The sequence below is a fragment of the Actinokineospora sp. NPDC051303 genome (genome assembly GCF_055586285.1).
The window spans coordinates 1-52,704 of sequence record NZ_JBVJIN010000042.1; the positions used below are offsets into that span (position 1 = coordinate 1).

At 70.6% G+C, this 52,704-nt stretch carries 60 protein-coding genes, 1 tRNA gene and 1 CRISPR repeat array; of the genes, 30 read left to right on the forward strand and 31 right to left on the reverse strand.

Features of this window, described 5'->3' with window-relative positions; genetic code table 11:
* Positions 1-108: 108 nt before the first annotated feature.
* From ACZ6SD_RS25520 to ACZ6SD_RS25530, 3 genes are read right to left on the reverse strand one after another with little or no spacing between them, the layout of a single operon-like run.
* The gene (locus ACZ6SD_RS25520) at positions 109-1,056 is read right to left on the reverse strand and encodes a co-chaperone YbbN (RefSeq protein ID WP_465319516.1); all 948 of its coding nucleotides are present in this window, start codon (positions 1,054-1,056) and stop codon (positions 109-111) included.
* Positions 1,057-1,101: 45 nt separating this feature from the next.
* Positions 1,102-1,989: an SCO6745 family protein gene (locus tag ACZ6SD_RS25525; protein ID WP_465319517.1), complete on the reverse strand. Its 888-nt coding sequence runs from the start codon at positions 1,987-1,989 to the stop codon at positions 1,102-1,104.
* A 33-nt stretch (positions 1,990-2,022) separates the two neighbouring features.
* Positions 2,023-2,319: an MTH1187 family thiamine-binding protein gene (locus tag ACZ6SD_RS25530; protein WP_465319518.1), complete on the reverse strand. Its 297-nt coding sequence runs from the start codon at positions 2,317-2,319 to the stop codon at positions 2,023-2,025.
* A gap of 43 nt (positions 2,320-2,362) precedes the next feature.
* Between ACZ6SD_RS25530 and ACZ6SD_RS25535 the strand changes: the two genes are divergently transcribed.
* Both ACZ6SD_RS25535 and ACZ6SD_RS25540 read left to right on the forward strand, forming a co-directional pair.
* Positions 2,363-3,406, forward strand: coding sequence for a DNA polymerase IV (locus ACZ6SD_RS25535; RefSeq protein ID WP_465319519.1), 1,044 nt, complete (start codon positions 2,363-2,365; stop codon positions 3,404-3,406).
* 38 nt (positions 3,407-3,444) lie between these two features.
* Positions 3,445-3,948: a MarR family winged helix-turn-helix transcriptional regulator gene (locus ACZ6SD_RS25540; RefSeq protein ID WP_465319520.1), complete on the forward strand. Its 504-nt coding sequence runs from the start codon at positions 3,445-3,447 to the stop codon at positions 3,946-3,948.
* Positions 3,949-3,953: 5 nt separating this feature from the next.
* Here ACZ6SD_RS25540 and ACZ6SD_RS25545 read toward each other — a convergent pair whose 3' ends face one another.
* The gene (locus tag ACZ6SD_RS25545) at positions 3,954-4,103 is read right to left on the reverse strand and encodes a hypothetical protein (protein ID WP_465319521.1); all 150 of its coding nucleotides are present in this window, start codon (positions 4,101-4,103) and stop codon (positions 3,954-3,956) included.
* Between the two features lie 173 nt (positions 4,104-4,276).
* Between ACZ6SD_RS25545 and ACZ6SD_RS25550 the strand changes: the two genes are divergently transcribed.
* Both ACZ6SD_RS25550 and ACZ6SD_RS25555 read left to right on the forward strand, forming a co-directional pair.
* Positions 4,277-5,134 (forward strand): helix-turn-helix domain-containing protein, encoded by an 858-nt coding sequence (locus ACZ6SD_RS25550; RefSeq protein ID WP_465319522.1) that lies wholly within the window; start codon positions 4,277-4,279, stop codon positions 5,132-5,134.
* Positions 5,131-5,325, forward strand: coding sequence for a DUF397 domain-containing protein (locus ACZ6SD_RS25555; RefSeq protein ID WP_465319523.1), 195 nt, complete (start codon positions 5,131-5,133; stop codon positions 5,323-5,325). The genes ACZ6SD_RS25550 and ACZ6SD_RS25555 overlap by 4 nt, the downstream gene beginning before the upstream one ends.
* Positions 5,326-5,342: 17 nt before the next feature.
* Here the strand turns inward: ACZ6SD_RS25555 and ACZ6SD_RS25560 are convergent, their stop codons facing one another.
* Genes ACZ6SD_RS25560 through ACZ6SD_RS25570 form a run of 3 tightly spaced genes read right to left on the reverse strand, consistent with a single transcriptional unit; the run spans position 5,343 to position 7,889 of the window.
* Positions 5,343-5,681, reverse strand: a complete 339-nt coding sequence (locus tag ACZ6SD_RS25560) for a DUF3817 domain-containing protein (protein ID WP_465319524.1) — start codon at positions 5,679-5,681, stop codon at positions 5,343-5,345.
* Positions 5,682-5,730: 49 nt separating this feature from the next.
* Positions 5,731-6,699, reverse strand: a complete 969-nt coding sequence (gene meaB, locus ACZ6SD_RS25565) for a methylmalonyl Co-A mutase-associated GTPase MeaB (protein WP_465319525.1) — start codon at positions 6,697-6,699, stop codon at positions 5,731-5,733.
* A gap of 2 nt (positions 6,700-6,701) precedes the next feature.
* Positions 6,702-7,889, reverse strand: a complete 1,188-nt coding sequence (locus ACZ6SD_RS25570) for an acetyl-CoA C-acetyltransferase (RefSeq protein ID WP_465319526.1) — start codon at positions 7,887-7,889, stop codon at positions 6,702-6,704.
* A 135-nt stretch (positions 7,890-8,024) separates the two neighbouring features.
* Here ACZ6SD_RS25570 and mce point away from each other — a divergent pair, with 135 nt between their 5' ends.
* A complete protein-coding gene (gene mce / locus ACZ6SD_RS25575) occupies positions 8,025-8,477 on the forward strand; it encodes a methylmalonyl-CoA epimerase (RefSeq protein WP_465319527.1) in 453 nt (150 codons plus the stop codon).
* A 330-nt stretch (positions 8,478-8,807) separates the two neighbouring features.
* Positions 8,808-9,079: direct repeats of the CRISPR family, unit length 28 nt; unit sequence GTCGTCCCCGCGCACGCGGGGCTGTTCC.
* Positions 9,080-9,168: 89 nt separating this feature from the next.
* Here the strand turns inward: mce and ACZ6SD_RS25580 are convergent.
* From ACZ6SD_RS25580 to ACZ6SD_RS25590, 3 genes are all read right to left on the reverse strand, one after another.
* Positions 9,169-10,284, reverse strand: coding sequence for a glycosyltransferase family 2 protein (locus tag ACZ6SD_RS25580; protein ID WP_465319528.1), 1,116 nt, complete (start codon positions 10,282-10,284; stop codon positions 9,169-9,171).
* A gap of 31 nt (positions 10,285-10,315) precedes the next feature.
* Entirely contained in the window at positions 10,316-11,776 is a 1,461-nt protein-coding gene (locus ACZ6SD_RS25585; protein ID WP_465319529.1) for a peptide MFS transporter, read from the reverse strand.
* Positions 11,777-11,892: 116 nt separating this feature from the next.
* Positions 11,893-12,303 carry a VOC family protein gene (locus tag ACZ6SD_RS25590; RefSeq protein WP_465319530.1) on the reverse strand — a complete coding sequence of 137 codons (411 nt, stop codon included), beginning with the start codon at positions 12,301-12,303 and terminating at the stop codon, positions 11,893-11,895.
* A gap of 66 nt (positions 12,304-12,369) precedes the next feature.
* Between ACZ6SD_RS25590 and ACZ6SD_RS25595 the strand changes: the two genes are divergently transcribed.
* A complete protein-coding gene (locus ACZ6SD_RS25595; RefSeq protein ID WP_465319531.1) occupies positions 12,370-12,969 on the forward strand; it encodes a TetR/AcrR family transcriptional regulator in 600 nt (199 codons plus the stop codon).
* A gap of 13 nt (positions 12,970-12,982) precedes the next feature.
* Here the strand turns inward: ACZ6SD_RS25595 and ACZ6SD_RS25600 are convergent, their stop codons facing one another.
* Positions 12,983-13,354 (reverse strand): SPW repeat domain-containing protein, encoded by a 372-nt coding sequence (locus ACZ6SD_RS25600; protein ID WP_465319532.1) that lies wholly within the window; start codon positions 13,352-13,354, stop codon positions 12,983-12,985.
* A 221-nt stretch (positions 13,355-13,575) separates the two neighbouring features.
* Between ACZ6SD_RS25600 and ccrA the strand changes: the two genes are divergently transcribed.
* Positions 13,576-14,907, forward strand: a complete 1,332-nt coding sequence (gene ccrA, locus ACZ6SD_RS25605; RefSeq protein ID WP_465319533.1) for a crotonyl-CoA carboxylase/reductase — start codon at positions 13,576-13,578, stop codon at positions 14,905-14,907.
* 107 nt (positions 14,908-15,014) lie between these two features.
* Positions 15,015-16,124 (forward strand): chromosome segregation protein, encoded by a 1,110-nt coding sequence (locus ACZ6SD_RS25610; RefSeq protein WP_465319534.1) that lies wholly within the window; start codon positions 15,015-15,017, stop codon positions 16,122-16,124.
* A 191-nt stretch (positions 16,125-16,315) separates the two neighbouring features.
* Here the strand turns inward: ACZ6SD_RS25610 and ACZ6SD_RS25615 are convergent, their stop codons facing one another.
* The gene (locus tag ACZ6SD_RS25615; protein WP_465319535.1) at positions 16,316-16,465 is read right to left on the reverse strand and encodes a hypothetical protein; all 150 of its coding nucleotides are present in this window, start codon (positions 16,463-16,465) and stop codon (positions 16,316-16,318) included.
* Positions 16,466-16,517: 52 nt separating this feature from the next.
* Complete coding sequence (locus ACZ6SD_RS25620; protein WP_465319536.1) at positions 16,518-17,255, reverse strand: SDR family oxidoreductase; 738 nt, start codon at positions 17,253-17,255, stop codon at positions 16,518-16,520.
* Between the two features lie 94 nt (positions 17,256-17,349).
* On the opposite strand from ACZ6SD_RS25620, the gene ACZ6SD_RS25625 reads away from it, so the two are divergent.
* Positions 17,350-18,213 carry a LysR family transcriptional regulator gene (locus ACZ6SD_RS25625; RefSeq protein ID WP_465319537.1) on the forward strand — a complete coding sequence of 288 codons (864 nt, stop codon included), beginning with the start codon at positions 17,350-17,352 and terminating at the stop codon, positions 18,211-18,213.
* A 91-nt stretch (positions 18,214-18,304) separates the two neighbouring features.
* Here the strand turns inward: ACZ6SD_RS25625 and ACZ6SD_RS25630 are convergent, their stop codons facing one another.
* Complete coding sequence (locus ACZ6SD_RS25630) at positions 18,305-18,754, reverse strand: nucleoside deaminase (protein WP_465319538.1); 450 nt, start codon at positions 18,752-18,754, stop codon at positions 18,305-18,307.
* Positions 18,751-19,098 (reverse strand): winged helix-turn-helix transcriptional regulator, encoded by a 348-nt coding sequence (locus tag ACZ6SD_RS25635; protein WP_465319575.1) that lies wholly within the window; start codon positions 19,096-19,098, stop codon positions 18,751-18,753. Before ACZ6SD_RS25635 ends, ACZ6SD_RS25630 begins: the two co-directional genes overlap by 4 nt.
* 78 nt (positions 19,099-19,176) lie before the next feature.
* Between ACZ6SD_RS25635 and ACZ6SD_RS25640 the strand changes: the two genes are divergently transcribed.
* The 3 genes from ACZ6SD_RS25640 to ACZ6SD_RS25650 all read left to right on the forward strand — a co-directional run bounded on the left by ACZ6SD_RS25640 (position 19,177) and on the right by ACZ6SD_RS25650 (position 21,462).
* Entirely contained in the window at positions 19,177-19,773 is a 597-nt protein-coding gene (locus tag ACZ6SD_RS25640; protein ID WP_465319539.1) for an NAD(P)-dependent oxidoreductase, read from the forward strand.
* A gap of 94 nt (positions 19,774-19,867) precedes the next feature.
* Positions 19,868-20,320: a universal stress protein gene (locus ACZ6SD_RS25645; protein WP_465319540.1), complete on the forward strand. Its 453-nt coding sequence runs from the start codon at positions 19,868-19,870 to the stop codon at positions 20,318-20,320.
* A 5-nt stretch (positions 20,321-20,325) separates the two neighbouring features.
* Entirely contained in the window at positions 20,326-21,462 is a 1,137-nt protein-coding gene (locus ACZ6SD_RS25650) for an adenylate/guanylate cyclase domain-containing protein (RefSeq protein ID WP_465319541.1), read from the forward strand.
* A 74-nt stretch (positions 21,463-21,536) separates the two neighbouring features.
* Here ACZ6SD_RS25650 and ACZ6SD_RS25655 read toward each other — a convergent pair whose 3' ends face one another.
* Together ACZ6SD_RS25655 and ACZ6SD_RS25660 are read right to left on the reverse strand one after the other, a co-directional pair.
* Positions 21,537-22,289, reverse strand: coding sequence for an alpha/beta fold hydrolase (locus ACZ6SD_RS25655; protein WP_465319542.1), 753 nt, complete (start codon positions 22,287-22,289; stop codon positions 21,537-21,539).
* Positions 22,286-22,981, reverse strand: a complete 696-nt coding sequence (locus ACZ6SD_RS25660) for a hypothetical protein (protein WP_465319543.1) — start codon at positions 22,979-22,981, stop codon at positions 22,286-22,288. Before ACZ6SD_RS25660 ends, ACZ6SD_RS25655 begins: the two co-directional genes overlap by 4 nt.
* 94 nt (positions 22,982-23,075) lie before the next feature.
* Between ACZ6SD_RS25660 and ACZ6SD_RS25665 the strand changes: the two genes are divergently transcribed.
* The gene (locus tag ACZ6SD_RS25665) at positions 23,076-23,627 is read left to right on the forward strand and encodes a GNAT family N-acetyltransferase (protein WP_465319544.1); all 552 of its coding nucleotides are present in this window, start codon (positions 23,076-23,078) and stop codon (positions 23,625-23,627) included.
* Here the strand turns inward: ACZ6SD_RS25665 and ACZ6SD_RS25670 are convergent.
* Genes ACZ6SD_RS25670 through ACZ6SD_RS25680 form a run of 3 tightly spaced genes read right to left on the reverse strand, consistent with a single transcriptional unit; the run spans position 23,549 to position 24,829 of the window.
* Entirely contained in the window at positions 23,549-24,247 is a 699-nt protein-coding gene (locus ACZ6SD_RS25670; protein WP_465319545.1) for an alpha/beta hydrolase, read from the reverse strand. The two genes, ACZ6SD_RS25665 and ACZ6SD_RS25670, sit on opposite strands and share 79 nt — an antisense overlap.
* A gap of 43 nt (positions 24,248-24,290) precedes the next feature.
* On the reverse strand, positions 24,291-24,581 hold the full coding sequence (locus ACZ6SD_RS25675; RefSeq protein WP_465319546.1) for a hypothetical protein: 291 nt from the start codon (positions 24,579-24,581) through the stop codon (positions 24,291-24,293).
* Positions 24,582-24,625: 44 nt separating this feature from the next.
* Positions 24,626-24,829 carry a hypothetical protein gene (locus ACZ6SD_RS25680; RefSeq protein ID WP_465319547.1) on the reverse strand — a complete coding sequence of 68 codons (204 nt, stop codon included), beginning with the start codon at positions 24,827-24,829 and terminating at the stop codon, positions 24,626-24,628.
* A 24-nt stretch (positions 24,830-24,853) separates the two neighbouring features.
* Between ACZ6SD_RS25680 and ACZ6SD_RS25685 the strand changes: the two genes are divergently transcribed.
* The 3 genes from ACZ6SD_RS25685 to cobS are packed head-to-tail and all read left to right on the forward strand — an operon-like array spanning position 24,854 to position 27,241.
* The gene (locus tag ACZ6SD_RS25685) at positions 24,854-25,390 is read left to right on the forward strand and encodes a bifunctional adenosylcobinamide kinase/adenosylcobinamide-phosphate guanylyltransferase (RefSeq protein WP_465319548.1); all 537 of its coding nucleotides are present in this window, start codon (positions 24,854-24,856) and stop codon (positions 25,388-25,390) included.
* Between the two features lie 28 nt (positions 25,391-25,418).
* Positions 25,419-26,498, forward strand: coding sequence for a nicotinate-nucleotide--dimethylbenzimidazole phosphoribosyltransferase (gene cobT, locus ACZ6SD_RS25690; RefSeq protein WP_465319549.1), 1,080 nt, complete (start codon positions 25,419-25,421; stop codon positions 26,496-26,498).
* A complete protein-coding gene (gene cobS, locus ACZ6SD_RS25695; RefSeq protein WP_465319550.1) occupies positions 26,498-27,241 on the forward strand; it encodes an adenosylcobinamide-GDP ribazoletransferase in 744 nt (247 codons plus the stop codon). The genes cobT and cobS overlap by 1 nt, the downstream gene beginning before the upstream one ends.
* Positions 27,242-27,244: 3 nt before the next feature.
* On the opposite strand, the gene ACZ6SD_RS25700 is transcribed toward cobS, so the two are convergent.
* Complete coding sequence (locus ACZ6SD_RS25700) at positions 27,245-27,793, reverse strand: hypothetical protein (protein ID WP_465319551.1); 549 nt, start codon at positions 27,791-27,793, stop codon at positions 27,245-27,247.
* A 569-nt stretch (positions 27,794-28,362) separates the two neighbouring features.
* Here ACZ6SD_RS25700 and ACZ6SD_RS25705 point away from each other — a divergent pair.
* A complete protein-coding gene (locus ACZ6SD_RS25705) occupies positions 28,363-29,064 on the forward strand; it encodes a creatininase family protein (protein WP_465319552.1) in 702 nt (233 codons plus the stop codon).
* A 55-nt stretch (positions 29,065-29,119) separates the two neighbouring features.
* Here ACZ6SD_RS25705 and ACZ6SD_RS25710 read toward each other — a convergent pair whose 3' ends face one another.
* The gene (locus ACZ6SD_RS25710) at positions 29,120-30,220 is read right to left on the reverse strand and encodes a branched-chain amino acid aminotransferase (RefSeq protein WP_465319553.1); all 1,101 of its coding nucleotides are present in this window, start codon (positions 30,218-30,220) and stop codon (positions 29,120-29,122) included.
* A 72-nt stretch (positions 30,221-30,292) separates the two neighbouring features.
* The gene (locus tag ACZ6SD_RS25715) at positions 30,293-31,495 is read right to left on the reverse strand and encodes a hypothetical protein (RefSeq protein ID WP_465319554.1); all 1,203 of its coding nucleotides are present in this window, start codon (positions 31,493-31,495) and stop codon (positions 30,293-30,295) included.
* A 176-nt stretch (positions 31,496-31,671) separates the two neighbouring features.
* Between ACZ6SD_RS25715 and ACZ6SD_RS25720 the strand changes: the two genes are divergently transcribed.
* Positions 31,672-33,162, forward strand: a complete 1,491-nt coding sequence (locus ACZ6SD_RS25720; RefSeq protein ID WP_465319555.1) for a leucyl aminopeptidase — start codon at positions 31,672-31,674, stop codon at positions 33,160-33,162.
* 46 nt (positions 33,163-33,208) lie between these two features.
* Here ACZ6SD_RS25720 and ACZ6SD_RS25725 read toward each other — a convergent pair whose 3' ends face one another.
* Complete coding sequence (locus ACZ6SD_RS25725; protein WP_465319556.1) at positions 33,209-33,538, reverse strand: oxidoreductase; 330 nt, start codon at positions 33,536-33,538, stop codon at positions 33,209-33,211.
* Positions 33,539-33,785: 247 nt separating this feature from the next.
* Between ACZ6SD_RS25725 and lpdA the strand changes: the two genes are divergently transcribed.
* The 5 genes from lpdA (at position 33,786) to lipB (ending at position 39,380) form a co-directional block, all read left to right on the forward strand.
* A complete protein-coding gene (gene lpdA / locus ACZ6SD_RS25730; protein WP_465319557.1) occupies positions 33,786-35,156 on the forward strand; it encodes a dihydrolipoyl dehydrogenase in 1,371 nt (456 codons plus the stop codon).
* Positions 35,157-35,222: 66 nt separating this feature from the next.
* Positions 35,223-36,959: a 2-oxoglutarate dehydrogenase, E2 component, dihydrolipoamide succinyltransferase gene (gene sucB, locus ACZ6SD_RS25735; protein ID WP_465319558.1), complete on the forward strand. Its 1,737-nt coding sequence runs from the start codon at positions 35,223-35,225 to the stop codon at positions 36,957-36,959.
* Between the two features lie 114 nt (positions 36,960-37,073).
* The gene (locus ACZ6SD_RS25740) at positions 37,074-37,958 is read left to right on the forward strand and encodes a TIGR01777 family oxidoreductase (RefSeq protein ID WP_465319559.1); all 885 of its coding nucleotides are present in this window, start codon (positions 37,074-37,076) and stop codon (positions 37,956-37,958) included.
* Between the two features lie 70 nt (positions 37,959-38,028).
* On the forward strand, positions 38,029-38,649 hold the full coding sequence (locus tag ACZ6SD_RS25745; protein WP_465319560.1) for a phosphatase PAP2 family protein: 621 nt from the start codon (positions 38,029-38,031) through the stop codon (positions 38,647-38,649).
* Complete coding sequence (gene lipB, locus ACZ6SD_RS25750; RefSeq protein ID WP_465319561.1) at positions 38,646-39,380, forward strand: lipoyl(octanoyl) transferase LipB; 735 nt, start codon at positions 38,646-38,648, stop codon at positions 39,378-39,380. The genes ACZ6SD_RS25745 and lipB overlap by 4 nt, the downstream gene beginning before the upstream one ends.
* Here the strand turns inward: lipB and ACZ6SD_RS25755 are convergent.
* The 4 genes from ACZ6SD_RS25755 to ACZ6SD_RS25770 form a co-directional block, all read right to left on the reverse strand.
* Entirely contained in the window at positions 39,373-40,332 is a 960-nt protein-coding gene (locus ACZ6SD_RS25755; protein WP_465319562.1) for a hypothetical protein, read from the reverse strand. The two genes, lipB and ACZ6SD_RS25755, sit on opposite strands and share 8 nt — an antisense overlap.
* Before the next feature lie 10 nt (positions 40,333-40,342).
* On the reverse strand, positions 40,343-41,278 hold the full coding sequence (locus ACZ6SD_RS25760; protein ID WP_465319563.1) for a hypothetical protein: 936 nt from the start codon (positions 41,276-41,278) through the stop codon (positions 40,343-40,345).
* A 10-nt stretch (positions 41,279-41,288) separates the two neighbouring features.
* Complete coding sequence (locus ACZ6SD_RS25765) at positions 41,289-42,347, reverse strand: hypothetical protein (protein ID WP_465319564.1); 1,059 nt, start codon at positions 42,345-42,347, stop codon at positions 41,289-41,291.
* 75 nt (positions 42,348-42,422) lie between these two features.
* Entirely contained in the window at positions 42,423-43,088 is a 666-nt protein-coding gene (locus ACZ6SD_RS25770) for a TetR/AcrR family transcriptional regulator (RefSeq protein WP_465319565.1), read from the reverse strand.
* 99 nt (positions 43,089-43,187) lie between these two features.
* Between ACZ6SD_RS25770 and ACZ6SD_RS25775 the strand changes: the two genes are divergently transcribed.
* The 6 genes from ACZ6SD_RS25775 (at position 43,188) to ACZ6SD_RS25800 (ending at position 48,061) form a co-directional block, all read left to right on the forward strand.
* Positions 43,188-43,709 carry a hypothetical protein gene (locus tag ACZ6SD_RS25775; protein ID WP_465319566.1) on the forward strand — a complete coding sequence of 174 codons (522 nt, stop codon included), beginning with the start codon at positions 43,188-43,190 and terminating at the stop codon, positions 43,707-43,709.
* A 162-nt stretch (positions 43,710-43,871) separates the two neighbouring features.
* Positions 43,872-44,801: an oxidoreductase gene (locus ACZ6SD_RS25780; RefSeq protein ID WP_465319567.1), complete on the forward strand. Its 930-nt coding sequence runs from the start codon at positions 43,872-43,874 to the stop codon at positions 44,799-44,801.
* A 16-nt stretch (positions 44,802-44,817) separates the two neighbouring features.
* Positions 44,818-45,819, forward strand: a complete 1,002-nt coding sequence (lipA, locus tag ACZ6SD_RS25785) for a lipoyl synthase (RefSeq protein WP_465319568.1) — start codon at positions 44,818-44,820, stop codon at positions 45,817-45,819.
* 156 nt (positions 45,820-45,975) lie between these two features.
* Positions 45,976-46,677 (forward strand): DedA family protein, encoded by a 702-nt coding sequence (locus tag ACZ6SD_RS25790; RefSeq protein ID WP_465319569.1) that lies wholly within the window; start codon positions 45,976-45,978, stop codon positions 46,675-46,677.
* A 55-nt stretch (positions 46,678-46,732) separates the two neighbouring features.
* Positions 46,733-47,296, forward strand: coding sequence for a hypothetical protein (locus ACZ6SD_RS25795; RefSeq protein WP_465319570.1), 564 nt, complete (start codon positions 46,733-46,735; stop codon positions 47,294-47,296).
* A 459-nt stretch (positions 47,297-47,755) separates the two neighbouring features.
* Complete coding sequence (locus ACZ6SD_RS25800) at positions 47,756-48,061, forward strand: hypothetical protein (RefSeq protein ID WP_465319571.1); 306 nt, start codon at positions 47,756-47,758, stop codon at positions 48,059-48,061.
* A 274-nt stretch (positions 48,062-48,335) separates the two neighbouring features.
* Here ACZ6SD_RS25800 and ACZ6SD_RS25805 read toward each other — a convergent pair.
* From ACZ6SD_RS25805 to ACZ6SD_RS25815, 3 genes are all read right to left on the reverse strand, one after another.
* A tRNA-Val gene (locus tag ACZ6SD_RS25805) sits at positions 48,336-48,407 on the reverse strand.
* Between the two features lie 40 nt (positions 48,408-48,447).
* On the reverse strand, positions 48,448-48,906 hold the full coding sequence (locus ACZ6SD_RS25810) for a peroxiredoxin (protein WP_465319572.1): 459 nt from the start codon (positions 48,904-48,906) through the stop codon (positions 48,448-48,450).
* 138 nt (positions 48,907-49,044) lie between these two features.
* Entirely contained in the window at positions 49,045-49,476 is a 432-nt protein-coding gene (locus ACZ6SD_RS25815; RefSeq protein ID WP_465319573.1) for a DUF3052 domain-containing protein, read from the reverse strand.
* A gap of 300 nt (positions 49,477-49,776) precedes the next feature.
* On the opposite strand from ACZ6SD_RS25815, the gene aceE reads away from it, so the two are divergent.
* Positions 49,777-52,542, forward strand: a complete 2,766-nt coding sequence (gene aceE / locus ACZ6SD_RS25820) for a pyruvate dehydrogenase (acetyl-transferring), homodimeric type (RefSeq protein ID WP_465319574.1) — start codon at positions 49,777-49,779, stop codon at positions 52,540-52,542.
* Positions 52,543-52,704 lie beyond the last annotated feature (162 nt).

Sequence of the window (52,704 nt, forward strand, 5' to 3'; positions counted from 1 at the left end):
GCGTGTGAGGCCGTAGGCTTCCCACCCGTCTTTCACACGGCGATCTTCCTTCGTAGGGGCCCCGAAGAAACCACTCCACCCCATCGAGCAACCCCCAAGCCCCAACCCTCAGAACAACGCGCTGGCAAGCTCCCGCCGAGCCTTCGCCACCCGAGGATCGTCAGGCGCGAACAGCTCAAACAGCGACACCAGATGCGTCCGAGCCTTATCCCGATCCGCCCCACTGCTCCGCCGCACCGCGGCGATCAACCGCGCGAACGCCTGCTCAGCCTGCTGCCCAGCCAACTCCAAATCAGCGGCAGCGAGCTGCGCGTCCACATCATCCGGCGAGATGTCCGCCCGAACGATCACCGAAGGATCAGTCCCTTCGGCCCGAGCCAGGAACCGAACCTGGGCAAGCGCGGCTTTAGCCTCAGCGTTACCCGGCTCGCCAGCCAGGATGCTCTCATAAGCAGCCTCAGCGGCAACGTAATCACCACGCTCGAACGCGGCCTCAGCCGCCACAAACCGCTCATCTTCCGGCTCAGGAGCGGCATCAGCGGGCGCGGCGTTCTCCGCGGCGCGGATGCCCGGCAGCCGGTCGCGCAGCGCGTCGAGCAGGCCGCTGATCCACTGGCGGACCTGCGGCTCCGGTGGCACGTCGCCGAAGGCCTCGACCGGTTGGCCGCCCGCGACCGCGATGACCATCGGCACGGCTTGCGCGCCGAAAAGCTGGGCGATGCGGGGGCTGGTCTCGATGTCGACCTTCGCCAGCAGCCAGGCGCCGCGGCTTTCGGCGACGAGGCGTTCCAGCATGGCGACAAGCTGCTGCGACTGAGCGGACCAGCTCGCGGTCAGCGCGACGACGACGGGGACTTGCAGGGAGCGTTCGACGACCTCCGGTTGGAAGGTCGCCTCGGTGACGTCGACGGCGAACGCGGCGGCGTTGGCGTTGGGTCCGGCGGCGGGGGGCGCCTTCTTCGTGGCGTCCGCCCGCGCCTTGAGCGCGGAGAGGTCTACGGCCCGGGACAGGGCGGCCGACAGTGCGGCGGTCTGGCGTGGATCTGGCCTGGTCACCTTCTCATCCTGGCATGAGTGCTTGTGCGCCGTCCGGCCTACCGGTCAGCCGACGGTTTCGCCCGCCAGCCGCGCCAGGTGCTCCTGGGGGCGCAGGGCCATCGGGTTGACGCGCATCCGGTCGTTCTCCCTGGTGATCCGCAGCGACAGCGGCGCCATCAGCTCCACGAACCGGGCGGTGCCCTGGTCGCCGAGTTCCAGCCAGGGCGCGGCGGCGGCTTCGTCGGTGAGCGCTTCGACGGACTCGCGCAGCTCACGGCCCTCACCGGTGAGCACGCCGGGCTCATCGAGGATGCCGCGCTCGGCGAGGCGGCGCTCGGCGGCGGCCCACTCGTCCTCGGGGACCGCGCGGGCGGTGCGCAGGTAGTCGGGGGCGAGGCCGTTGTCCGCGCCGAAGGCGACCAGGGTTTCCACCGGGTCGAGCCCGGCGGTGACCAGCGCGGCGACGTGCCCGTCGCCGCGGGACTCGCGCAGGGTGGTGACCGCCTGCCACAGCGCGAGGTGCGGCTCGTCGGGCAGGTCCAGCGCGGCGTTGGCCGCGCCGAGCGGGCGGCCCGCGGTGGGTGCCCAGCCCGCGGCGACGCGGGCGAGTTCGGCGGCTTCGGCGATCTCGGGGCCGGTGACGGTCTCGTCGCCGAGCAGCCTGCGCAGCGCGCCGTCGACCCCGCGCAGCCGGGCGGCCAGGAACTCCTCGGGCGGCGCGATCGTCCACGCTTCGGGCAGCGCGCGCTCAACGCGGGAGGGGTGGAAGTTGTAGAACACGCTGGTCACCAGCCAGGCGGGCGCGGCGCCGAGCGGGGCGGCGCGCATCCCGAAGTACCCCATCCAGCGGCCCTGGCAGCCCAGCGCGTCGGTCTCGGCGACGGACTCCGGGGTGAAGTAGGTGACGGCGTGGTAGGGCTCGTAGCACTGCCACAGCGAACGGGGGTCCACGGTCGGCGCTCCTGGTGAGAGGGGATGGGAAGACTAGTCGGCCAGGTAGCGCTCGACCCGGTCCACCTTGGCGGTGAGCTGACCGGTGTGTCCGGGGCGGATGTCGGCCTTGAGCACGAGACTGACCCTCGGGTACTTGGCGAGCAAGACCTCGGTGGCGCGTTTCACCACGGCCATCACCTCGTCCCACTCGCCTTCGATGGTGGTGAACATGGCCGTGGTCTCGTTGGGCAGGCCGGATTCGCGCACCACGCGGACGGCCTCGGCGACGGCGGCGCCGACGTTCTCCGACTCCCCGCCGAGCGGGCTGACACTGAACGCGACGAGCATGGTCACTCCTGTCCGATCGGGTCGGTGCGCGCACACTATCGAGATGGCTGGCACGGCCTGGGTCCTGCACGTGGATCTCGACCAGTTCATCGCCGCGGTCGAGGTGCTGCGGCGGCCGGACCTGCGCGGGCTGCCGGTGGTCGTGGGCGGCACCGGCGACCCGACCCGGCGCGAGGTCGTCGCCACCGCGTCCTACGAGGCGCGCGAGTTCGGTGTGCGGTCGGGCATCCCGCTGCGCTTGGCGCTCAAGCGTTGCCCTGACGCGGTGTTCCTGCCCAGCGACCCGGACGCCTACAACGCCGCGTCCGCCGAGGTGATGGCGGTGCTGCGCGAGTTCGACGCGGTGGTGGAGGTCCTGGGCTGGGACGAGGCGTTCCTGGGGGTGCGGACCGACGAGCCGGAGGCGCTGGCCGCCGAGATCCAGGCAGCGGTGACCGAGCGGACGCGGTTAACCGCGTCGGTAGGGATAGGAGACAACAAGTTGCGCGCCAAGCTCGCCACCGGGTTCGCGAAACCGGCGGGCGTGTTCCGGCTCACCAAGGACAATTGGGTGGCGGTGATGGCCGACCGGCCCACCGACGCTCTCTGGGGCATCGGGACCAAGACCGCCCGCAAGCTGTCCGAACTCGGCTTCGCCACGGTCGGCGAACTGGCCCGCGCGGACCCGGACGCGCTGGCCGCGCGGCTGGGCCCCACGATGGGCCCCTGGTACCGCACGCTCGCTCTCGGCGCGGGCTCGACCGAGGTGATCGGCACCCCGTATATCCCGCGCTCGCATAGCCGAGAGACCACGTTCCAGGAAAACATCACCGACTTGGCCGATCTTCGCGCCGCAGTGTCGTGTCTAGCGCGGCAGGTAGCGGAAGACATCGCCGCTGACGGCAGGCCGATAGTCCGAGTCGGTGTGAAGGCCCGGTTCGCGCCGTTTCTGACTCGCAGCCGCAGCCTCACCCTGGCCGAGCCGACCCGCTCGGCCGACGAGATCGAGACGGCGGCGCTGACCGCGCTGGACCGCTTCGAGCTGGGCAGGCCCGTGCGGCTGCTGGGCGTGCGGGCGGAGTTCGAGCAGCCCGAGCCAGCAAGGTGAGGGGTTAGCGCACAGAACTCACTGGTAGCTTCCAAGTCATGAGGCCGCGCTCGTTGCCGTTCGATCCGATCGCCAAGGCGGCGGAACTGTGGCAGGAGCGCATCGGCGACTCCTCGACCATGGCCGCCGTCACCAGTGTCATGCGCGTGCAGCAGATCCTTCAGTCCGCTGTGGACGCCGCGCTCAAGCCGCACGGGCTGACCTTCGCCCGGTATGAGGCGTTGGTGCTGCTGACTTTCTCCAAGCGGGGAAGCCTGCCCATGCGCGTGATGGGCGAGCGCTTACAGCTTCATCCGACGAGCGTCACCAACATCGTCGACCGGCTGGAGGCGGACGGCCTGGTCAAACGCACCCCGCACCCGACCGACCGCCGCACCACGCTGGCCGAGATCACCGAAGCGGGCCGTGAGCGCCGCGAACGCGCGACGGAAGCCGTGACGGCTGTCGACTTCGGACTGAGCGGCCTGACCAAGCGCCAGACCGCGCAGCTCACCGAGTTGCTGGCCAAGGTCCGCAAGTCGGCTGGCGACTTCCAGGACTGAGGGGCCTAGTCCGTCACCCCGTCGGCCAGTCCGGCGCGCGCGGCGGCGATCAGGTCGGCGAGCATCGCCAGCCCCTCTTCGTCGGCGGCCACGGTCACGTTCATCGCGCTGTCCACGAGGGTCAGGTGCGCGACGCCCGGACGGGCGATTCCCACTCGTGACCGCAGTCGGTGTCCACTTCCAGCCACAGGTCGGCACTTGTCGCCATGATCCGCCCTTCCCAGTCCTCGAATCCTGACGGCAGACTATCGGGTGCACTTGCATTCCGGAACAACCCGATCGAGTGGAAGAGGTGCACGTGCATGGCGATGCTGAATAGGATCGGGGCATGACCGCCAACCAGACCCGGGCCAAGAAGCGGCTCGGCGCGTTCCTGCACGAGACCCGCGAGCGCTCCGGGCGCACGGTGGCCGAGGTCGCCGAACTCCTGCGGGTCAGCGAGTCCACGATCAGCCGGTACGAGAGCGGGCACGTCCGGCCCGCCTGGCAATCCTTGCAGGCCCTCTTGCCGTTCTACGAGGCGACCGACTTGCGGGCCGACGCGGCCGTCCTCTGGGAGGACGCGGGCGAGCGCGCGGCCCGAGTCGACCTGCCGCCAGGAACGCCGAAGCCTTACCGCTCGTTCGTGAGGACCGAGGGTGACGCCACCACCGAGCGCACACTGCAACCCATCACGGTCCCTGGCCTCCTGCAAACAACCAACTATGCGCGCACCATTAACGAAACGGGCCACTACTTCAGCGACCCGGCAGTTCCGATCGAGCAGTTCATCACCGCCCGGGTGAACAGGAAAAAGCGCCTTCAAGGCCCGAACCCGCTGCGTCTGCACGCCGTCGTGGACGAGTCGGTCATCCTCCGCGTGGTCGGTGGGACCGAAATCATGCGCGAGCAGCTTGAGCACCTGCTCGCCATGGGCAAGTTGGACCACGTGACGATCCAGGTCATGCCGTTCGGGATGGGCAGCTACGGCACGATGTCAGGCGGCTGCACGATCCTCGGTTTTGATGATCCCGACGATGCGCCGTTGGTGTACATGGAGCACATCGCGGGTGGGGTCACCGTGGAAAACGCGTACGATGTGCGACGGTTCGAGACCATGTTCGCCGATATCGCGGCGGCAGCGGCATCGCCGGAAGAGTCGCGGAAGCTGATCGAAAAACGACTTGAGGAACTAGGAGAAGCGTGAGCACCGACAGCAGGTGGCGCAAGAGCCGGTTCAGCGGTGCGGGCAGCAACGAGTGCGTGGAGCTGGACCGGCGCGTCGACCGCTCGCTCATCCGGGACAGCAAAGCGCCCACGGCGGGAACGCTGCACGTGGGCGATCACGCGTTCCGGGGGCTGCTCCACGCTGTCTCGGCTGAGCGGCTGGGCCGCTAGCCGAGACAGCGCGTCGCTCAGGAGAGGGTGACCAGGGAGCGGCGGCGCACGGCCACCGGGTCCAGCTTGCCGGTGCGCAGCGCCCAGCGCTCGAAGACCAGCGTGGCCAGCGGCGGCACGCTGCACACGAACGCCCACACCACCGCCCGCCGGTTCCAGCCGAGCTGGCGGGCGGAGAACGCGGTGACGATCACGTAGGCGACGAACATGGCGCCGTGGATGGGGCCGAAGATCTTGACCCCGAGTTCCCCGGTCTCGGTCACGTACTTGAAGAACATTCCGACGAGCAAGCCGAGCCAGGAAGCGGCCTCGGCGATGGCGACGGCGCGAAAGCGGCCCGCAGGCGAGTCGAACATGGCTCCAGTGTGGAGCGTGAGCGGGCTCACCTGGGGGCCGGGGGCCTGCTCAGTCCCGCTGGACGCCCTCGATCAGGCTGTCCGCCGCCGCGTAGGGGTCCAGATCGCCCGCCATGACCCGCTTCGCGAGCCGGTCGAGCGCGTCGCCGCCGTGCAGGTCACCCAGCCGGGAACGCAGCGTCTCCACCGCGATGGCCTCGATCTCGGTGCGGGCCCGCAGCGCGCGCCGGTGCTCGAACTCGCCGTGGTCGGCGGTCCACGCCCGGTGCGCGTCAATGGCCTCGACCACCTCGCCGACGCCCTCGCCGCGCGCGGCGACCGTCTTGACGATCGGCTGCCGCCAGCTCGCGCCCCGGATCTCCCGGCGGCCCAACGAGATCATGTACTTGAGTTCGCGGACCGTGGTGTCCGCGCCGTCGCGGTCGGCCTTGTTGACCACGAACACGTCCGCGATCTCCAGGATGCCCGCCTTGGCGGCCTGAATGCCGTCGCCCATGCCCGGGGCGAGCAGCACCAGCGTGCAGTCGGCCAGCGCCACCACGTCCACTTCGGACTGCCCGACACCCACGGTCTCGATCAGGACCACGTCGAACCCGGCCGCGTCGAGCACGCGCAGCGCCTGCGGGGTCGCCCAGGCCATGCCACCGAGGTGACCCCGGGTCGCCATGGACCGGATGAACACGTCCGGGTCCGTGGCGTGGACCTGCATCCGCACCCGGTCGCCCAGCAACGCGCCGCCGGAAAACGGCGACGACGGGTCTACGGCGAGCACACCAACCCGCTTACCTTGCGCGCGGTAAGCAGCGACCAACGCCGAAGTGGTAGTCGACTTACCGACCCCAGGAGAGCCGGTAAGACCCACGACCTGCGCGCGCCCGGTGAACGGCGCCAGCGCCGCCGCCACCTCACGCAACTGCGGGCTGGCGTCCTCCACCAGGGAGATGAGCCTGGCGACCGCGCGCGGCTGACGCTCCCGCGCGCGGTCGACCAGGTCAGCTACCTCAACCTTGCGGGCCAAGCTCAGGCCTTGGGCACGCTGATGATCAGGGCGTCGCCCTGGCCGCCGCCGCCGCACAGGGCAGCCGCGCCGACGCCGCCGCCACGCCGCTTGAGCTCGTAGGCCAGGTGCACGACCAGCCGGGCGCCGGACGCGCCGATCGGGTGGCCCAGCGCGATCGCGCCGCCGTTGACGTTCACGATGTCCTCGCTGACGCCAAGCTGCTTGGTGGACACCACGCCGACCGCGGCGAACGCCTCGTTGATCTCGATCAGGTCGAGGTCGGACGCGTCCAGCTTCTGCTTCGCGAGGGCGGCCTTGATCGCGTTGGACGGCTGCTCGTGCAGGCTCGCGTCCGGGCCCGCGACGACGCCGTGCGCGCCGATCTCGGCGATCCAGGACAGGCCCAGCTCCTCGGCCTTGGCCTTGCTCATCACGACCACCGCGGCGGCGCCGTCGGAGATCTGCGAGGCCGAGCCCGCGGTGATGGTGCCGTCGCTGGCGAACGCCGGACGCAGCTTGCCCAGGCTCTCCGCGGTGGTCTCGCCGCGCACGCCCTCGTCGGTGTCGAACACCACCGGGTCGCCCTTGCGCTGCGGGATGCTCACCGGCGCGATCTCGTCGGCGAAGCGGCCCTCGGCGATGGCCTTGGCGGCCTTCTGGTGCGAGGCGGCGGAGAAGGCGTCCTGCTCCTCGCGGGTCAGGCCGTAGCGGGTGTTGTACTTCTCGGTGGACGAGCCCATGGCGACCTGGTCGAAGGCGCAGAACAGGCCGTCGTAGGCCATGTGGTCCTGCAGAGTCACGTCGCCGTACTTGAAGCCGGAGCGGGACTTCGGCAGCAGGTGCGGGGCCTGGGTCATCGACTCCTGGCCACCGGCGACCACGATGTCGAACTCGCCCGCGCGGATGAGCTGGTCGGCCAGCGCGATCGCGTCGAGACCGGACAGGCAGACCTTGTTGATGGTCAGCGCCGGAACGTCCATCGGGATGCCCGCGGCGACCGCCGCCTGCCGGGCCGGGATCTGCCCCGCGCCCGCGGTGAGCACCTGACCCATGATCGTGTACTGGACCTGCTCGGGCGCCACGCCCGCGCGCTCCAGCGCCGCCTTGATGGCGACTCCACCCAGCTGCGCGCCGGTGAAGTCCTTGAGCGAACCGAGAAGACGACCGATGGGGGTGCGGGCCCCCGCGACGATGACGGAACCGGACACGACGGTCTCCAATGGGGTGCGAACGTGCGTTGGCTTCGGACCATACCCGCGATTAAGGGCTGCGAAAGGTCGCTGTGTGAGTAGCCGCACAGCAATTAGTTACCGCCGGGTAAGTTCGGCGTATCGTCTCCGCGTATGAACGATGTCCTCAAGACCCACGTCGTCGCGATCGATCATGTCGGCATCGCCGTGCCAGACCTCGACCAGGCCATCGCCTTCTACCGCGACAACTTCGGCTTGGAGTCGGTGCACGAGGAGACCAACGAGGAACAGGGCGTCCGCGAAGCCATGCTCCGCGCCCCCGGCGACACCGGCTCAGGGACGGCGGTGCAACTGCTGGCGCCGCTGAACGAGCAGTCCACCATCGCCAAGTTCATCGGCCGCAACGGCCCCGGCCTCCAGCAACTGGCCTACCGAGTAGCCGACATCGAGGCAACCGCCGCCGCCCTCCGCGCCAACGGCCTACGCCTCCTCTACGACACCCCCAAACACGGCACAGCCAACAGCCGCGTCAACTTCGTCCACCCCAAGGACGCAGGCGGCGTCCTCGTGGAACTAGTCGAACCCGCCGCCGACCCCGCCCACTAACCCCCACTGCCGCCCTTCGCCGCCGCTCCGCCCCCCACAAAAAAAGCCCCACCCACCCTGGGGGGCCGAGCCCTGTTCCATTCTATCGGCGCAGGTCAGCGCGGCCAAGGGCGGCGGGCGGGGCTGTGGATAACTCGGGGCGCTGACGTCGTGCCTGCGGGCGAACCCGGGCAAAATCACCCGGATGAGCAAGCTCGACGCCACGGCGAAGGGCGTGCGGGCACCCGTTGACCTGAGCACCGACCGGTCGGGCGACAAGCTCGGAGGCTTGCGGAGTAGAAAGTGAGTTCACAACACCGTTCCGGTTCGTGAACCCGCAGGTCAGCAAGTGTCGTCCCCGCGCACGCGGGGCTGTTCCCGGCTCGACCAGCCAGGCGAACACCCACCGCGCGTCGTCCCCGCGCACGCGGGGCTGTTCCGTAGGTGTTCGGCTGGGTCGCCTGGCAGCCGTAGTCGTCCCCGCGCACGCGGGGCTGTTCCGTCGGTCAGGATGGCCTGCACTTGGGCGCGCGGGTCGTCCCCGCGCACGCGGGGCTGTTCCGGTCGCCGTCGCCCACAACGGAGCGGTCCGGCCGTCCTCCCCGCGCGCGCGGGGCTGTTCCCGAGTTCACCTGTCTCGGCTACACGAAGCTCAAGTCTTCCCCGGGGCTGGCTGTTCCCTTGGAAAGGCGAGCGCGACCTGCCCCGGGGCTTAGGGCGCAGGGGCGTGTTTGGCGCGGATGGCCGCTGAGTCGACCTGGTAGTGCGGGCCCTGGGACAGCCGGTCGGACGCGCCAGTCGAGTAGTAGCAGGCGACTGCCGGGATCACCAGGGGGGCGCGGTCGGCGGTGAGGGACAGCAGCAAATCCCAGTCCCCCATCTGGCGCAGGGACTCATCGAAGTGGGCGGCTGGGTGATCCGCCCGGTGGGCCAGTGCGCCCATGTCGGCCAAGTTCTCTTCCAGCAGGCGTTCGCGGCTGTAAGGGGTGAGCACCAGCAAGGGCAGGCCCACCCGGTCAGTGCGATCTGTGGCGTCGATGACGAAACCGCCGTAGACCGTGTTCACATCGGGGTTCTTCGCGAAGGCCCAGGCGAGGGCCTTGAGCCACAGGGGATGCATGGTGTTGTCGTCATCGAGGTAAGCGATGATCTCACCGGTCGCCTCGGCCAAACCGGCGTTGCGGGCGGCGCAGGCGCGGCCGTGTTCGGTGCGCACGGATCGGATGCGCGGTTCGGTCAGACCAGCGATGGCTTCGGGGGTGTCGTCGGTGCTGGCATCGTCCACGATGACCAGTTCCCAGTTCGGGTAACGCTGGGCGCGCACCGACTCAACCGCTTTGGGGAGCAGGGCGGCGCGGTTGTGGGTCGGCAGCACTACCGAGATCCGGGGAGCGGCGGTCAACTCGGCCTGGTCCAGCCACTCGGTGAAGACGCGAACGGACTCGGCGCGTTCCAGTTCGTCGGTGCGCACGTGCAGGCCGTCCAGCGCTACCGAGTGGCCGGTAAGCCAGTCTTCCGCGTGTTCGGCAGCGGTGCGCACAGCCGCCAGGCCCTCTTCCAAACCATGCTGAGCCGACACCAGGTCGCTCAGGCCACGGTTGTGGTCTTCCAGCCAGCGGGTCATGTGCTCGCGGGCGGGCTCCAGCGCGTCCACCCGCGCGGTGAGAGCGTCGATCAAGCGGCGCTGGGCGTCGCGTTCTTCCTCGACCTCGGTGAGCCTGGCGCGCAGCCGGTCCAGCTCGGCGGACTGGGACTGGACCACGGCCGCCAGGTGATCGGCGTCCGGAGCACCGCCCAAGGCGGCTGTGATCTGTCTGATACGGCCCACGGGCGCACGATAGCGAGCGCGCCCGGTGCGGTCAGCGGACGCCACCCATCAGGTTCCGCACCTTCGGCGCCAGCGCCGCCATGGCCGCGCCCAAACCGATCGCCACGGCTCCCAGGGTTCCGAAGTAGGCGGGCTCGGTGTCGGCGGAGTAGTACTCGGCGAGCGTGCCCGCGACCGACGAGCCCAGGGCGACCGACAGGTAGAACAGGGCGACCATCTGCGCCCCATACGCCCTCGGGGCCAGCTTGGTCGACAGCGACAACCCCACCGGCGACAGGCACATCTCGCCCAGCACGAAGATCACCAGGACCAGCACGAGCAGCAGCGGGGCGACCACGTGCTCGCCTCGGGTGAAGCCGAGCAGGGCCATCACCAGGAACGCCACGCCCATCCCGGCGACCCCCAGCGCGAACTTGACCGGTGTCGACGGCTGGCGCGCGCCGAGGCGCACCCACAGCGCGGCGAACACGGGCGCGAGCAGCACCACGAACAGCGGCTCCACCGAGTTGAACCACGACGGCGGGATGGCGAAGCCGAACAGGTCGAGGTCGATCCGCTGCTCGGCGTAGATGGCCAGCACGGTGAACTGCTGCTGGAACAGCGCCCAGAACCCGAAGCTGACCAGGAACATCGGGATGAACGCGACCACCCGCCGCCGCTCCACCCCGTCGACCTGGCGGCTGCCGAGCAGGACCGCGAACAGCCCGACCACGGCGACCGCGATCACCCACAGCACGACCGTGGCGAGGTTGTCCGCGCCGATCACGCCGGTCAGGACCAGGGCCAGCACCACCGCCAGCCCCGCCGAGCCCGCGACCGCCGCCCGCGCCCTGCCCCGTGAGTCGAGCGGGTTGGGCGCGCCCCGGCCGGACTCGGGCAGGTTGCGCCTGCCGAGGACGTACTGGGCGATGCCGATCGCCATGCCGACGGCCGCGACGCCGAAGCCCCAGTGGAAGCCGACCCGGGTTTGCAGCAGGCCGGTCAGCAGCGGGCCGACAAGAGCGCCCAGGTTGACGCCCATGTAGAAGAGGGAGAACCCGGCGTCGCGGCGCTCGTCGTCGCGGTCGTAGAGCGCGCCGACTAGGGCGGTTGCCGTCGCCTTGAGGCCGCCGGAGCCCAACGCCACGCAGATCAGTCCTACCGCGACACCGGTAGACCCGGGAAGCACTGCGAGCGCGAGGTGTCCTAAGAGGATCAGGACACCGCTATAGAGGAGAGTGCGTTCTGGCCCGAAGAGGCGGTCGGAAACCCAAGAGCCCGCGATCGTCGCCAGATAGACCGAGCCGCCGTAAGCGCCCACGATGCCCGCGGCGGTGGCCTGGTCTATGCCAAGACCGCCCTCTTCGACGGTGAAGTACAGGTAGTAGAGCAGGATCGCCTGCATCCCGTAGAAGGAGAAGCGCTCCCACATCTCGACGCCGAACAGGTTCGCCAGCCCTCGGGGGTGCCCGAAGAACCCGGTGGTCCGCTCGGCCTCGGCCGCGGTACTCACGGTCGGTCGTGTCCTTCACAGCCGGGTGCGGCGCGCCGCACGACAGGTTGGTGGGGTTCCACCGAACCGACCGTACGACATGTGCGATGTTCACCCGACAGTGGCCAGCGGGTGGCTCACAACCCGTGCGCGGCCATCCACTCCGGATCGGGCTCGATCATCTCGATGAACTCCACGACCGGTCCGGGCGTGGCCACGAAGCAGTGCCGCTGGCCCCACGGCTCGTCGCGGCAGCCCGCCACGAACTCCACCCCCGCCGCGCGCAACCGGTCCTCGACGGCCTGGGCGTCGTCCACGATGAACGCCAGGACGGTCCCGGTCACCCCGTCCTCCCGCACCCCCACGGGCATCGACTCGTGGCCGCGCTGGACGAAGTCGACCATGAACGACGGGTCGGAGTCGTGGGCCAGGTCGACATACCAGCCCAGGTCGACGGTGACCTTGCACCCGAGGTGCGTCACGAAGAAGTCCCGGCAGGCCGCGGTGTCCTCGACCATGAACGCGGTGGCGAACTTGCCGAATCGCATACACCCTCCAAACAACTACGGTTGTAGTACTCTAAGCGTAGTGGTCAGGGAGGTGTCAACCGAGAAATGCGACGGAACGACGAGCGGCGCACGGCGCTGGTGGACGCGGCCATCGATGTGCTGGCCGCGCAAGGAGCGCGGGGACTGACTTTCCGGGCGGTCGACGCGCGCGCCGGAGTGCCCGTGGGCACCGCATCCAACTACTTCGCCACCCGCGACGCGCTGCTGGCGGCGGCGGGCACGCGCGTGTTCACCCGGCTCGCGCCCGATCCGGACGCGGTCGAGCGCGCCCTAGCCGCGCCCCGCGACCAAGCGCTGGTGGCGCGGTTCCTGCGCGAGATCGTGGACCGGGCCACCGCGGACCGCGCCGCGCACCTTGCCCTGCTGGAACTGCGGCTGGAATCGACCCGCAAACCGGAACTGGGAGCGAGCTTCACCGCGACGATGAGCGCGGCCCTGCGCGAGAACATCGCCTTCCACCTCGACGCGGGCCTGCCCGGCGACCGCGCCGCGGTCGAACTCCTCTTCGCCGCCATGACCGGCCTGATCGTCGAGCACCTCACGCTGCCGGAGTTCTTCCCGCGCGAGACGGTCGACCGGCTCATCGACCTGCTGGTGGACCGGGTCGCCCGCGTCCCCGGGCGGGGGCGCGGGCAATCCGGCTGATGCCTGCCCGAACTCAGTGCGAGCCCGCCATCCGGTGCGCGGCCTGCGCCACGGGCAGCGCCGCCGCGCCCGCGATGACCGTGAGGGCGCCGATGATCCACGACATCCAGCTGATCGCGGACAGCTCGGTGTAGCCCATGACCCACGGTGCCAGGAACATCAGGCCGCCGAGAACGATCTGCACGGCCTCGCCCGCCACCATGTCGGGCCGGGCAAGGGAGAACAGGCCGTCGAGCGCGATGAGCGCGCCGAGGACGATCATCGTCCACATCGCGGCGTTGTTCGTGTCGGTCCACAGCGGCGAAGCCAGCGCCACCACGCCGAGGACGACCTCAGCCCAGTCGTGCGGACGCGTCCAGGGGCGGACCGAATCGATTTCACGCAAAGAGACCACCTCCACATGACGAGAGATCCCAGACCGATGGTCCGCCGTCCGTTGCCGCTGGTCAACACCCAGGAGAGCATCCTTGGCTCACCCGATCGGGACCCGGGTTACAGGTGCCATCTGTCACATCGCTGGTGCCGGATAGCTACCCGAAAGTAACCTCGCTCCACCTGGGCATTGTTGCCCGGGCGACGAACCGAATTTTTCCCAGGAGGTCCGCCGTGCAGAAGATCCTCGACGCCATCCAGGCTGACGAGCTGGATGCGATCGGCTCGCTGCCGGTCCCCGATCACTACCGCGGGATGACCGTGCACGCCGACGAGGTCGACATGTTCGAGGGACTCGCCTCGCGCGACAAGGATCCACGCAAGTCGCTGCACCTGGACGAGGTCGCCACCCCCGAGCTGGGCCCCGGTGAGGCCCTGGTCGCGGTGATGGCCAGCGCCATCAACTACAACACGGTGTGGACCTCGATCTTCGAGCCGGTCTCGACGTTCAAGTTCCTGGAGCGCTACGGGCGCATGTCGCCGCTGTCCAAGCGCCACGACCTGCCCTACCACGTGGTCGGCTCCGACCTGGCGGGCGTCGTGCTGCGCACCGGCCCCGGCGTGCACAACTGGAAGCCCGGCGACGAGGTGGTCGCGCACTGCCTCAACGTCGAGCTGGAAGGTCCCGACGGCCACAACGACACGATGCTCGACACCGAGCAGCGCATCTGGGGCTTCGAGACCAACTTCGGCGGCCTGGCCGAGATCGCGCTGGTCAAGTCCAACCAGCTCATGCCCAAGCCCGCCCACCTGACCTGGGAGGAAGCCGCCTCCCCCGGCCTGGTCAACTCCACCGCCTACCGCCAGCTCGTCTCGCAGAACGGCGCGGGCATGAAGCAGGGCGACGTCGTGCTGATCTGGGGCGCCTCCGGCGGCCTCGGCTCCTACGCCACCCAGTTCGCCCTCAACGGCGGCGCGATCCCGGTGTGCATCGTCTCCAACCAGGAGAAGGCCGAGATCTGCCGCAAGATGGGCGCGGAGCTGATCATCGACCGCAGCGCCGAGGGCTACAAGTTCTGGAAAGACGAGAACACCCAGGACCCGCGCGAGTGGCAGCGCTTCGGCAAGAAGATCCGCGAGCTGACCGGCGGCGAGGACCCGGACATCGTGTTCGAACACCCGGGCCGGGAGACCTTCGGCGCGTCGGTCTACGTCACCCGCAAGGGTGGCACCATCGTGACCTGCGCGTCCACCTCGGGCTACATGCACCAGTACGACAACCGCTACCTGTGGATGAACCTCAAGCGGATCGTCGGCTCGCACTTCGCGAACTACCGCGAGTCGTGGGAGGCCAACCGGCTCATCGCCAAGGGCCTCATCCACCCGACCCTGTCGAAGACCTACGCGCTGGAGGACACCGGCCAGGCCGCGCTGGACGTCCACCGCAACGCCCACCAGGGCAAGGTCGGCGTGCTGTGCCTCGCGCCCGAGGAAGGGCTCGGCGTCCGCGACCACGAGCTGCGCGCGAAGCACATCGACGCGATCAACCGCTTCCGCGGCGTGTGAGCCCCTCCCCGGTGGCGGGGCCGTCGCGGTACCGCCACCGGGGAGTTTCACCAGCAAGAATCCGCTCTAGTCCTGAGCGGATAGACCCGTACAGGTAGCGTGAGCGCATGGGCTTGGGCGAACAGCGCGATCTCGTGCCGTTGGGTGCCGGTTTCGACATCACCAAGCGCGGCTACGACCGCGCTCAGGTGGAAGAGCACCTCGAACGGCTCGACGCCGAACTGCAACTGCTGCACGCCGACCGCAACGCGGCGGTGACACAGGCGGCGGACCTCGCCAAGCAGCTGGAGAAGAGCCGCGGCGAGATCACCGACCTGCGCGGGCAGATCGACCGGCTATCGCTGCCGCCGACCACGCTGGAGGGCCTCAGCGAGCGCCTCCAGCGGATGCTGCGCCTGGCCACCGACGAGGCCAACGAGACCAAGGCGCGCGCCGAGGCCGAAGCCGGTCACATCCGCGCCAAAGCCGAAGCCGACGCCGCCGCCCTGCAGAAACGCTACGACCGCCTCGTCGCCGACCTCGACGCCCGCCGCGCGGCCATGGAAGCCGAACACCGAGGCGTCATCGAAAACGCCCGCGCCGACGCCGAGCGCACGGTGGCCACCGCCAAGGCCGAAGCGGCGCGGCTGTCCGCCGAAGCCGAGCGCCGCAGGACCACGGTCGAAGAGGACTTCGAGATCGCCATGGCCTCCCGGCGCACCGAGTCGATGCGCGCGCTGGCCGAGCAGGAAGCCACCAGCAAGGCCGAAGCCGAACGGCGGGTTCGGGAGGCGACCGAGGAAGCCAACCGCAGGCGGCACGAGGCGATCACGGAGTCGACCGCTCGGTTGCAGGAGGCCACTACCGAGGCACACCGGCGGGTGCGGGAAGCGACTGAGGAAGCGAACCGGCGGATCACGCACGCGGCGCAGCGGGTCGCGGCGCTGCGGCAGCTTCGGGCGCGGGTGGCGGACCAGTTGCACGCGGCGCGGGATCTGATCGCGGACGCGCATGTGCAGCTTGCGGACGCCGCGCCGGTTCTGGAGCCGCTGCCGGAGGAGCGGACGGTGAAAACGATCGACGGGGCGGTGGCTGATGAGTCGCCTACCAGGACGATCACTCCGGTGTCGGGGCCGCCTCGGGAGCACTGGGAGCCTGCGGAGATCGAGCCGGAGCGGGCACCCGGAGCGCCGCGGCTGGCGAATCCTGGTGGAGCGCCTGCCAACTCCCGGCCGTGACGGCTTCGGCAGAACGCCGGGCAGAGCGGGCCTCAGCTCGACCGAGGTGAATGCGAAACACTGTTTCAGTTCAGAAACCCACAGGTCAAGAAGTGTCGTCCCCGCGCACGCGGGGCTGTTCCTCCGGCTCCCAGTGGCCGCTGCCCGGACATGCCGTCGTCCCCGCGCACGCGGGGGTGTTCCCTGCCGAACTACCACGGCGAGCTTTTCGCGCTGTCGTCCGGGGTGTTCCCATCGCCGTGCACGCCGCGCAGGCTGGGTTTGAGTTGTCCCCGCGCACGCGGGGGTGTTCCCTCGGCCGTGTTGCGCGCGGCGATGCTCTTGCCGTCGTCCCCGCGCATGCGGGGCTGTTCGGATCGGCCAGCTCCGGGACGCGTTTGCCGTCGGGCGGGGTCACCAGGGGATGGCGCCGTCGTCGTTGAAGAAGGAGCCGGTTGGGCCGTCGTCGGGAAGGGTGGCTAGGCGGATCGCGATGGCTGCGCCCTGGTCGGGGGTGCGGGGTCCGTGGAAGCCGGTGAAGTCGGTGGCGACCAGGCCCGGGCAGGCGGCGTTGATCAGGATGTTCGTACCGGCGAACTGCCGGGCGTACTGCACGGTGATGGCGTTGAGGAACGACTTCGACGGCGCGTAGGCCGCCATGATGGGGCCGATCTCGATGTCCGGCTCCGCCTGCAGGGTCAGGGAGCCGACGCTGCTGGAGACGTTGACGATGCGCGGCGACGGGGAGCGCCGCAGTAGCGGCAGCATCGCGTTGGTCACGCGGATGACGCCGAGGACGTTGGTCTCCACGACCGTGCGGACCACGTCGAGGTCGAGCGTGGTCGGGTCCTGAGCCCACCCGGGGCCGGACTCTCCCGAGATCCCGGCGTTGTTGACCAGGACGTCCAGGTGCCCGGCCTGCCGTTCGATCAGTTCCGCGGCATCGGTGACACTGTCGTCGCTAGTCACCTCCAGCGGCACGCCGAACGCGTCCAGCCCGGCGGCGCGCAGCTTCTCCACGGCGGTCTCGCGCCGGGCCTCGTCCCGGGCTCCGACGCCCACGCGGTATCCGAGGACGCCCAGGCCGGTCGCGATCTCGTAGCCGATTCCCTTGTTCGCGCCGGTCACCAGTGCGATCTTCGTTTCGCTCACGGAATCGATGCTCACTCATCGACGGGCGATGTGACCAACACCGATGAAGCGTCCAGTGATACTCCTGGGGTATCACCGGGGATACGCTCCGGGCATGGACACCCTGGAGACCCGCGAGCTGAGGTACTTCGTGGCCGTCGCTGAGGAACTGCACTTCGGCCGCGCGGCGAAGCGGCTCGGCATCTCCCAGCCACCGCTGTCCCGGGCGATTCAGCAGCTCGAACGGCGCCTCGGCGTCTCGCTGCTTGACCGCGACCGTCGCGGCGTCTCGCTGACCCGCGCCGGGGAGGTCCTGCTGCACGAGGGCCGCGCCGCCCTGCACGCGACCACAGCCGCCGCACGCCGCACCCGTCGCGCCGGTGGCGCCGACCGTCCGGGTGGCGCCCGCGATCGCCTGGTGCTGGCGGTCAAGGCCGCCGCGTCTCAGGAGCTGCTGCGGAAGCTTCTCGACGCCTACGCGGCCCAGCCCGACGCCGCCGAGATCGACTTGCTGCAATGCGGTATCGGCGAACAGGAAACACTGCTGCGCGACGGCCGCGCCGACGTGGCACTCATGCAGACACCGTTCGATTCCCTCGCCGGGTTCGACAGCCAGGAACTGCTGACCGAGGGGCGGATCGTCGTCCTGCCCGCCGGGCACCCTCTCGCCACGAGCAAGACCCTGTCCCTGGCCGACGTCACCGACGTCCCTGGTCTTCCGCTCGCCCGCTGGCCCCGCAACGGCGCCTACGCTCCCGGCCCCGGCCCCGAGATCCGCGACCAGACCCAACTGGCCCAGCTGATCGCCCTCGGACGCACCGCGGCCATCTGCCCCGACTCTTCCCGCGCCTGGCTATGGGCGGAACACACCGCCGTTCCCCTCACCGACGCACCCCCCGTCGTCACCCACATAGCGTGGCCCCCACACAGCCGCTCCCGCACCCTCGCCCAGCTGATCCGCACGGCCACCCAGCTATAGGCCCCGGAAACAGAGCGCTCTGCCTTGCCCCGCGCGGGTCGCACCGCAAAGCCCACCAAAGAGGGGCCAGCGGGGCTGTGGGAAACGGCGGTCAGGGACTGTCGTCGCCGATGTCTTCGTGCCAGAGGGTGGGGTTGGTGGTGATGAAGTCGGTCATCATGCGGACGCACTCGTCGTTGTCGGCGATGGTGATCCTCACCCCGTGTTCGGCTAGCCAGGGGTGGCCGCCGGTGAAGGTTTGGGATTCGCCGATCAGGACGGACGAGATGCCGAACTGGCGGATCAGGCCGCTGCAATACCAGCATGGTGACAGGGTCGTCACCATTGTCGTTCCCCGGTAAGACCGTCTGCGACCTGCTGCTTTGAACGCCGCTGTCTCCCCGTGGACCGTGGGGTCGTCGTCTTGGACGCGGCGGTTGTGGCCGCTGCCCCATAGCTCGCCGTCTGGGCCGAACAGGGCCGCGCCGATGGGGATTCCGCCTTCGGCCAGGCCGATTCGGGCTTCGCCGATGGCCACCGCCAGCATCTCCGAGTCGTTCATGCGTCCTGATTCTGGTGGGCGGCGCGGGCCGCCAGCACTTCGGACAGGTGGGCGTCGCCCCATTTGCGGCAGGCGGCGACCAGGTCGAGCAGGGAGCGGCCCAGGTCGGTGAGCTCGTATTCGACCCTTGGGGGGATCTCCGGGTAGGCGGTGCGGGTGAGCATGCCGTCGCGCTCCATGGCGCGCAGGGTCTCGGTCAGCACCTTCGGGGTGACGCGGCGCAGGGGGACGCGGATCTCGGAGAAGCGGCGCGGGCCGTCGGCAAGGCAGAGCACGACCATCGCCGTCCACTTGTCGCCGATGCGGATGGGGACGGCGCTCGACGGGCAGGCCGGGTCGAACATCTCCGGGTCCAGAGGCACTTTCCAAAAGTACCCAAGTATCTTTGAAGTAACAAGTATCCTCTGGATACCGTCCAGGTCATGAGCAGAATCGTCATCTTCGGATCGGCGGGGCGCGCCGGTCGGGCCATCGCCGCCGAGGCCGCCAGCCGTGGCCACCAGGTCACCTCGATCCGCCGCGACGCCACCTCCGGGGATGTCACCGACGCCGATCAGGTCGCGGTGGCGGCCGCCGGCCATGACGTGGCGGTCAGTTCGGTCTACGACGCCGCCGCCGACCACGCCGTCTTCTACCCAGCCGCGTCCCGCGCCCTCCTCGACGGCCTGGGCAGAGCGGGGGTCGGGCGGCTCGTGCACGTCGGACTGTCCGTCCTGCTGGAGACCGCGCCCGGAGTCCGGGTGGTCGACGGGGCAGGCTTCCCGCCCGAGCACCTGCCGTTCTGCCTGGCGCACGCGGCGGGCGCGGACGTGCTGCGCGCGGCGACGACCGGGCCGGAGTGGATCATCATGAGTCCGGCGGGCGACTTCGACCGGGAGGCGGCGCGGGCAGGCCGGTACCGGTTGACCGATAGCCCGGCCGAGGGGCTGATCTCTTATCCTGACTTCGCCATCGCCGTGGTGGACGAGATCGAGGGGCGCGAGCACAGCCAGGTTCACCTTGGGGTCGCCGGGGTGTGACTGGGATCACTTGCCTTAACACACGCCGGTTAGACGTGCCCCTCCTTGTCCTGGTTAGGTCTACCGACAAGTAGCTACCGGGAGGGACATCGACATGACCGCCTATCAGACCGTGGTCGTCGGGACCGACGGCTCGGACTCCTCCTTCCGCGCGGTCGACCGCGCGGCGGCCATCGCGGCCGACACCGGCGCGACTCTGGTCATCGCCAGTGCTTTCCAGCCGCCGGACAACCGGGATGTGGAGCGGGCCAAGGACGTGCTCGGCGACGACGTGGCCTACCAGGTGGTCGGGTCGAACCCGGCTGAGGAGTCGGTGCGCACGGCGGCGGAGCGGGCCCGCAAGCAGGGCGCGGTGAAGATCGAGACCGTGGTGGCCGAGGGCGAGCCGGTGCCCGCGCTGGCCAGGGTCGTCAGCGAGCACAAGGCCGACCTGCTGGTGGTCGGCAACCGGGGGCTCAACACCCTCGCGGGCCGCATCCTGGGCTCGGTCCCGTCCGAGGCGGCGCGCAAGTCGCCCGTCGACGTGCTCATCGTGCACACCACCTGAGCGCCGTGGCCGACAACCCGGGGGACAGGCTGGCCGCGACGCAGCGGCGGGTCGAGCAGGTGCTGCTCGGCGGGGAACGCAGGTACACGCGGATCGAGGTGTGCGAGAAGGCGGGGGTGCCGCTGGAACGCGCGATGAGCCTGTGGCGGTCGCTGGGCTTCGCCACGGTCGGCGACGACGCGGTGATGTTCACCGACCGCGACGTCGAAGCGCTGCGGATGACCGACGAACTGATGTACGCGGGCATCCTCGAACCGGAGATGGCGACCGCCACCGCCCGGATGCTGGGCCAGCACCTGTCCCGGCTCGCCGAATGGCAGGTCGACCTGCTGCGCGGCGTCCTGGCGGCCAACCCGGAGTTCCTCGCCGACGAACGCCAGATCGGCCGCCTGGTCGAGCGCCTGGTGCCGGACCTGGAGCGCATGCAGAGCTTCGTCTGGCGCAGGCACCTCGCCGCGTACGCGGGCCGGGCGCTGGCCTCCTCGGCCGACCTGGAGTCGCGCAGCCAGGTCGTGGGGTTCGCCGACATGGTCGGGTTCACCACCCGGACCCGGCACTCCAACGAGGAGGAGCTGATTTCCCTGGTCGACAAGTTCGAGACGATGACCGCCGAGGTCGTCGCCGAGAACCACGGCCGGATCGTGAAGATGCTCGGCGACGAGGTCCTGTTCGTCGCCGACAGCCCGGCCCACGGCGCGGAAATCTCCCTGCGGCTGCTCGAACGCGCCCAGGCGACCGACGAGCTGCCCGACCTGCGGTCCGGCCTGGCCTACGGGCGCGTCCTGAGCCGCTTCGGCGATGTCTACGGCTCGACGGTCAACATCGCCAGCAGGCTCACCTCGGTGGCCCGGCCCGGCACGGTCCTGATCAACAAGGAGCTGGCCACGGCCCTGGAGGACACCGACGAGTACGCCATCCGGCACCGCAGGCCGGTGTCGGTGCGCGGCTACAGCAGGCTGCGGCACGCGGTGCTGCGCCGCTCGGGCGCCGAGCCGCCGCGCCTGGTGGACGCCGTGCAGCAGCGCGCGGTGGACCTGCTCGGCCTCGCCCCGGACGACGACGGCGACGAGGGCATGCCCAGCATCTCCCTGCGACCGGACGACGAGCGGCGCTCCCGCCGCCGCGGCAGGCGCAGGCGCTGACCGCTCCCCCGGTCCGAGCCCCGCTCGGACCGGGGCGCCGTCCGCTATCCGCCGCTCTCTTAGCGAACAAGCTCTTAGCGGGCGGTAAGCCAGGACGTGATAGCCGCGATGAACTCGTCTGGCTTCTCGACCGGCGGCAGGTGGCCCGCCCCGGGCAGCACGGCCAGCTTGCCCGCGGTCAGCTCCGCGAGTTCCTCGGCAAGCTCCACCGGCATCAGCCCGTCGGCCTCGCCGTGCACGACCAGGGTGTCGACGTCGATGCCGCGCAAGGTCTCCCGGGAGTCAACGCGGTCGGCCATGGCGCGCTGGGCCCAGGCCACGGACTCCCTCGGCTGCGCCTCCATCCACTCGCGCACGATCCCGTCGCACGAGCGGTTGACGAGGATGGTGGGCAGCATCTGGTCGGCCAGCCAGGGCGCGGTCCCCTCCCGCTCGGCGCGCGCGGCCACCGCCAGCCGGTTCGCCTTGGCCTCCGGCACGTCCTCGCGGGCCTTCGTGTCGACGAACAGCACGCCGGACACTCGTTCCGGGGCCGCCCGCAGCACCGCCATCGCCACATAGCCGCCCATGGAGCAGCCGCCGATCACGGCCCGCTCCAGGCCGAGCTCGTCAAGCAGGCCGACCATGTCCTCGGCGACGGTCTCCAGCGACGGCGGGTCCTCGCCCAGCGGGGAGCGGCCGAAGCCGCGCTGGTCGGGAGTGATCAGCCGGACGTGCGCGGAGAGTCCGGCGCGCACCGGGTCCCACATGCGGGAGTCGAGGCAGAAACCGTGGAACAGGACGAGCGGGGTACCGGAGCCGGTGTCGGTGTAGTGCACGCGGCTCATTCTGTCCCGGTGACCCGGCCCGCGCCGACCCGGACCACGGCCCGCTCACCGGCCAGCTCCGCGCGGGCGTCCGGGTTGTCCAGGTAGAACCGCAGCGTGTGCAGCACGACCAGTTGGTCGAGGTCGACCGAGCGCATGGACACCGCGCAGGCCAGGTCCTTGCCGAAGCGGGCGGCTGCCTTGCGGGTCCGCTCATCGACCACGTCGGGTTCGCGGCAGACCACGCCGAGGTAGTTGCGGGTCGGCGCCGTGCGCGCGCGGCCCATCCGCAGCGCCAGCGGCCGGATCTCGATGATCGAGGTCCACGGCAGCCGCACGACCGGCCGCACCCAGTTCAGCACCACGTGGTCGGGGGTCAGCACGATGCCGACCGCCCGGGGCTTGCGGCGCAGCGCGAAGCCGCCCGCCGCCAGCAGCAGCACGCCCAGCAGCCCGAGCACCACCCCGCCGACCGCGCCGATGACCGACTCGCCCGCGATCAACAGTCCACCGAGGACCGCGAAGCAGGCGCCGACCACGATCAGCAGCACCCCGGCCGCGACGGTTGTCGGTCGGGAGGGAAGCAGCAGCCCGGCGGTGCCGTCGGTGTCAACGACCCGCGCGGAGCCGGTGGGGGCCTTGCCCGGGTTCGGGGCGCCGTCCGGGGTGCGCCAGGGCTGCGGGCATGGAAGCGGTGGGGCGGCGTTGTCCATGTGGACCATGGAAGCGCACCGGGGGCCGGGGCCGCCAGCCACCGCCCGGCGGAAGTGCGACCTGTCTCACGACGGCGGCGATAGGTTTGGATTCATGCGCGTCGTCCGCACCGACCGGCTGACTCTGCGCCCGCTCACGGCGTCCGACAGCGCTCTCGTCGCCGAACTCTTGGGCGACCCAGCGACGACGAGATTCCGGCCCGGCGGCCCCAGCACCCCGGCGGAGGCGGCGAGCCTGTTGGCGGGCTGGGTCGAGCACTGGCGGGCGCACGGATTCGGCTACTGGGCGGTTGTCCTGACCGCCACCGGCGAGACCGTCGGCGTGGGCGGCGTGCGGCACGACTCCGCCAGCGAGCGCCATCTGAATCTCTACTACTGCTTCCGGCCGCCCGCCTGGGGGCGGGGCTACGCGGCGGAGACGGCCCGCGCGGCGATGGCGTGGGCGGCCCAGGCGCTGCCGGACATGCCGGTGCGGATCGTCACCACCGCCGAGAACGCGCCCGCTTGCCGGGTCGCGGAGAAGCTGGGGTTCACCCAGATCCGGCGAACGGGGCCGTGGACGCGGGTCTACCAGTGGCGCGGCAGCGGTGTCGGAACCTCTGGCGCGACGAACGCGACAAGCGAGTCCAGCACCTCTTCCGCGTAACCGAGAAACAGGTGGCGCGCGCCGGGGAACTCGATCACCTCGGCCTGGGGGACGGCGGCGAACCGCGTCCGCGCCTCCGCGGGCCGCAGGTAGTCGTCCAGTTCGGGCACCAGGCAGCGCATCGGCGTGCCCGCGTCGGCCCAGGCGGCCAAGTGCGCGGCCTCGGCGCGGCGCAGCGGCGGCGCCATCAGCAGCACGCCGCGCACCCGGGGGTCGATGGCGTGCATCAGGGCCAGGTCGGTGCCGAACGACCAGCCCGCCACCCACAGCGGCGCCAGGTCGGCGACGTGGTCGAGCGCGGCGGCGACGTCGGCGCGCTCCCCGACACCGTGCTCGTGCGCGCCCTCGCTGGCCCCCGACTCGCTGGCGGTGCCGCGCGTGTTGAACCGCAGCGTCGCCAGCCCGGCCAGCGCGGGCAGGCGGCAGGCCGCCTTGGCGATGAGGTGATTGTCCATCGAGCCGCCGCCGAGCGGGTTCGGGTGCAGCAGGACGACGACGGCTCGCGGCTCCCGATCGGGCGGGAGGGCGAGTTCGCCCGCCAGGCGCAGACCGTCCGCCGTGCGCAGGGTGACGGCCTCCCGGCGGGCGGGGAGCACGGTGTCGGGGCCGATGCGGGTCACGGCGGTGATCCTGCCAGCAACGGTCCTCGCGGCGGTGATCCTCTTAGCGGCGCCGGGTCGGGCGGCGGCGGGACCGGGCCGACCAGCAGCCCGGGTGCCAGTGCCTGCGGTCCTCGACCGAGCCGTAGTCGTCGGCGGGCCAGACCACCACGTGCGGGGTGCCGGGGCGGATCTCGTGGTCGCAGCCGGGGCAGCGGTAGAACTTCGTCGCCTGCGCGCCGGGGATGTGCCGCACGAGCCAGTCGCCGTCGTGCCCGGACTCCTGGCGCTGGTCGGCCACGCCGCCGCCGAGGGGTCGCGGCTCGTCGCGCTTGGGGCGGTTGTGGCGTGGCACGGCTGTGCAGGTTAACGGTGCCGCGATGAACTGTGATTCGCGTCCTACTGGGCGGGAGGGTCCAGGCTCATCGGGCCGTAGACCTCGGTGTCCCCGTCGAGCAGGACGACCTGGCGCACGCCGTCGGCGAGCAGGTCGGGCCAGGTCGCGCTGAACCACTCCTCGGCCTCGTCCTGGTCGTCGAAGGCCACATCGGGACCGTCGACCGGGGCGCCGGACTCGTCTTCGTACCGCCAGCGGTAGCTCACCAGGCCACGGTAACGTGCCGCGCCGTGAACAGGACGCTGGTGCTCGGCGGGGCGCGCTCGGGCAAGTCCGCGCACGCCGAGGGGCTGCTGCCGGACGGTCCGGCGACCTATCTCGCCACCGCCCGCCGGGTCCCGGGCGACGCCGACTGGGACGCCCGCATCGCCGAGCACGTCGCCCGGCGGCCCGCTGCGTGGCGCACGGTCGAGACCCCGGACACCGACACGGTCGTCGCCGCCCTGAGCGCCGGGTCGGACGTCCCGATCCTGCTGGACGACCTGGCGACCTGGCTCACCGGCGCGCTGGACGACGCGGGCGCGTGGGACGGGGGCCGCGCGGAACTGGCCGCGGCGCGCGCCGAGCGCGACCGGCTGGTCGCCGCCGTGGCGGGCTGCCGGGCGCCGCTGGTCCTGGTGTCCGCGGAGGTCGGCCTGGGTGTGGTCCCCGCGACCCGCTCTGGCAGGCTCTTTCGCGACGAGCTTGGCGCGGTCAACGCGTCCGTGGCCGAGGTCTGCACCGAGGTGCTGCTCCTGGTCGCTGGCCTGCCGCTGCGCCTGAAGTGACCGAGCAGACCCACCCTGGAGGTACCCCGTGAGCTTCCCGCACGTCCCGACCCCGGACGCGGCCGCGCGGCGGGAGGCCGTCGCGCGGCACGGGCAGCTGACCAAGCCGCTGGGCGCGCTCGGGCGGCTCGAAGAACTGGGCGTGTGGGTGGCGGCCTGCCAGGGGCAGTGCCCGCCCAAGCCGTTCGCCCGGCCCCGGGTCGTGGTGTTCGCGGGCGACCACGGCGTGGCGCGCAACGGGGTGTCGGCGTACCCGAGCGAGGTCACCGCGCAGATGGTCGGCAACTTCCTGACCGGCGGCGCGGCGATCAACGTCATGGCCGCGACCGCGGGCGCGACCGTGCGGGTGGTGGACATGGCCGTTGACTCCGGCGTGGAAAGCGGGATGCCCGAGCAGGTCACCGCGCACAAGGTGCGCCGCTCGTCCGGCTCCATCGACCGCGAAGACGCGCTTACCGACGACGAGGTAAACGCTGCCATCGCCGCTGGCCGCGCCATCGCCGACGAAGAGGTCGACGCGGGCGCCGACCTGCTCATCGCGGGCGACATGGGCATCGGCAACACCACCCCGGCCTCGGTGCTGATCGCGGCCCTGGCGGGCGCGGAGCCGGTGGCCGTCGTCGGCCGCGGCACCGGCATCGATGACGCGGGCTGGATGCGCAAGGCCGCCGCCATCCGCGACGGCCTGCGCCGCGCGCGCAAGGTGAGCGGCGACCCGGTGGCGCTGCTGCGCACCTCGGCTGGCGCGGACATCGCGGCGATGGCCGCGTTCCTGGCCCAGGCCGCGGTCCGCCGCACCCCGGTCATCCTCGACGGCCTGATCTCCGGCGCGGCGGCCCTGGTCGCCGAGGAACTGGCCCCCGGCGCGGCGAAGTGGTGGGTAGCGGGCCACCGCTCGGTCGAGCCCGCGCACACGCTCGTGCTGGAGCAGTTGGACCTCACCCCGATCCTGGACCTCGACCTGCGCCTGGGCGAAGGCACCGGCGCCGTCGCCGCCCTGCCCCTGCTGACCATGGCCACCCGCGTGCTGGCCGAGATGGCGACCTTCGCCGACGCCGGGGTCAGCGGCCGCGAAGCCCCCCTCCCCGGCGACGACCCCGAGGCGTAGTGCACGGGTTCCGGCTGGCGCTGTCCTGGCTCACGGTCCTGCCCCTGCACACCGACCGCGTCGACAACCGCACCAGCCGCACGGCCATCGCGGTCGCCCCGGTCGTTGGTCTGCTGCTGGGTTTGGCGGCCGTGGCCCTATTGCACGGCGCCCACTGGCTGGGCATGCCCCCGCTGCTCGCGGGCCTGCTCACCGTCGGCTTCCTGGCCCTGGCCACCCGCGGCATGCACCTCGACGGCCTAGCCGACACCGCGGACGGCCTGGGCTGCTACGGCCCACCCGAACGTGCCCTGTCGGTCATGCGCGACGGCGGCGCTGGCCCGTTCGGCGTCGTGACGCTGATCGTCGTGCTGGGCGCCCAGGCGGTGGCACTGTCCACACTGGTCCCACACCGCTGGGGCGCGGTCGCCCTGGCGATAGCGGCGGGCCGAGCCGCGTTCACCGCCTGCTGCGCGCGCGGGATTCCAGCCGCGCGGCCGGAGGGTCTTGGCGCGCTGGTGGCGGGCTCACAGCCGCGCTGGGTGCCCGCTGGCTGGCTCGCGGCACTGGTCGCGGTGTCCACTGTGGTCGTCCCGGGAAACCTGTGGCTGGGCCCGGCGGCGGTACTCCTGGCAGCGGCGGCGGTCGCCCTCCTCTTGCGCCACACCCGAAAACGCTTCGGCGGCATCACCGGCGACGTCCTGGGCGCCGCCTGCGAACTGACAACCGCGATAGTCCTAACGGTCTGCACACTCTCGCCGTAGGTCTTATGCGACTTCCACGATCATCGGGAAGTTCATCTCATACCCGCGCAATCCACCTATAGAGTCCAGGCTGACTGCTTTACGCAGTTCACTCCCCGTAAATGGCGGCCAGAGTCTCAAGGTGAAGTCATCGGCATCGTAGACGGTCGCCCGAAGATTAGCGTCACTCGCGACTCCCATGACATCGAACACGACGTTAAGTACCCTGAAAAGGATTCGATACGCGATCCCTTGCCCGCCTTCGGTGGTTACAACACTCGACCCGGAACGCACCTCTCCCAGATGCAAGGGGCCACGATCCGGGCTTATTTTAACCGATGCCGAACCTATGCGAATATGACCGTTCAGCGGAGGCTCTTGAGAACGAAAGAACTCACGTACCGTGCCCATCGGGATTGGATCACTCGCATCTAGCCTACCCAGAACAACCGCTGTCTTGAACGCCCAAGAGGCGAGGGTCAGGTCCAAAAGACCCGACATATCCACCTCCTTCTCCACTCCGTTAAAAAACTTGGTCAAAGCCGGCCTGACACCTGCCTCCAAGCGTGACATCCAGCCGAGATTGCAACTCTTGCAGATCCCGCCGATCGTCTTTCAGAATGGATTCCCCTCTTGCCATCGAGTGGGCCTACCGTCACGATACAAAATCTCCCGCATGCCCATTCCAGGATAGTGGTGGGTTTTTATCCACTTCCCAAAAACATGCTCTTTGGTCATCGGTCCACTCGATCCGCAGAACAGGCAAGCCTTGGAAGGTTTCCCAGTTGACATAACAGGACTGTACTCCTCACGAATCTACTCGACAGACGCCGATCCGGTGACGTACCGGGCCACTCCTGCGCACCTGAGCACCCGGAGATGGAGGCCGCGTTCGACGCGACCTCGGGCTGGGACTGGCGCTGCTGTCGACGGCGCACGCGACGGAAGGCGAAGCCGAGTACGCGGTGCGTGTGGCGAAGAGTTCCCATATCATCGCCCGGGAGACGCGGTCGCATCGGATTCGTAGGAAACTGGGTCGAGCGCCTGGGATTCTTGAATCCGTGGGGGCTCAGGAAGAATCGCGGCAGGTTGCCGGACTGGTAGCATCCTTGTGGCCGTGAAAACGATGAACGAAGGTGCCCATGTTCACCCGTGCGACGTCGGCGGAAGAAGCGATTCGTGGGGCTTCGGTCGCGGTTCTTCCGGTCGGGAGCTTCGAGCAGCACGGCGCGCATCTGCCGTTGGCGACGGACACGATTGTCGCCGAGGTGATCTCGGAGCGATTGGCGAAGGATTACGGTTTGTTCAGACTGCCGCCCGTCACGATCTCGTGTTCGCACGAGCATGAGGGGTTTGTCGGGACGGTCAGTATCAGTGCGGCGACTCTCGCCGCCGTTATTTCCGATGTTCGGGTCTCGTTGGGGCGGTCGGGGATCTCGAAGTTGGTTCTGGTGAACGGGCACGGCGGCAACTATGTGTTGTCCAACATCGCGCAGGAGGCGAACGTTTCCGCGCGGTCGGTGGCGTTGTTTCCGGGGCGGGCGGATGTGCGGGCGGCGCGGGAGGCTGCCCGCATGGTGACCACGGCTGAGGAAGACATGCACGGCGGGGAGTGGGAGACGTCCCTGTTGCTGCACGCTTGTCCGGAGGTGGTGCGGCCCGAATATCGGGCGGCGGATTTCGAGGCCACGGAGCGGCCGTATCTGCATGTGCTGGGAATGAGCGGCTACACCGAGTCGGGGATTATCGGCAAGCCATCGCTGGCGACGGCGGAGAAGGGGCGGCTCGCGTTGGAAGCGCTTGCCGCCTCGTTCGGGCCGTTGTTCCAGTCGATTGAGGGGTGAAAGACGCGGAAAGGCGCGCCCGGGGTCGCGGGGCGCGCCTTTCGTGGGTCGAGGGTTAGAGGAGGGTGGTCATCCAGCCTCGGGTGTCGTGGGTTCCGCCGCGCTGGATGGTGGTCAGCGTTTCGCGGAGTTGAGTGGTGACCGGGCCGGTGGCGCCGCCGCTGATGGCGAACGTGCCGTCGGCGTGTTTGACGTGGCCGACCGGGGTGATCACCGCCGCGGTGCCGCAGGCGAAGACCTCGGTGAGTTCGCCGGTCTCGGCCTTCTTCTCCCATTCCTCTGTGGAGAAGCGCCGTTCCTCGACGCCGTAGCCGAGGTCGGCGGCGAGGGTCAGCAGGGAGTCGCGGGTGATGCCGGGCAGCAGCGAGCCGGACAGCTCCGGGGTCACCACCCGGGCGTTCGCGCCGGAGCCGAGGACGAAGAACAGGTTCATCCCGCCCATTTCCTCGACCCAGCGCCGCTCCACCGCGTCAAGCCAGACGACCTGGTCGCAGCCCTGCGCGGCGGCCTGGGCCTGGGCGACGAGGGACGCGGCGTAATTGCCTGCGAACTTCGCCGCGCCGGTGCCGCCGGGGGCGGCGCGCACGTACTCGGTGGACAGCCACACCGTGACCGGCTTGAGGCCGCCGGGAAAGTACGCGCCAGCCGGGGACGCGATCAGCACGTAGAGGTACTCCCCCGCCGGGCGCACACCCAGCCCGGCCTCGGTGGCGATCATGAAGGGGCGCAGGTACAGCGACTCCTCCGCCTGCTCAGGCACCCAGCGCCCGTCCACGGCGAGCAGTTCGCGCAGCGACCGCAGGAACAGCTCATCGGGGAGCTCGGGCATGGCGATGCGGCGGGCGGAGACGCGGAACCGCGCGGCGTTGGCCTCGGGCCGGAAGGAGGCGATCGAGCCATCCGGCTGCCGGTAGGCCTTGAGCCCTTCAAAAATGGCCTGCCCGTAGTGCAGGACCATCGCGGAAGGGTCCAAAGTGATCGAGCGGTACGGCTCGACGTGGGCGTCGTGCCAACCATGCTCTCGGGAGTAGCGGATCGTCACCATGTGGTCGGTGAAGTGCTGCCCGAAGCCTGGCTTGGCCAGTACCTCCGCAACCCGCTCCGGGGTCGCCGGCTGGGGGTTGGGGGTCCGTGTGAACGGCAACATAGGCGTCATGCGCAAACGGTAGCCGTTGTTCTGCCGCCAGAAAATCGGTATCCCGAGGATCGGACGACCGACTACCTGCAGTTACCCGGGCGTGGCGGTGCGCGCCCGACGTGCCCACAGGGTGCTCGCGGCCGTGCCGATAACGAGGACAGCCGCCGCGCTCGCCAGTGTGGTGACCGAGATGTTCACCCCGACGATCACGCACAGCGCCAGCCCGCAGCAGCCGGTCCGCACCCAGGTCGAGCGCTCCGCCCGGGCCAGCGTGCGCGCGGCGGCGTTGACGAACGCGAAAGCGCCCAGGGTCAGCGCCGCGGCCACGGCGAGCGCGGGCACCGGGGCCACCGCCACCGCGACACCCGCCGCGAGGCCCCCCGGCAGCAGCGCCCGGTAGGCGTCGGGAACGGCGGGCAGGTCGCCCGCGGCGGACATGTCGGCGACGAGCCGGGCGGCGCCGCCGAGAAGGCCGTGCAGGGCGAGGACCGCGCCCACCGCGAGCCCGACCGTCACCAGCGGGTCGAGGACGGCCCCGTCGGCCGCGGCCAGCGCGTCGCGCAGCGGGGTCGGCGAGAAGGCGAGCCGGGCGCCGCCGAGTTGGCGCAGCGCCACGAAAGCGAGCAGCAGGTACGCCAGGGCGAGGCCGACGACGGCCACCGCGCCGACCCGCGCCCGCCCGCCGCCCACGCGCTCCACGCCGAGGAAGCCGAAGAACAGCACCCCCGCCGCGGTCAGGACGCCGGTCGGGTCGTTCGAGCCGACCACCCCCGGCTCGGGCGCCGCGGCCTGCCGCACCGGGTCGATGGCCAGGCAGGCCGCCACAACGAGCACGATCGTGAGGATAATCACAACAGCGGCGACAGTGACCACCGCGGGCGACGGGCGCGCGCCCACGATGGCGGCCGCGGTGACCACCGCGACCAGGCCCACCGCGGCGACACCGGGCCGCGCCGGGAGCAGGTAGGCGCCCACCGCGCCCGCGACGGCCGCGCAGGCCACCACCCGCCCGGCCAGCTCAAGCACCCCGGCGAGGCGTCCCGGCACGATTCCCATGCGGGTTTTGACATGCGCGTAGGAGCCGTCCACACCAGACTGTTTGGCGAGATCGGCGAACGACGCCGCGGTCAGCAGGGCCACCAGCCCGGCGAGCGCGAGCGCGGCCAGCGACCACCAGCCCGCTGCCGCCGCGGCCGGGCCGATGGCCAGCGGGACCCCGGCGCCGAGCGACGCGGCGATCGCGGCGGGCACCTTAGCCCAGCGCCCCGACGCCGCCTGTCCCATCGCTGTCACGGGCACGACCGTGCCAGATCGCCGGGGAAATCTCCATCCGGCCACTGGTTGAAAGTCGTTCCCAACTCGTTAGCATGCGTCCACACCTGGCCGTGAGACCCGCCCTGACCAGGTACCCAGGGGCCCACGAGGACCCCCGGTCGGGTCATCCGAGCGAATTACCGAGGAGCACATCTGTGACCGCCCCCAAGCTGGCACTGGCCACCGCGCCGGTAGCCGAGGCATCCGTCGACGCCATCGTGATCGGCACCGTCCACACCGGCGCGGGCCTCGCGCTGGCGCCCGGCGCCGAGCAGGTGGACGCGGCCTTCGGGGGCAAACTGGTCGAGGTGCTCGGCGCGCTGGGCGCGACCGGCAAGGCCGACGAGATCGTCAAGGTGCCCACGCTCGGCGCGCTGAAGGCGGCCGTGGTCGTCGCGGCCGGACTGGGCAAGGCCGACGACGGCGTCACCGCCGAGCAGGTGCGCCGCGCGTCCGGGGCCGCGGCGCGGGCGCTGGACAAGACCAAGCACGCCGCGACGACGCTGTCCAGTGTGGACTTGCAGGCCGCGGTCGAGGGAACGCTGCTGGGCGCGTATTCCTTCACCGGCTACAAGTCCGACGCGCCAACGCCCGAACTGGCCAAAGTGGACCTCGCCGCGCCCGGGGAGGGCACGGGCAAGGAGCACCGCGCGACCCTCAAGGCGGCCACCGCGATCGCCGAGGCGGTGGCGACCGCCCGCGACTTCGTCAACACCCCGCCCAACGACCTGTACCCGGCCGCGTTCGCCGAGAAGGCCGCCGCGCTGGCCAAGGCCGTCGGCGTCGAGGTCGAGGTGCTCGACGAGAAGGCCCTGCGCAAGGCGGGCTTCGGCGGCGTCCTCGGCGTCGGCGTCGGCTCCGCCCGCCAGCCCCGCCTGGTCCGCATGACCTACAAGGGCCCCAAAGCGCGCAAGAAGATCGCGCTCGTCGGCAAGGGCATCACCTTCGACACCGGCGGCATCTCCATCAAGCCCGCGGCCAACATGGAGCAGATGACCTCCGACATGAGCGGCGCGGCCGCCGTGGTCGCCAGCGTCGTGCTGGCCGCGAAGCTCAAGTACCCGCTGGAGATCATCGCCACAGTCCCGATGGCGGAGAACATGCCCTCCGGAGCCGCCTACCGGCCAGGCGACGTGCTGACGATGTACGGCGGCAAGACCGTCGAGGTCCTCAACACCGACGCCGAGGGGCGGCTGATCCTGGCCGACGCCATCGTGCGGGCCTGCGAGGACGCGCCGGACTACCTGGTGGAGGTCTCGACGCTGACCGGGGCGCAGGTCGTGGCGCTGGGCAACCGGACCTCGGGGATCATGGGGTCCGACGAGTTCCGGGACCGGGTCGCCGCGATCGCCCAGGCCACCGGCGAGGGCGGCTGGGCGATGCCGCTGCCCGAGGAGCTGCGGGCCGACCTCGACTCCCGGCTGGCGGATCTTTCCAACGTCACCGGGCACCGGTGGGGCGGGATGCTCGCCGCCGGGCTGTTCCTGCGCGAGTTCGTGGCCGAGGGCGTGCCCTGGGCGCACCTGGACATCGCGGGTCCGGCGTTCAACACCGGCGCGCCCTGGGGCTACACCGGCAAGGGCGGCACCGGTTTGCCGGTGCGGACCGTCGCCGCGCTCATGGCCGACATCGCCGCCAACGGCTGAGGCGACACCGGCGGCCTCCGGCGAGGAGGCCGCCGGGCATCGCGGGTCAGCCCTGGCCTTCGCGCTTCTGCCGGGCCATGTACTCGCGCATCCGCTTCGGGTAGCCGACGCGGGCGACCTCGTAGACGGGGATCGAGCGCTTCTTGCCGAACTCCAGCGCCGCCTCGTGGTCGGCGATGCGGCGGCGGGTCCACTCGCCGTCATGGGCCACCAGGACGATGGTCGTGTCCGTCACGTTGGTGCGGGGCTCCACGTACGCCTCGACGCCGTGTCTGCTCGCCGCCCACTCGTCCAGGTGATTCGTGTCCTGCTTGCTCGCGCCGCGAAGCACGCCTGGCCGCTTGCGCTTCCTGCGCAGCGAGTCGAAAACACCCACGTCCGCCCACCTCCGCTATACGGTCCGCGACTTCCACGGCCCCCGGTTGGCTTCCAGTGTCCTCCGACTCGATCGTGGTACTCGCGGGTAACCCGATCAGCGCACCAGGACACACCAGCCACCTCGCAAGCGTGCCTCACGTGATGACAAGATGTGGTGTGGTGGGAGCCGTGGGGCTCACGTCCTTGCTCACCGCCCGGCAAACGCTGTCGTTCGTCACCATGCTGTCGCACGTCGAGGAGATCCCGTGACTGACACCTCCGCTGACCTTGTGATCTTGGGTGGCGGGTCCGGTGGGTACGCCTGCGCCTTCCGCGCGGCCGAGCTAGGACTTTCCGTCATCCTGGTCGAGAAGGACAAGGTCGGTGGCACCTGCCTGCACCGAGGCTGCATCCCGACCAAGGCGCTGCTGCACGCCGCCGAGGTGGCCGACAACGCCCGTGAGGGCGACCAGTTCGGGGTGAAGTCCTCGCTGGAGGGCATCGACATGAACGGGGTGAACTCCTACAAGGACGGCATCGTCGGCAACCTCCACAAGGGCCTGCAGGGCCTGTTCAAAGCCAACAAGGTCACCGTTGTCGAGGGCGCGGGCACGTTCGTCGGCCCGAACTCCGTCGAGGTCGACGGGACCCGCTACACCGGCAAGAACGTGGTGCTGGCCACCGGCTCCTACGCGCGCACGCTGCCCGGCCTGGAGATCGGCGGCCGGATCATCACCAGCGACCAGGCGCTGAACCTCGACTACGTGCCCGAGAAGGTCGTCGTGCTCGGCGGCGGCGTCATCGGCGTCGAGTTCGCCAGCGTGTGGCGCTCGTTCGGCGCGGACGTCACGATCGTGGAGGCCCTGCCCCGGCTGGTGCCGCTGGAGGACGAGTGGGCCTCCAAGCAGCTTGAGCGCGCGTTCCGCAAGCGCGGCATCACGTTCAAGACCGGCGTCCGCTTCACCGGCGCCACCCAGACCGATTCCGCTGTCACCGTCTCCCTCGAATCCGGCGAGTCCTTCGAGGCCGACCTGCTGCTCGTCGCGGTCGGCCGCGGCCCCAACAGCGCGGGCCACGGCTACGAGGAGGCCGGGCTCAAGATGGACCGCGGCTACGTCCTGACCGACGAGCGCCTGCGCACCAACCTGCCCGGCGTCTACGCCGTGGGCGACCTGGTCCCCGGCCTGCAACTGGCGCACCGCGGGTTCCAGCAGGGCATCTTCATCGCCGAGGACATCGCCGGGCTCAACCCGAAGGTCATCGACGAGGCGGGCATCCCGAAGGTCACCTACTGCAAGCCGGAGGTCGCCTCCGTCGGCCTTTCCGAGGCGCAGGCCAAGGAGAAGTACGGCTCCGCCGAGACCCTGGTCTACGCGCTGTCGGGCAACGGCAAGAGCCAGATCCTCAAGACCAGCGGCGGCGTGAAGCTGGTGAAGGCCCCCGACGGCCCGGTCGTCGGCATCACCCTGGTCGGCGAGCGCGTGGGCGAGCTCATCGGCGAGGCGCAGCTGATCTACAGCTGGGAGGCCTACCCGGACGACGTCGCGCCGCTCATCCACGCCCACCCCACCCAGACCGAGGCCCTGGGCGAGGCTTTCCTCGCCCTCGCGGGCAAGCCCCTGCACGTGCACGGCTGACCGCCGGACGGCTCAGCCCCAACCGAACCGTCAGCCATGCAAGCAAGCACGAGGAGTCCACGAACCATGGCGTTCTCCGTTGAGATGCCGGCGCTCGGTGAGAGCGTCACCGAAGGCACAGTCACCCGGTGGCTCAAGCAAGAGGGCGACACCGTCGAGGTAGACGAGCCGTTGCTGGAGGTGTCCACCGACAAGGTCGACACCGAGATCCCCTCCCCGGCGGCGGGTGTCCTGCAGAAGATCGTCGCGCAGGAAGACGAGACCGTTCCCGTGGGCGCCGAGCTCGCGGTGATCGGCGACGGTTCCGGCGGGGGCACGGAGTCGGGTGGTGATGTGGAGTCCGGCGGGGACGTGGAATCCGCTGAGCCCGAGCCCGCGCAGCAGGAGCAGCCCACCGCGGGTCCGGCCCCGTCCGAGGACGCCCCGTCCGGCGGCAGCGGCAAGGGCACCGAGGTGACTATGCCCGCGCTCGGCGAGAGCGTGACCGAGGGCACCGTCACCCGCTGGCTCAAGCAGGTCGGCGACACCGTCGAGGTGGACGAGCCGTTGCTGGAGGTGTCCACCGACAAGGTCGACACCGAGATCCCCTCGCCGGTGGCGGGCACGCTGCTGGAGATCAGCGCGGCCGAGGACGCGACCGTCGAGGTCGGCGGCAAGCTCGCCGTCGTCGGCGCCGCCGGCAGCGCGCCCGCGCAGGCCCCCGCGCCCAAGCACGAGGCCCCCCAGCAGGAAGCGCCCAAGCAGGAGGCGCCCAAGCAGGAGGCCCCGAAGCAGGAGGCTCCGAAGGCGGAAGCGCCCAAGGCCCCCGCGCCCCAGCAGGCCGCGCCACAGGCGGCTCCTCGGGCGGAAACCAACGGCGCGGGCGCGCCGTATGTGACCCCGCTGGTGCGCAAGCTCGCCACCGAGCACGGCGTCGACCTGTCGTCGCTGACCGGCACCGGGGTCGGCGGCCGCATCCGCAAGCAGGACGTCCTGGCCGCCGCCGAAGCCGCCAAGGCCCCGGCCCCGGCCCCCGCCGCTGCCGCGCCCGCCGCGAAGGCCGCTCCCAGCCCGAGCGCGGCCCCCTCGGCCGACTCCTCGCTGCGCGGCACCACCGAGAAGATGACCCGCCTGCGGCAGACGGTGTCCCGCCGCATGGTCGAGTCGCTGCAGACCGCCGCGCAGCTCACCCAGGTGATCGAGGTCGACGTGACCAAGATCGCCAAGCTGCGGGCCAAGTCGAAGGCGGCCTTCGAGCAGCGCGAGGGCGTGAAGCTCACGTTCCTGCCGTTCTTCGCCAAGGCCACCGTCGAAGCGCTCAAGCAGCACCCGAAGCTGAACGCGTCGATCAACGACGAGACCAAGGAGGTGACCTACCACGGCGCCGAGCACCTGGGCATCGCGGTGGACACCGAGCGCGGCCTGCTCACCCCGGCCATCCGCGACGCGGGCGACCTGAGCATCAGCGGCTTCGCGCACAAGATCGCCGACCTGGCCGACCGCACGCGCGCCAACAAGGTCACCCCGGACGAGCTGTTCGGCGCGACCTTCAACCTGACCAACCTGGGCAGCCAGGGCGCGCTGTTCGACACCCCGATCATCCAGCTGCCGCAGGTCGGCATCCTGGGCGTCGGGCTGGTCGTGAAGCGGCCGGTCGTGGTCACCGACGACAACGGCGACGACACCATCGCGATCCGCTCGATGGTGTACCTCGCGCTGACCTACGACCACCGCCTGGTCGACGGCGCGGACGCGGGCCGGTTCCTCCAGACGGTGAAGCACCGCCTGGAGGAAGGCGCGTTCGAGGGCGACCTCGGGCTGTAGGCCGAACGCTGGCCGAGTGGGTCGTCCCGATGGGGCGGCCCACTCGGCATTTCGGGTCAGTCACAACGATCACCCGAGCGTGCGACTCAACCGGATGTTCGAGACGATCAGCGTATGCGCGTAGTCGTCGCCGGCTCCACCGGCCTCATCGGGACCGCTCTCGTGGCCAGACTCCGGCAGGACGGCGACGAAGTGCTGCGGCTGGTGCGCAAGGCCCCCGCCGCCCCCGATGAGCGCTTCTGGGACCCGCCCGCGGGCGTCGTCGCCGACGGCGCGTTCGACGGGGTGGACGCGGTGGTCAACCTGTGCGGCGCGGGGGTGGCCGGGAAGCGGTGGAGCCAGGCGCGCAAGCAGGTGCTGCTGGACAGCCGCATCGTGCCGACCGAGGTGCTGGCGGGCGCGGTCGCCCAGCACGGCGTCCCGGTGCTGCTCAACGGTTCCGCAGTGGGGTACTACGGCACGACCGGCCCGAGTCCGGTGGACGAGACCGGCGAAGCGGGCCGGGGGTTCCTCGCCGACCTGTGCGTGCGCTGGGAGGCTGCGGCCGAGGCCGCGAGCGCGGCGGGCGCGCGGGTCGTGCTGGCCCGCACCGCGCAGGTGCTGGCCCCCAGCGGCGGGCTGCTCGGCCCGCTGCGGCCGCTGTTCTCCCTGGCCCTGGGCGGAAAGCTCGGCGACGGCGGCCAGTACATGCCGTGGATTCACATCGATGACGAGGTGGCGGCGCTGTCTTTCCTGCTGCGCAACGACATCGCGGGCCCGGTGAACCTCACTGGGCCGATCGCGGCGACCAACGCCGAGTTCACCCGCGCGCTGAGCCGCGCCAAGCGCAGGCCCGCGGTGTTCACCGTGCCGAAGGTCGCGCTGCGGGTGGCTTTGGGCGAGCTGGCGGAGGAGATCCTGCGCAGCCAGCATGTGGTGCCGAAAGTGTTGCGGGACAACGGGTTCGACTTCCGATTCGACACCGTCGAAGACGCCCTCGACGCGATCGAGGACCGTTGAGCGAGCTTGACCGCGAACAATCGACACAGCACGGAGGCGCGCGCGGCCACCGATCTGGTGCGGCGGCCGTATGAGCCGAATCGTCAGCCTCGGCGCGTTCCTGCTGGTCGCGTTCCTCGTCTTGGGACTCACCGTCTCCGGCGCCACACCGGGGGTCGACCGGTTCGTCGCCGAGTCGCTGGGCAACGGGTGGCAGGACACCGCGGGGGACGTGGCGTTCGTGGGCAGCGCGGTGCTCGGCCCGGTGCTGCCCGTGGTCGCCGCGCTGGGCCTGCTGGTGGCCGCCGTCGTGGTGCGGCGGCGAGGCAGACCGGAGCTGACCGGGCTGCTGCTGCGCGCGACGCTGCTGCTGGCGGTGTGCCGCACGGTGTCGTTCGCCAAGCCGCTGTTCGAGCGGACCCGGCCCAGGGTGTACCCGGATTTCAGCTTCCCGAGTGGACACGTGGTGTCAGTGGCCTCGGTTGGGTTCACCGCGGTCGTGCTGTGCGCGTGGCTGGCCAGGGAGCGGCTGCGGCTGGTCGTCGCGGTCTCGGCGGTCGCGGTGTTCCTGGCGGCGGTGTGCCGGGTGCTGCTGGACGTCCACTGGCTCACCGACGTGGTGGGCGCCACCCTGGGCGTGGTCGGCCTGGGACTGATGACGGCGGCGGCGCTGCGGCTGCTGCCCGCGCACGGCGTAGGGTCGCGTCCGTGAGCACAAGGGACAATTCCTGTCGCGCCGACACCCGACCGGTGGCGGTGCGCGAGGTCGGCACGATCGACTACCAGGCGGCCTGGGACCTCCAGCGCGAACTCGCCGAGGCCCGCGCCGAGGACACCGGCGGCGACACCCTGCTGCTGCTGGAGCACCCGTCGGTCTACACCGCGGGCAAGCGCACCCAGCCCGACGAGCGCCCGGACGACGGCACCCCGGTGATCGACGTCGACCGCGGCGGCAAGATCACCTGGCACGGACCGGGGCAACTGGTCGGGTACCCGATCGTCAAGCTGGCCGACCCGATCGACGTGGTCGCCTACGTGCGCCGCGTCGAAGAGGCCCTGATCGCCGTGTGCGCCCGCCTCGGCCTGCGCACCGGCCGCGTCGAGGGCCGCAGCGGCGTCTGGCTCGCCGGGGACGCGGACCGCCCGGAACGCAAGATCGCCGCCATCGGCATCCGCGTCCAGCGCGGCGTCACCATGCACGGCTTCGAAATCAACTGCGACGCCGACCTGAGCGCGTTCGACCGCATCGTGCCCTGCGGCATCCGCGACGCCGGGGTGACGTCCCTGACGGCGGAACTGGGTCGGCCGGTGCCGGTGGCCGAGGTGCTGCCGCTGGCCCGGGACGCGGTGCTAGCGGCGCTGGAGGGCACGCTGCCGGTTTCCGACCACTGGCTGCCCAAGACCGAGCCCAGCAGCCCCGGGGTGACCTTCGCGCTCAGGTGAGCCTGGCCACCGCCAGCAGCGGGTAGCCGGGAAACCCCGCCGCCATCGTCTTACCCGCCTCCGGCCTACCCGCGAACCACAGCGTCCCGGTGTCCCACACCGTCCCCAGTAGATCGATTGACGCGTTGGGCAGGCTCGCGGCCAGCGTGGTCCCGTCCTCCAACTCAACCGTCACGGTCGCCGCCGCCGTCCCGTCCGGGCGCGCGACCCACGGCTCGGCCCACGCCCGCGCGCGGACCCACTCACCCGCCTCAACCAACTCAGGCAACCGAAGATCGCCGCGCCGTCGCCGGAACAGGCCAAGCGACCACCGCGCCTGAGACCGCAGCCACCGCGCCCACCGGCGGGAGGTCTCGGCCGGATCGATCGGCTCGGACACCGCCCCCGGCGGCACCGGCTTCCGCCGAACCCGCGCCGGAAACGGCTCATGCGACCCATCGATCCGGATCATCACCCACCCGTCAGCGGCCGGACCCACCAGCCACAGGACCCCGGTGCGGGCGATGACCGACCGGTGGGCGGGCCGCAGGCCGCGCACTTCCAGCGCGGTGAACGTCCCGTCCTCCTCGACCTCCACCGTGGCCACGTTTCCCCGAGCCCGAACTACCCGCGCCGTCACCGGCCGCCACGGCCACGCGCCCAACAGTGCGAAAGCCGACGGAATCCACCGACTGGCGAACCGAAGTCTGACCAGAATCAGCACACCAATCCAGGACAGGGCCACGCCCACCCAGGACAGGAGAGCGCCGAAAGCTGACATGGCGCCCCCGCCGCTGAGCACCCAGGCCACGACGGAGCTGAGTGTGACGGACAGCGCGGTAACGACCAACCACACGATCGCGGCGACCTTCGGTCGCGTGTTCTCCCGCGACCGCAGCAGAGCGGCCGTCGTCGGGTCTGACAACGCGGGCTGATCGGTCGCTGGCACCCGCACCACCTCGGTGTCCGCCACCAGGTCCTCCCTATCCGCGCTTCGCCACGGCCAGCAACGGGTAGCCGGGAAACCCTGCCGCCATCGTCTTACCCGCCTCCGGCTTTCCCGCGAACCACAGCGTGCCGGTGTCCCACACCGTCCCCAGCAGATCCACTGACGCGTTGGGCAGGCTCGCGGTCACTGTGGTCCCGTCGTCCAATTCAACCGTCACGGTCGCCGCTGTCCCGTCCGGGCGCGCGACCCACGGCTTGGCCCACGCCCGCGCGCGGACCCACTCACCCGCCTCGACCAACTCAGGCAACCGGAGATCGCCGCGCCGGGACAGACCCAACGACCACTTCGCCTGAGACCGCAGCCACCGCGCCCACCGGCGCGTGGTCTCGGCCGGATCGATAGGCTCCGACACCGCCCCCGGCGGCACCGGCTTACGCCGAACCCGAGCCGGAAACGGCTCATGCGACCCACTGATTCGGACTACCGCCCACCCATCAGCGGCCGGACCCACCAGCCAAAGCTCCCCGGTCCGCGCGATGACCGACCGGTGAGCCGCCCAGAGCCCCCACACCTCCAGAGCGGTGAACGCCCCGTTCTCCTCGACTTCCACCGTGGTCTTCTCCGCCCGAGTCCGAACCACCCGCGCCGTCACCGGCCGCCAGGGCGACGAACCCAACTGGGCGTAAGCCAACGGAATCCACCGCCGCTCCCGTCGAATGCCTGCCTGGCCAACCACACAGGCATAGACCAGGATCGCGCTGTGGGCCAGCAAGACACCCCCGCCGCCGAGCAAGGTCAAGATCGAGCCGAACACGGCAAGCAGCGCGGCGACAACCAGCGGGCCGATCACAGCGCCGCCCTTCGGCCGGGTGCTCTCCCGCAACCGCAACAGAATGGCCGTCGTCGGATCGGACAAGGCCGGGCGATCGGTCGCGGGCGCCCGCACCACGTCGACTTCGGTACCCGCCACCGGGCCTCCCCTATCTGAGCTTGGCCACGGCCAGCAGCGGATAGCCGGGAAACCCTGCCGCCATCGTCTTACCGGCCTCCGGTTTGCCCGCGAACCACAACGTCCCCGTGTCCGACACCGCGCCCAACACGTCCACCGACGCGTTGGGCAGCAGGGCGACCAGGGCTGTCCCGTCGTCCAGTCGGACGGTGGCCTTCGCCGCGACTGTGCCCTCCGGGAGGAGCTCCCACGGCGCCAGGGACGCGTCGGTTCGGGTCCAGTCGCCCGCGGCGACCAGGCGGGGCAGGCGCAGGTCGATGAGCCTGCGGCGGTTGGAGTACAGGTACTCGCCGCAGATGAAGCTCCAGGCGGCCAGGCCGACGGCCGTCTTCGCCCAGCTCGATGTCCCGGTGAGGGTGAACGCGCAGGTCGCTCCAGTGATCCACCACATCGGCCAAGTCGGGGCGCACACCCGCGCGCACATCTTCCGCGCCCAGAGGCGGGTGGTTTCCGCGCTGTCGACGGGGAAGAACTCGGCGCCGGGCGCGGGGGGCCGGGTGGTCGCGCGGGCGGGCCACGGTTCGTGGGATCCGTCGATCCGGACGACCGCCCAGCCCTCGGCCGGGCCGACCACCCAGACCTGCCCGGTCCGGGCGATCACCGTGTGATGGGCCTTGCTCAATCCCGCTACCCGCAGCGCGGTGAACGTCCCGGATTCCTCGATCTCCACGACCGTCGTGCCCCACGACCTGGTGACCACCCGGGCGGTCACCGGCCGCCACGGCTCGGCGTGCATCCGCGCCGCGCCCGCGGCCAGCCACCGGCCCAGGCGCCTGCCGCGCAGGACGAGCACGGTCGTGACCACCGCGACGGCGAGCCAGACGGCCATCAGCCAGTCGAACCTCCCGTTGGCGGCGGCGGTCCCGACCAGCGGGCCGAACACCAGCACCCCGGCGAAGCCCACGCCGAAGAGGGCCTTGTGCGGGCGGGCGTCCTCGCGCTCGCGGAGCAGGATCTCGGTGATCGGGTCCGACGACGCCGGGCGGACGGTCGACGGGGCGCGCACGACCTCGGCCTCGGTAGCTGCCACTGATCCCCCTGCGCGGAAGTCGCGGATGTCGCGGATATCGACGTGTCGGGGAGATCGTCCCAGTTCGGCCCGCCGTTATCGACGCAGGCTGCGCACCGGGGCCGCGGGCGGGTCGGGCCGCTCGTTCCGGGGCCGCTTGCGCATGCCTTCCAGGACCCGCGTGATGGTCACCGAGACCTCGGCGCTGGCCTGCTTCGGGTCGGCGGCGCCCGCGATGATCGTCGCCCCGGTGGACAGGGCGCCGAAGACGACGCGGGCGGTGACCTCCAGCGGCAGGTCGTCGATCTCGCCCGCCTCGATGAGCGCCTCCAGGGCCGCGCGGACCAGGCCGTAGCTGAAGTGCTCCTCGGCCTCGCGCCAGCGCTCCCAGCCCATCACGACCGGGGCCTCGTGGATGACGATGCGCTGGTAGGACGGCTCAAGGCAGGCCTTGAGGTAGGCCTGCACGCCGCTCATCGCCCGGTCCCAGGCGCTGCCGGGGCCGGTGACGACCTCGCCGAGCCTGCCCATGACCGAGTTCTCCACGGCGTCGAACACGGCCTCGAACAGCGCCTGCTTGCCGCTGAAATGGTGGTAGAGGGCGCCCTTGGTCACCCGGGCGCGCTTGGCGATCGCGTCGAGAGAGGTGGCCGAGTACCCCTGCTGGGTGAACAGCGCGACGGCCGAGTCGACCAGGGCCTGCCTGGTCGACTCGCTGTAGTCCACCCGCCTCGACTGCGCTGTCGTCACACTCACAACCATAGGACATACCGCCGGTACGGAACCATGGTAGATTTTGCATACCGACGGTATGCCGCAAACCAACGGTATGACCAAGGTCACGGAAGGGGAGCCAGAGCCATGAGCTGGAACGACTTCTACCGCAGACGCGACGCGCTGGACGAAGTGCTGCGCCACGCCCGACAGAACCCCGAGGGCACCCTGCCCTACGACGAGATTCCCGAGGTCGCCGAGGTCTTCAGCGGCCCGGAGGAAGTGCTGCTCGCCCTGCACCACCGGTGGACGATGAAGCTCACCGGCCGCGTGAGCCTGGCCCAAGCCGAGGCCGAGCGGGACGGGTCGGTCGACCTGATCGACGCCATCACCCAGGCCTGGCGCGCCACCGCCGTCGAGAACCCGGTTCTGCGCTGGGTCCTCGACGCCAACGCGGACGCCTACGCCGACACCCTTCGTCCCGCGGTCGAGGCCGAGCAGCGGATGCTCGCGCTCGCCGCGGGCCTGTGCGAGCCCGACGCGCCGCGCGCGGAGATCACCCGCGTCGGCAGCGCGTTCGCCGCCCTGCTGCGCAGCGCCCCGGAACGGGCCGAACGGCGCCGCGGCCCCGTCGAACTGCTGCTGCGACGGCTCGTGGCCAGCGCCTGAGCCTGCTCTCAGGGCCGCGTCCCTATCGTCGGGTACTGTCCGGTACCGCTTCGAGGAGGGACCCATGAGCGGACTTGCGAGCGAATCATTGGCATGGCGCGAAGACGCGTCATTGGCACAGCGCGAAGACGCGCGCGGTCACCGAGCCTGCGAGGTGGCGGCATGAGCTGGTCCGAGGCCGACATCCCGGACCAGAGCGGCAAGACCGTTCTGGTCACCGGGGCGAACTCCGGGCTGGGGCTGCGCACCGCGCAGGTCTTGGCAGGCAAGGGCGCGCACGTGTTCATGGCGTGCCGCTCCCCCGAGCGGGGCCGCAAAGCGCTCGCCACCGTGGACGGCGCGGCGGAACTGGTCGATGTGGATCTCGCGGATCTGGCCTCGGTCGGCAAAGCCGCCGCCGAGGTCCGCGAGCGCACCGGCGACCGGCTGAACCTGCTGATCAACAACGCCGGGATCATGGCGACGCCGAGGGCGGCCACCGCGGACGGCTTCGAGTCGCAGTTCGGCACCAACCACCTGGGCCACGCCGCGCTGACCTGGCTGCTGATGCCCGCCCTGCGCGGGGTGTCCGGCGCGCGGGTGGTCACCGTGGCGAGCCTGGCGCACCGCGGCCGCGGCCTCGACCTGGACGACCTCAACTTCGACCGCCGCCGTTACACCCCAGTGTCTGCCTACGCGCAGTCCAAGCTCGCCAACCTGCTCTTCGCCATGGAGCTGGACCGGCGCGCGAAGGCAGCCAATCTCGACCTGGTGAGCGTCGCCGCCCACCCCGGCCTCACCGACACCGAGCTCGCCAGCAACTCAGCCCGGCTGCGCGGCAGCGGCCGGGTCGGCGCGATCCTGGGCAAGGTCGTGTCCGCGGGCAGCAAGCTGATCACCCAGTCCGTCGAGCGCGGCACTCTCCCCCAGCTCTACGCCGCGGTCGCCGCGGACGTGCGCGGCGGCGAGTACTTCGGCCCGACCGGACCGGGTGAGATGTTCGGCGCCCCGGGGCGGGCGAAACCGCGCAGCGCTGCCCTGGACCCCGACCTCGCGCGGGGGCTGTGGACGCAGACGGCCGCGTTGACCGGCGTCTCTCCTGACCCGGCCTGAGGCGTAGCCTGGCCGGGTGACGGTCGTCCCTGAAGGTCGGAAGATGCTGCGCCTGGAAGTGCGCAACAGCCAGACGCCGATCGAGAAGAAGCCCGCTTGGATCAAGACCCGGGCGAAGATGGGCCCCGAGTTCCGCGAGCTCAAGGGCCTGGTCCGCCGCGAGGGTCTGCACACGGTCTGCGAAGAGGCGGGCTGTCCCAACATCTACGAGTGCTGGGAGGACCGCGAGGCCACGTTCCTCATCGGCGGCGACCAGTGCACCCGGCGCTGCGACTTCTGCCAGATCGACACCGGCAAGCCCGCCGAGTTCGACCGGGAGGAGCCGCGCCGGGTCGCCGAGTCGGTGCAGGCCATGGGGCTGCGGTACTCGACGGTCACCGGCGTCGCCCGCGACGACCTGCCCGACGGCGGCGCCTGGCTCTACGCCGAGACCGTGCGCCAGATCCACGCGCTGAACCCGGGCACCGGCGTCGAACTGCTCATCCCGGACTTCAACGCCGACCCGGACCAGCTCGCCGAGGTGTTCGGGTCCCGGCCGCAGGTGCTGGCGCACAACCTGGAGACGGTGCCGCGCATCTTCAAGCGCATCCGCCCGGCGTTCACCTACGAGCGCTCGCTCGCGGTCATCACCGCCGCCCGGGACTACGGCCTGGTCACCAAGTCCAACCTGATCCTGGGCATGGGCGAGACCCCGGACGAGGTCACCGAGGCGCTGCGCGACCTGCGCGCGGCGGGCTGCGACATCATCACCATCACCCAGTACCTGCGCCCGAGCCTGCGCCACCACCCGATCGACCGGTGGGTGAAGCCGGAGGAGTTCCTGGCGCACAAGGAGGCCGCCGAGCGCATCGGCTTCGCGGGCGTCATGGCTGGCCCCCTGGTCCGCTCGTCCTACCGCGCTGGCCGCCTCTACACCCAGGCCGTCGAGCACCGCGGCGAGCAGGTTCCCGAGAACCTGCGCCACCTCGCCGAGGCGGGCGAGTCCAGCCAGGAGATCACCGCCCTGCTCAAGCGTTGAGGCTGGGCGTTCGCGGCTGCTACGACCACAGGCTGACCTTGAGATCAGGACACGGACCGATCTCAGGGGGAACCCTGTTATGCCAAGCTGCCTCCAAGCGAGAGACTTCGCGGGAGCGCCGACGGCAGGCGCCAGTATCTTGAGGGGAATCCGAACGTGGCCTTGCTGACCGACGTCCTCGAATGGCTGCAGGCGCTGCCGCAGCCCGCCCTGGTCGCCGCCACCGGCGGCCTCGTGCTCGCCGAGTGCACCATCGGCCTGGGCTTCATCGCCCCCGGCGAAGCGGGCCTGCTGGTCGCCGCCACCACGGTGACCACCGTGCCCCGGTTCCTGATCCTGTGGGCCGTGGTGACCGTCTGCGCGGGCATCGGCGACTCGATCGGCTACGCCATCGGCCGCAAGTACGGCCCGAGGCTGCGCGACACCAAGCTCATCCAGAAGTACGGGACCGCGGGCTGGGACAAGGCCACCGACATCCTCAAGCGCCGCGGCGCGTGGGCGGTGTTCTTCGCCCGGTTCATGCCGGTGGTCCGCACCCTGACCCCGGCGGCGGCTGGCACATCCGGCCTGCCGTACCGCAAGTTCCTGCCCGCGGCCGTCGCGGGCGCGGCGTGCTGGTCGGCCGTCCACATCGGCATCGGCGCCGCCCTCGGCGAGGCCGCCAAGCGCATCGAGAGCATGCTGTCGACCGGCGGCATGGTCGTGCTCGGCCTGGTGGTCCTGGCGGGCGTCGTCGTCCACTTGGTCAAGAAGCGCAAGAAGGCGAAGGCCGCCGCCGCTGAGTCCGCCACCGCCCCGGTGACCGTTCCGGCCGCGAGCGCCGCCGACGAGGACCCGGAGCTGGAAACCGCCCGCTAAAGATCCGGCCGAGCGCCCTTGACCTCCAGTTAAGTGGAGATCGCACCATGGGGGCATGACTGAGAAGCCGATCCTCATCCTGGGCCGGGTCGCGGCCGTCGCCGAGGGCATCGCCAAGCGACTGGAAACCCACGGCGTCCACGCCGTCACCTCGACCGACCCGGAGCACGCGGACACCCTGTTCGACCCGCGCGACTTCCGGCTGGTCGTGTTCGGCTCGGGCGCGGTCGGCCCCGTCACCGAGCACCTGCGGCGGGAGTTCGGCCGCGCGAACCCGGACCTGCGCTTCCTCGACTCGTTCGCCCCGGTCGCGGTCCGCCAGATCCTGTCCGCGCTCGCCCCCACGGAACCCCGGATCACCGACCCCCGGCTCGTCTCGGACGCCGACAGCCTCCACCTCACGGCGACGATCCGCGCCGAGGTCCCGCTCCGGGTGGAGGTGTACCGCGCGCCGACCGACGCGGGCTGGGACAGCGACGTGGTCGCCGACGGCCCGGTCAAGCCAGGCCCGTACGAACTCACCCTGGATCCGGCCTACCGGGACAACGCGTACATGGTCGTCCTGACCGCGGACGACGAACTCCACCAGCTCCGTCTGGACGCGGTGGCGACCGTCTGACATCCGGCGCCGACTGGTTCCGACCTCCCTGTCGGCGCCCCGAGCCTTGACGTGCCCGGCGGCCTAGCGCTTGTCGCCAATCCGGGTCGGCCGCCAGCGCACGTGCAGCTGCACTGCTCATCTGCGTGCGCGTTCAGACTCATGTGGGTGAGAGACTTCCTACCGAAGAGGAAGTTGCCCCACGATCGAGTGATTGCGCTCATTTGCACTCCGTGACCGTTCACGGCAGCCAATTTTGACCAGGCGCGGCCATGGTCAATCACCGCTTACCGTCCTTTGTTCGCCGCTGAGCGCCCCATGGGTCGCTTCCCAGTGCCAAGAATCCGGCCGATCGTTCATGCTTTGTCCTGCGCGAACCACTCAGGCGCAAGCGGCTCCCCCAGATATCACGCCAGGGAGCCGCTTGCTCGGTTTTCGCGTCTCCCCCGTCCCGTGAGACAGCAAAGGAGCAGTCACCGCATGAACGCACCCGCGTTCTCCGACGAGCCGCCGGACGAGAACGACGCCACGAGCGCCCGCTCAGCCCCCCAGCACGGAGCAGGCGACCAGGAGGCGTTCGGCCTCGTCGAGCGCGTCACAGCAGGCGGATGGAAGCCGACTCTGCGCCTGTGCCTCATCCTGGCCGTGACCACGGCGTTGATCGTCACGGTCGCCGTGGTCGCCCCGGAGATGGTGGCGGCCATGTGCACCACGATCGGCCTGGTGTTGACCCAGGCCGTCGTCCAAGCCATCCGGCAGTCCCGCGCCAGGAGCGACCGGAGGTGAGGAGGGGGCGCCAGGCTGCTGCCTCTAACAACAGCCTGACACCCCCAGATCGGATCGGTGGCCGCCAGCGTCCTTGCCTGGCCCGGCGGCCACCGCTCACCTCAGGGCATGAGGTCACCTAGGGTGCCTGACAGCGGCAAACGTTTATACCGCCCATGGTGTTATGTGCCCATGAGCGGTCATCCGAAACTCGGTCGGGCACAGCCCACCCGCCGACGCGATTGTTTTACATACCGCGCGTTGGAAACGGGATTGTAGGAACGTCAGATTTCGGTGGGCGCAGCAGGATTCGAACCTGCGACCGCTCGGGTGTAAGCCGAGTGCTCTCCCGCTGAGCTATGCGCCCTCCGACCGGCGTCGGGGCGTTCCGGCGCCGGTCGCGGAGGTCAGAGGGTGGCCACTGCCTTCTTCCACGCGTCCTGGTTGCGGGCCTCGCCGGGGGCGTTGATCTCGGCGAAGCGGACGGCGCCGGTGGTGTCGATCAGGAAGGTGCCGCGGTTGGCCAGACCGGCCGCCTCGTTGAAGACGCCGTAGGTGGTGGCGACGGCGCCGTGCGGCCAGAAGTCCGACAGCAGGGGGAAGGTGTAGCCCTGCTGCTCCGCCCACGCCTTGAGGCTGAACGGGGTGTCCACCGAGACGCCGATGACCTGGACGTTGTGGTCGGTGTACTCGGCGATCTCGTCGCGGACCTGGCACAGCTCGCCCTGGCAGATGCCGCTGAACGCGAACGGGTAGAACACGAGCAGCACGTTCTTCTCGCCCTGGAACTGGGAGAGCGTGACCGGCTGCTTGTTGTAGTCGTTGAGCGTGAAGTCCGGAGCCTGCGAACCGACCTCGACCGCCATACCCGGTTTCCTCCTGGATGCGGGCGCGCAACCGCGCCGAGACTGACTGTGGAGCCCTGCCTGTGGGCTATCGGAGCCCTGACTGTGCACAGCCTAAGCCACCCGGACGGGTCCGCGCCCGGGTGTTCGGCCTGTGGGCTACCGCTTGGTCTTCACCGACTTCGGTGAGACCAGCCGAGTGCCGGACCAGTCGTTCCCGACGCTGACGCTGGAGGTCTGGGCGAGTCCCGCAGTGGGCACCGCCTCGGCGATATCGCTGGGCTCGACGTGGCCGGGGCGGCCCGTCTTCGGGGTCAGGACCCAGATCACGCCGTTGTCGGCGAGCGGGCCGATCGCGTCCATGAGCGCGTCGACCAGGTCCCCGTCGCCCTCGCGCCACCACAACAACACGACGTCGACCACCTCGTCGGCGTCCTCATCAAGGAGATCGGAGCCGATGCGCTCCTCGACGGCGGCGCGGAGGTCGTCTTCGACGTCCTCGTCCCAGCCGATCTCCTGGACAATGGTGCCCTCTTCGATCCCCAGCTTGTCGGCGACGCCGGCGTTCCCGGCGTCTCCCGCGGCCACCACGGTGTCACTCCTCCAGTTGTGCTTCGTCGCGGTGGTCCGGGCCCTTCCTCAGGTCCTTCAGCCGCGTCTTCCCTGTTCGGTTAGGCGATAGCGAACACTGACAGTGGCCACCTGCGCAACCGTCTGCTGTTCGACACGCCGTGTCTCGGTCCGGTGCGGACCGTCCGAGTGTCCCAACATACCCGTACTGACCAGTAACGATGACGTCAGCGTCGATTCAGACGAACATGGCAGAGTGTCACCCGCCCGCGTGCTATCCACGTGCGCGAAATCCGACCTCGACCCAGGCTGGAGCTCCAGTTGGCCACCCAGAACAGCAGGCCCGCACCCGAGCGCGTTCGCGTCATCCGCGACGGCCTCGCCGCGCACCTGCCGGACATCGACCCGGAGGAGACAGCCGAATGGCTGGAGTCCTTCGACGCCGCGCTCGCGGGCGGCGGTCAGCAGCGTGCCCGCTACCTGATGCTGCGCCTGCTTGAGCGCGCCAGGGAGAAGCACGTCGGCGTGCCCGCCCTCACCAGCACCGACTACGTCAACACCATCCCCACCGAGCGGGAGCCCTGGTTCCCGGGCGACGAGGAGGTGGAGCGCCGCTACCGGGCTTGGATCAGGTGGAACGCGGCGATGACGGTGCACCGCGCGCAGCGCCCCGGCGTCGGCGTCGGCGGCCACATCTCGACGTACGCGTCGTCGGCGGCGCTCTACGAGGTCGGGTTCAACTGGTTCTTCCGCGGTAAGAACCACCCCGGTGGGGGGGACCAGATCTACGTGCAGGGGCACGCCTCCCCCGGCATCTACGCGCGCGCGTTCCTGGAGGGCAGGCTCTCCACCGCGCAGTTGGACGGCTTCCGCCAGGAGTTCTCGCACGCGGGCCCCGGCGGCGGCCTGCCGTCCTACCCGCACCCCCGGCTGATGCCCGACTTCTGGGAGTTCCCCACGGTCTCCATGGGCCTGGGGCCGATGAACGCCATCTACCAGGCCCGGTTCAACCGGTACCTGCACGACCGGGGCATCGCCGACACCGCGGACAAGCGGGTCTGGGCGTTCCTCGGCGACGGCGAGATGGACGAGCCGGAGTCGCGCGGCCTCATCCACGTCGCGGCCAACGAGCAGCTCGACAACCTGACCTTCGTCATCAACTGCAACCTGCAGCGGCTCGACGGCCCGGTCCGGGGCAACGGCAAAATCATCCAGGAGCTGGAGGCGTTCTTCCGCGGCGCGGGCTGGAACGTCATCAAGGTCATCTGGGGCCGCGAGTGGGACGGGCTGCTGCACGCCGACCGCGACGGCGCCCTGGTCAACCTGATGAACACCACCCCGGACGGCGACTACCAGACCTACAAGGCCAACGACGGCGCGTTCGTCCGCGAGCACTTCTTCGGCCGCGACCCCCGGACCAAGGAGCTCGTCGCCCCGATGAGCGACCAGGACATCTGGAACCTCAAGCGCGGCGGCCACGACTACCGCAAGGTCTACGCGGCCTACCAGGCGGCCACCGAGCACCACGGCCAGCCCACGGTGATCCTGGCCAAGACGATCAAGGGCTACAACCTCGGCCCGCACTTCGAGGCGCGCAACGCCACGCACCAGATGAAGAAGATGACCCTGGACGACCTCAAGCTGTTCCGGGACACCCTGCGCGTGCCGATCAGCGACGCCGACCTGGAGAAGGACCCGTACCTGCCGCCGTACTACCACCCCGGCCAGGACGCCCCGGAGATCCAGTACCTGCAGGAGCGGCGCCGCCAGCTCGGCGGCTACCTGCCGGAGCGGCGGACGAAGGCCAAGGCGCTGGTGCTGCCCGGCGACAAGGTCTACGACGTGCTCAAGCGCGGCTCCGGCAAGCAGGAGGTCGCCACCACCATGGCGTTCGTCCGGCTGGTGCGCGACCTGGCCAAGGACGCCGAGATCGGGCCGAGGCTGGTGCCGATCATCCCGGACGAGGCGCGCACGTTCGGCATGGACTCGATGTTCCCGACGCAGAAGATCTACAACCCGCAGGGGCAGCTCTACACGTCCGTGGACGCCTCGCTGATGCTGTCCTACAAGGAGAGCGAGCAGGGCCAGATCCTGCACGAGGGCATCAACGAGGCCGGGTCGACCGCGTCGTTCACCGCGGCGGGCACCTCGTACGCCACGCACGGCGAGCCGATGATCCCGATCTACATCTTCTACTCGATGTTCGGCTTCCAGCGCACCGGCGACGGCCTGTGGGCCGCCGCCGACCAGATGGCCCGCGGCTTCGTCCTGGGCGCCACCGCGGGCCGCACCACGCTGACCGGCGAGGGCCTGCAGCACAACGACGGGCACTCGCTGCTGCTTGCCGCGACGAACCCGGCCGTGGTCGCCTACGACGCGGCGTGGTCGTTCGAGATCGCGCACATCGTCAAGGACGGCCTGCGCCGCATGTACGGCGAGCAGTCCGAGGACGTCTTCTACTACCTGACGGTCTACAACGACCCCTACCAGCAGCCAGCCGAGCCGGAGAACCTCGACGTCGAGGGCCTGCTGCGCGGCCTCTACCGGTACCAGGAGAGCCCCCGGACCGACGGCCCGCGCGCGCAGGTGCTGGTCTCGGGCGTGGCCATGCCGTGGGCGCTCAAGGCGCAGCGGCTGCTGGCCGAGGAATGGGGCGTCGGCGTCGACGTGTGGTCGGCGACGTCCTGGGCGGAGCTGCGCCGCGAGGCGGTGGACATCGAGCGGCACAACCTGCTGCACCCGGAGGCCGAGCCGAGGGTCCCGTACGTGACCTCGGTCCTGGCCGACACGCCCGGCCCGGTGGTGGCCGTGTCGGACTGGATGCGCGCCGTGCCCGACCTCATCCGCCCGTGGGTGCCCACCGACATGCTGACCCTGGGCACCGACGGCTTCGGCTTCTCCGACACCCGCCCGGCCGCCCGCAGGCACTTCCTGGTCGACGCCGAGTCGATCACGGTCGGCGTGCTGGCCGCGCTGGCCAAGCGCGGCGAAGTGCCCCAGGACAAGGTGGTCGAGGCGGCCCGCAAGTACCGCATCGACGACGTCACCGCCGCGGGCCCGCAGACCTCCGACCCCGGCTCGGCCTGATCCCCCACTGATCCGCTATCCAGAACGGCGGGGGGGGGGGGGGGGGGGGGGGGGGGGGGGGGGGGGGGGGGGGGCTGGGGGGGGGGGGGGGGGTTTTTTTTTTTTTTTTTTTTTTTTTTCTCCTCCGTCACGCCGCTGCCACACGTATCTTTGTTCCCTGCC

Bases quoted from the DNA above. Each gene is read 5' to 3' on its own strand.
- mce (WP_465319527.1), top strand. From the start codon at position 8,025: ATGAACGATGTCCTCAAGACCCACGTCGTCGCGATCGATCATGTCGGC.
- ACZ6SD_RS25550 (WP_465319522.1), top strand. From the start codon at position 4,277: ATGACCGCCAACCAGACCCGGGCCAAGAAGCGGCTCGGCGCGTTCCTG.
- ACZ6SD_RS25655 (WP_465319542.1), bottom strand. From the start codon at position 22,289: ATGAGCCGCGTGCACTACACCGACACCGGCTCCGGTACCCCGCTCGTC.
- ACZ6SD_RS25625 (WP_465319537.1), top strand. From the start codon at position 17,350: ATGGACACCCTGGAGACCCGCGAGCTGAGGTACTTCGTGGCCGTCGCT.
- ACZ6SD_RS25560 (WP_465319524.1), bottom strand. From the start codon at position 5,681: ATGTTCGACTCGCCTGCGGGCCGCTTTCGCGCCGTCGCCATCGCCGAG.
- ACZ6SD_RS25710 (WP_465319553.1), bottom strand. From the start codon at position 30,220: ATGACGCCTATGTTGCCGTTCACACGGACCCCCAACCCCCAGCCGGCG.
- ACZ6SD_RS25660 (WP_465319543.1), bottom strand. From the start codon at position 22,981: ATGGACAACGCCGCCCCACCGCTTCCATGCCCGCAGCCCTGGCGCACC.
- ACZ6SD_RS25595 (WP_465319531.1), top strand. From the start codon at position 12,370: ATGCGACGGAACGACGAGCGGCGCACGGCGCTGGTGGACGCGGCCATC.
- ACZ6SD_RS25810 (WP_465319572.1), bottom strand. From the start codon at position 48,906: ATGGCGGTCGAGGTCGGTTCGCAGGCTCCGGACTTCACGCTCAACGAC.
- ACZ6SD_RS25700 (WP_465319551.1), bottom strand. From the start codon at position 27,793: ATGTCACGCTTGGAGGCAGGTGTCAGGCCGGCTTTGACCAAGTTTTTT.
- ACZ6SD_RS25530 (WP_465319518.1), bottom strand. From the start codon at position 2,319: ATGCTCGTCGCGTTCAGTGTCAGCCCGCTCGGCGGGGAGTCGGAGAAC.
- sucB (WP_465319558.1), top strand. From the start codon at position 35,223: ATGGCGTTCTCCGTTGAGATGCCGGCGCTCGGTGAGAGCGTCACCGAA.
- ACZ6SD_RS25745 (WP_465319560.1), top strand. From the start codon at position 38,029: ATGAGCCGAATCGTCAGCCTCGGCGCGTTCCTGCTGGTCGCGTTCCTC.
- ACZ6SD_RS25635 (WP_465319575.1), bottom strand. From the start codon at position 19,098: ATGTTCGACCCGGCCTGCCCGTCGAGCGCCGTCCCCATCCGCATCGGC.
- ACZ6SD_RS25645 (WP_465319540.1), top strand. From the start codon at position 19,868: ATGACCGCCTATCAGACCGTGGTCGTCGGGACCGACGGCTCGGACTCC.
- ACZ6SD_RS25535 (WP_465319519.1), top strand. From the start codon at position 2,363: ATGGCTGGCACGGCCTGGGTCCTGCACGTGGATCTCGACCAGTTCATC.
- ACZ6SD_RS25630 (WP_465319538.1), bottom strand. From the start codon at position 18,754: ATGAACGACTCGGAGATGCTGGCGGTGGCCATCGGCGAAGCCCGAATC.
- ACZ6SD_RS25705 (WP_465319552.1), top strand. From the start codon at position 28,363: ATGTTCACCCGTGCGACGTCGGCGGAAGAAGCGATTCGTGGGGCTTCG.
- ACZ6SD_RS25610 (WP_465319534.1), top strand. From the start codon at position 15,015: ATGGGCTTGGGCGAACAGCGCGATCTCGTGCCGTTGGGTGCCGGTTTC.
- ACZ6SD_RS25615 (WP_465319535.1), bottom strand. From the start codon at position 16,465: ATGCGCGGGGACGACGGCAAGAGCATCGCCGCGCGCAACACGGCCGAG.
- ACZ6SD_RS25640 (WP_465319539.1), top strand. From the start codon at position 19,177: ATGAGCAGAATCGTCATCTTCGGATCGGCGGGGCGCGCCGGTCGGGCC.
- ACZ6SD_RS25780 (WP_465319567.1), top strand. From the start codon at position 43,872: ATGAGCTGGTCCGAGGCCGACATCCCGGACCAGAGCGGCAAGACCGTT.
- ACZ6SD_RS25775 (WP_465319566.1), top strand. From the start codon at position 43,188: ATGAGCTGGAACGACTTCTACCGCAGACGCGACGCGCTGGACGAAGTG.
- ACZ6SD_RS25540 (WP_465319520.1), top strand. From the start codon at position 3,445: ATGAGGCCGCGCTCGTTGCCGTTCGATCCGATCGCCAAGGCGGCGGAA.
- ACZ6SD_RS25795 (WP_465319570.1), top strand. From the start codon at position 46,733: ATGACTGAGAAGCCGATCCTCATCCTGGGCCGGGTCGCGGCCGTCGCC.
- ACZ6SD_RS25770 (WP_465319565.1), bottom strand. From the start codon at position 43,088: ATGGTTGTGAGTGTGACGACAGCGCAGTCGAGGCGGGTGGACTACAGC.
- ACZ6SD_RS25800 (WP_465319571.1), top strand. From the start codon at position 47,756: ATGAACGCACCCGCGTTCTCCGACGAGCCGCCGGACGAGAACGACGCC.
- ACZ6SD_RS25740 (WP_465319559.1), top strand. From the start codon at position 37,074: ATGCGCGTAGTCGTCGCCGGCTCCACCGGCCTCATCGGGACCGCTCTC.
- ACZ6SD_RS25590 (WP_465319530.1), bottom strand. From the start codon at position 12,303: ATGCGATTCGGCAAGTTCGCCACCGCGTTCATGGTCGAGGACACCGCG.
- ACZ6SD_RS25665 (WP_465319544.1), top strand. From the start codon at position 23,076: ATGCGCGTCGTCCGCACCGACCGGCTGACTCTGCGCCCGCTCACGGCG.